This window comes from Mycobacterium attenuatum, assembly GCF_900566085.1.
Classification (GTDB): domain Bacteria; phylum Actinomycetota; class Actinomycetes; order Mycobacteriales; family Mycobacteriaceae; genus Mycobacterium; species Mycobacterium attenuatum.
Genome location: NZ_UPHT01000175.1, coordinates 1 through 50,539 on the forward strand (window position 1 = coordinate 1; position 50,539 = coordinate 50,539).

The following is a 50,539-nucleotide window of genomic DNA, read 5'->3' on the forward strand; positions in this document are numbered from 1 at the left end:
CCCCCGGCACCACCATTGCCGATCAAAATCCCGCCAGCCCCACCCTTAGCCCCGGTCCCGGCCGCCCCATTGTGGCCATCACCAATCAGCGGACGCCCCAACACCACGTTCGTCGGAAAATTAATCACCGCCAACACGTCATCGACCAAGGCCCGCAACGGATGCGCACCGGCCGCCTCCGCAGCCGCATACGCATACCCCGCCCCGCTCAACGCCCGCACAAACTCGGCATGAAACCCCGCCACCTGCCGACTCAACACCTGATACTGCTGCCCATGGCCGGAAAACAACGCCGCCACCGCCGCCGACACCTCATCACCACCAGGCGCCAACAAACCCGTCGTCGGCCCCAACGCCGCCGCACTAGCCGCACCCACCAACGAACCGATACCGGCCACCTCAGCAGTCGCGGCCACCAACACCTCCGGCACCACAACCACATACGACATAGCAAGCCCCCACACCCAACCAGAACCGCAACGTCAGAGGAACCTTGAGATGTTCAGCACTACCACAAGCGCAAACACAATGCTGATGCTTTCAACGATCCGCAGCTGTGGCACGCAGCAGCACTGGTTGGGACTGTGGCAATCAGGATGTCAGCGGGTGGTGGTGCATGTGCCGTGGGCGCGTCCTAGCGCGCTACCCCTAGGGCCTGTGAAGACACTGCGCCTGGCTGGCAGCCCCTACCGCATTGAGCGCGCTCACGGTGTTGCTGCGTGTCGCCTGGCGCACTGTGGCGGCGATCGTGGGTTTGATCAGGTTCGGCGTTGACGAGATGTCCGTTGGCAATGGGCACCGTTTTCTCACGGTTGTCGTGGATCACGGGGGCAGGTCGGCTGGTGTGCGCGGCCAGGCCGCAACGAGAAAACTTTGGGCAAGTTATGCGACGCGCGCCGCGTTGTTGACTCACGTCAGTTGCCACGGTGCGGAACGGATCCACGCTCTGGCGCGACAGCGGGCGCCCAAGGTGCTGATCGGCCTGTTCCCGTTCCATGTAGTGGCCTGGCCGCTCAAAACGCCGGACAAAGTGCGGGCGCGCACCATGACCAAAGCGGGAGTCCGCGATCGGCACGCGATCTGGACGACCCGCAAGAACCCGCCCGACGTGACCTGTGAGCAGCGCACCGGCTTGGCCGAAATCGCCGTCACCACGGCACTGACGCCGGGCGTACCTGCACAACGAGCAACTGCGCGAGGCCTTTCGGATCAACGGCCAAAGGAGACGCCAGCCGCATGTGGCGGTCATGTGCTTCGCGCAGCAATGTCGGGTTACAGCACTAACACCGGGTGCTCCCGGTTGCTGACATATAGCCACATATAGCCCCCCCATATCGCCGTAGTCAGGCCAAGCCCAGCACCCCCTCTGGCCGGGGCCCGCGCTGACTGCGCCGAGACTGCCCGCACATCGGCACTCAGCGCCGGCCCCACGCAGCTGACGCAGACTCGATCGCAATAACCACCGACGCGGTCCGGCCCCCGCTTCCGAAAGCCCCTCAGCCGCGTCGCCTACGATCGACCCTCGTGCCCCTCGACGGTAATGAGCGATCTCACCGGATCGCCCGCCTAGTAGCCGTCGTCTCGGGAATTGTGGGACTGCTGTTGTGTGCCCTGGTTCCGCTGCTTCCGGTGAAGCAAACGACGGCGACCATCCTGTGGCCGCAGGGCAGCACCTCGGACGGCAATGTCACCCAGGTCACGGCGCCGCTGGTGTCCGGGGCGCCCAGGGCGCTCGACATCTCGATCCCCTGCCCGGCGATCGCCACCCTGCCCGCCGGCGGCGGCCTGGTGCTGTCGACGCTGCCGGCCGGCGGCGTGGACACGGGCAAGCATGGCCTGTTCGTCCGGGCCGACAAGGACACCGTCGTCGTCGCCTTCCGCGACACCGTGGCCGCGGCGGCGCCCCGCGCGGCGATCGCCGCTGGCGGATGCAACATACTGCACATCTGGGCCGACGCGGCCGGCGCCCACGCCGACTTCGTCGGCATTCTCGGTGCCGCGGGCACCCTGCCCGCCGAAAAGAAACCTCAGGTCGGCGGCATCTTCACCGACTTGAAGGTGCCCGCTCAACCCGGCCTATCAGCCCGCGTCGACGTCGACACCCGATTCATCACCAACCCCACCTCCATCAAGACGATCGCGATGACCCTGGGCGCACTGGCGGTCCTGGTTGCCATCGTCGCTTTGGCGGTCCTGGATCGTCAGAACCGGGGCGGTGTACGAATGCCCCGACGGCGCTCCGGCCTGGCGGTCTGGCTTGCCGACGCCGGGGTGATCGCCACGCTGCTGCTCTGGCATCTCATCGGCGCCACCTCGTCCGACGACGGCTACAACCTGACCATCGCCCGCATCGCCCCGAAAGCCGGCTATGTGGCCAACTACTACCGCTACTTCGGTGCCACCGAGGCACCGTTCGACTGGTACCTGGGCGTGCTGGCCCACCTGGCATCGGTGAGCACCGCCGGTGTGTGGATGCGGCTTCCGGCCACCCTGGCCGGGATCGCCTGCTGGCTGATCATCAGCCACGTGATGTTGCGGCGCCTGGGACCGGGCAAGGGCGGCCTGGCCGCCAACCGGGCCGCGGTGTTGACGGCCGGCGCGGTATTCGTGGCCGCCTGGTTACCGTTCAACAACGGACTGCGCCCCGAGCCCCTGATCGCGTTGGGTGTGCTGGTCGCCTGGATGCTGGTGGAACGCTCGATCGCGCAGCGGCGACTGGCCCCGGCCGCGCTGGCCATCATCGTCGCGATGCTGACGGCCACGCTGGCGCCGCAGGGCCTGATCGCGCTGGCCCCGCTGCTCACCGGCGCCCGGGCCATCGCGCAAACCATCCGCCGACGGCGCGCCGCCGACGGAATACTGGCGCCGCTGGCGGTGCTCGCCGCGTCGCTGGCGTTGACCACCGTGGTGGTGTTCCGCAACCAGACGCTGGCGACGGTCGCCGAGGCGGCGCGCATCAAGTACAAGGTGGGGCCCACAATCGCCTGGTACCAGGACTTCCTGCGCTACTACTTCCTCACGGTCGAGTCCAATGCGGACGGGTCAATGTCGCGGCGATTCGCCGTCCTGGTGATGTTGCTGTGCCTGTTCGGAATGCTGTTCGTGCTGCTGCGCCGCGGCCGGGTGCCGGGGCTGGCCAGCGGTCCGGCCTGGCGGCTCATCGGTACGACGGCGATCGGTCTGCTGTTGTTGACGTTCACCCCCACCAAATGGGCCATCCAGTTCGGCGCTTTCGCCGGGCTGGCCGGCGCCCTGGGTGCAGTCACCGCCTTCACCGTCGCCCGCATCGGGTTGCACAGCCGGCGAAACCTCACGCTCTACATCACCGCGCTGCTGTTCGTGCTGGCATGGGCCACCTCGGGCATCAACGGCTGGTTCTACGTCGGCAACTACGGCGTGCCGTGGTACGACATCCAACCCGTCATCGCCAGCCACCCGGTGACCTCGATGTTCCTGACCCTGTCGATCCTCACCGGTCTGCTGGCCGCCTGGTACCACTTCCGGATGGACTACGCCGGGCACACCGAGGTCAAGGACAACCGGCGCAACCGGGTCCTGGCCTCGGCACCACTGCTGGTGGTCGCGACGATCATGGTCGTGGGCGAGGTCGCGTCCCTGGCCAAGGGGGCGGTTTTGCGCTACCCGCTCTACACCACCGCCAAGGCCAACCTGGCGGCGCTGGAATCGGGACTGTCCAGCTGCGCCATGGCCGACGACGTGCTGGCCGAGCCCGACCCCAATGCCGGTATGCTGCAACCGGTCCCGGGCCAAACCTTCGGGCCGGACGGACCGCTCGGGGGCGTCAACCCGGTCGGTTTCAAACCCGAGGGCGTGGGCGATGACCTGAAGTCCGACCCGGTGGTCAGCAAGCCCGGAGTGGTCAATTCCGACGCGTCTCCCAACAAGCCCAACGCGGCCATCACCGACTCCGCCGGCACCGCGGGCGGCAAAGGCCCCGTCGGAGTCAACGGGTCACACGCGGCGCTGCCGTTCGGCCTTGACCCGGACCGCACCCCGGTGATGGGCAGCTACGGCGAGAACACGCTGGCCGCCACGGCCACTTCCGCCTGGTACCAATTGCCGCCGCGCACTCCGGATCGCCCACTGGTGGTGGTGTCCGCCGCCGGGGCCATCTGGTCCTACAAGGAGGACGGTGACTTCGTCTACGGCCAGTCGCTGAAACTGCAGTGGGGCCTCGCCCGGCCCGACGGCAGCATCGCACCATTGGGACAGGTGTTCCCGATCGACCTGGGGCCGCAACCGGCGTGGCGCAACCTGCGGTTCCCGCTGACCTGGGCGCCGCCGGAAGCCACGGTGGCGCGCATTGTCGCCTACGACCCGAACCTGAGCCCCGAGCAGTGGTTCGCCTTCACCCCGCCGCGGGTCCCGGTCCTGGAAACGCTGCAGCAGCTGATTGGCTCGCAGAAACCGGTGCTGATGGACATCGCGACCGCCGCCAACTTCCCCTGCCAGCGGCCGTTCTCCGAACACCTAGGCGTGGCCGAACTTCCCGAATACCGCATCATGCCCGACCACAAGCAAACCGCGGTGTCGTCGAACCTCTGGCAGTCCAGCTCCACCGGAGGGCCGTTCCTGTTCACCCAGGCGCTGCTGCGGACCTCGACGATCTCGACGTATCTGAGCGGCGACTGGTATCGCGACTGGGGTTCGGTGGAGCAGTACTACCGGCTGGTGCCAGCCGACCAGGCGCCGAACGCCGTCGTGCAGCAGGGCGTGATCACCGTGCCCGGCTGGAGCCGGCAAGGACCGATTAGGGCGCTGCCATGACACAGAGCGCGAGCGGTACTAACGGGTGCCGCGACGTGCGGGTGACCCGCTGGGTGGCGACGATCGCGGGCCTGATCGGGTTCGTGTTGTCCGTCGCGACACCGCTGCTGCCCGTCGTGCAGACCACCGCCATGCTGAACTGGCCGCAAGATGGCCAGCTCAACAGCGTGACGGCGCCGCTGATTTCCCTGACGCCCGTCGACCTGACCGCCACCGTTCCCTGCGAGGTGGTGCGCGGCATGTCGCCGCAAGGCGGGGTGGTGCTGGGCACCGCACCCAAGCAGGGCAAGGACGCCAACCTGCAGGCGATGTTCGTCGTCGTCAGCGGCCAGCGCGTGGACGTCACCGACCGCAACGTCGTCATCCTGTCCGTGCCGCGCGACGCGGTGGTCGGCGGCGCCAATGGGCCGGGATGTTCACGCATCGAGGTCACCTCGACGCACGCCGGGACCTTCGCCACTTTCGTCGGGCTCAAGGATCCAGCCGGACAGCCGTTGCGCGGCGGCTTCCCCGACCCGAACCTGCGCCCCCAGATCGTCGGGGTGTTCACCGACCTGACCGGTCCGGCGCCGGCCGGGCTGCGCCTGTCTGCCACCATCGACACCCGCTTTTCCACCACCCCGACGACCCTGAAACTGCTGGCGATCATCGGCGCCATCGTGTGCACGGTCGTGGCGCTGATCGCGCTGTGGCGCCTCGACCAACTCGACGGCCACCGGATGCGCCGGTGGATTCCGGCAAACTGGCGCACCTTCACCCTGCTCGACGGCGTGGTGATCTTCGCGTTCCTGCTCTGGCACGTCATCGGCGCCAATTCCTCCGACGACGGCTACATCCTGGGCATGGCCCGGGTGGCCGACCGGGCCGGCTACATGTCCAACTACTTCCGCTGGTTCGGCAGCCCCGAGGACCCGTTCGGCTGGTACTACAACCTGCTCGCGCTGATGACCCACGTCAGCGACGCCAGCATCTGGATGCGGCTGCCGGACCTGTTCGCCGGGCTGGTGTGCTGGCTGCTGCTCTCGCGTGAGGTACTGCCCCGGCTGGGGCCGGCGGTAACCTCCAGCAAGGCCGCCAACTGGGCAGCGGCCATGGTCCTGCTGACCGCGTGGATGCCGTTCGACAACGGCCTGCGTCCCGAAGGCATCATCGCGCTGGGCTCGCTGGTCACCTACGTGCTGATCGAGCGGTCGATGCGCTACAGCCGGCTCACCCCGGCGGCGCTGGCGATCATCGCCGCCGCGTTCACCCTGGGTGTGCAGCCCACCGGGCTGATCGCGGTGGCCGCGCTGGTAGCCGGCGGCCGCCCGATCCTGCGGATCTTCGTCAAACGCCACCGCCTGGTGGGCACGTTGCCGTTGCTGTCGCCGATGCTGGCCGCCGGCACCATCATCCTGACCGTGGTGTTCGCCGACCAGACGTTGTCAACGGTGTTGGAAGCCACCAGGGTTCGCGGCAAGATCGGTCCCAGCCAGGCTTGGTACACCGAAAACCTGCGCTACTACTACCTCATCCTGCCGACGGTCGACGGCTCGCTGTCGCGCCGCTTCGGCTTCTTGATCACCGCCCTGTGCCTGTTCACCGCGGTGTTTATCATGTTGCGGCGCAAGCGAATTCCCGGAGTGGCGCGCGGTCCGGCATGGCGGCTGATGGGCGTCATCTTCGCCACCATGTTCTTCTTGATGTTCACCCCCACCAAGTGGGTGCACCACTTCGGGCTGTTTGCCGCGGTGGGGGCGGCGATGGCCGCGCTGACGACGGTGCTGGTGTCGCCAAAAGTGTTGCGCTGGTCGCGCAACCGGATGGCGTTCCTGGCGGCGGTGTTGTTCATGCTGGCGTTGTGCTGGGCCACCACCAATGGCTGGTGGTATGTCTCCAGCTACGGCGTGCCGTTCAACAGCGCCATGCCCAAAATTGCCGGAATCACGGTCAGCACAATCTTTTTCGCACTGTTCGCCATTGCCTTGGGGTATGCGGCCTGGCTGCATTTCGCGCCCCGGGGCAGCGGTGAAGGCCGCCTGACCCGAGCACTGACCTGGCCTTCTCAAGCGCCGGTCCCGCTGGCAGCCGGCTTCATGGCGTTGGTGTTCGTCGCGTCGATGGTGGCCGGAATCGTGCGCCAGTACCCCACCTACTCCAACGGCTGGTCCAACCTGCGGGCGTTCGCCGGGGGCTGCGGCCTGGCCGATGACGTGCTCGTCGAACCAGACCCCAACAACGGCTTCATGACCGCACTGCCCGGCGATTACGGCCCGCTGGGGCCGCTGGGCGGCACCGACCCGACGGGCTTCACCCCCAACGGCGTGCCGGAGCACACCGTCGCCGAGGCGATCGTGATGAAACCCAACCAGCCCGGCACCGACTACGACTGGGATGCGCCCACCAAACTCAAGACGGCGGGCATCAATGGATCGACGGTGCCGCTGCCCTACCAGCTCGATCCCGCGCGGGTTCCGTTGGCCGGCACCTACACCACCGGGCCGCAGCAGCAGAGCCGGCTCGCCTCGGCCTGGTACCTGCTGCCCAAGCCGGACGACGGGCATCCGCTGGTGGTGGTGACCGCCGCCGGCAAGATCGCCGGGCACAGCGTGCTGCACGGCTACACATCCGGGCAGGCCGTGGTGCTGGAATATGCCCGGCCCGGCCCGGGCGAGCTGGTACCCGCCGGACGGCTGGTGCCCGACGACCTGTACGGCGAACAGCCCAAAGCCTGGCGCAATCTGCGGTTCGCACGCGACAAGATGCCCACCGATGCCGTCGCCGTCCGGGTCGTCGCCGAGGACCTGTCGCTCACCCCGGAGGACTGGATCGCGATCACCCCGCCGCGGGTGCCGGAGCTACGTTCCCTGCAGGAGTACGTCGGCTCCACCCAACCGGTGCTGCTGGACTGGGCGGTCGGACTGGCGTTCCCGTGTCAGCAGCCGATGCTGCACGTCAACGGCGTCACCGAAATCCCGAAATTCCGCATCACGCCGGACTACAACGCCAAGAAACTGGACACCGACACCTGGGAAGACGGCGTCAACGGCGGCCTGCTGGGCATCACCGATCTGCTGCTGCGCGCCCATGTCATGGCGACCTATCTGTCGCGTGACTGGGCCCGCGACTGGGGATCGCTGCGCAAGTTCGACACCCTCGTCGATGCCCCGCCGGCGCAACTGGACCTGGGCACCGCGACCCGTAGCGGGTTGTGGTCGCCGGGCAAGATTCGCATCGGCCCCTGAGGCCCGGTCTGCGGCCTGCCCGGCAACCGCCAGACACGCGCGCGCTGGCCGCAGTTTCGACGACGCGGCTGCAGTCTCGCCGCCCCTCACCGCGTGATTGGCGCGGTGCGGCCGACGACAGCGCCGTCGGCGGCCAGGGCCTCGAGCTGGTAGTAGCCGTCGGAATTCCCGGACAGCGGCACCGAGGTGTCATAGCCCGCCCAGGCCACGGTGGTTCGCGGCGTCATGGTGTTGCTTTCCGGGCCGTGCAGCAGCCGCCAGCGGGCCACCCGGGTGGCGCCGTTCCACACCGCGTGGGCGGTATCGTCGGCGAAGTGCAGCTGCGGGGGTTCGACGGGGTCCCCCGTCCAGTCGTCGAGGAACGCGCGATAGGTGCCGTCGGGCAGGGTTGCGTCGAACACCATGTCGCCGGCCGCGGTGAACTCGGCGATGTGCTCGGCGGTACCCCATCCGGAGAAGGTGTTGCCGCCCGGCAGTTGCTGCAGGTTGCCCATGGCTCCCACGCTGAGATCTGCCGGATGCCGCTGAGCGCGAAGCAGTGTCGCGCGGCCGGCGTGGAAATCCAGGCGAATCCATTTCAGGCTGGTCGGCACTGACCCACCACCTTTTTGTCCCAGGCTGCCCTCGAAGTGGTTGTCGAACAACGTGATTGTGTTGGCCTCGGGCATCTCCACGTCGTGCTGGTAGGCGAAGTCGACGCCGTCATCCAGCGCGAACGTGGACCGCTTCCCGCCCAGTCGCCAGTTGACGGCGCCGGTGCGGTAGTCGACGTTGAAGACGGTGGACATTGCTCGCATGCTGATCACCAGGTTGCCCGCGGGATCCAGCGCGATCGAGTTCATGTGATAGACGTCCAGCGTCTGGCCCGCGGTGTACCTTGCCGGCGAGTCGCTGATCGGGACGTGGCTCAGCGCATCCCATTGGAACAGCGTCTGTTTGGTTGCGACGTCGACCACCGAGGCGGTGCAGTTATAGAGCCGCCCGTCCTTGGGTCCGCCGACAGCCGTCAGGTCGGCCGTCACCTCCGGGTAGGACGTGATCAGGGCGCGGCCGTCCGGGGTGAGCCGGAATTCGTGGATGTCTGATGACAGTTCACCGCCGGGCGTCACAGTGCTGATCAGGTTGTAATGGTCGTCGGCGATGTAGCTGGCGCCCAGCCCGTGGCCCCATTGCTTGCGGCCTTGCCACCAGGTGAGCACCGGCTTGTCCCGGTAGCGCTGGACGCGGAGATTGCCGGCGGTCTCCCCGGCCGGAAGTTGCCGCTGCCACACCACATGTCCGGCCTTGTCGGCAACGACGAGCACGCAGGGCCGTGACCCTGCCCCGAGATGGGCCGCAGTGGTTCCGGAGACGAAGAACACATAGCCGGATGCACCGCCGGGCTTGTTGACGTTGACCGTGTACCCCAGCGATTGCGCCGAGACTGCCGGTGCCGCGGAGTTCGCCGGCTTGTGCCCGCGCATCCCCACCGCGATCAGCCCGCCGGCGAGAATGCCACCCGTGACGGCACCGAGTTGTCGCCGCGAAATCCGCAATTCGCCTGTCATGGAGCTGGTTTCGCTGTCGAAATCGCGCTGACCATCCGACTCCTTCGAGAGCTCCGGGCACCGCGGCCCGCCGCTGTGGTTATACACCAGATGCGGCGGCGAGAACGCCGAACCAACCTCCAACGCACGGAGGTTTCGGCGGTGCGAATGCCGTCAATATCTACTGCGGTCGGGCAAACCAATAGATGAAGACGGTGGGGGCCATGCGCGGGCTGATGCGGAATTTGACGTATACGGCAGCAATCACTTTGGTGACGTGCCCGGCGGCGCTAATCACGGGTGGAGCTGCGGCCGCCAATCCGGGGGCGGGCGGGCCCACCAGGGTGGCGTTAGGAGCCGCGATGCGGCAATGCGATTACAGCCGCACCTCCGTCGCGCCGAGGTTGCCGGCGGTTTCGCCGCCTACGGGCACCGGCTCGGCGTTGATCCACAGAGCGGGATCGCAGGCGGTCGCCGAGGTGCACCTGACCAACCCCGCACAACCGGGGATGCACTACGACGTCGGCCTGATCCAGGCGCCGCGCCCGGCCACTGCCTCGTGCGGCCCCGGCGCCCCGGGCACCGCTTTCGCCAGCCTTGACCTTGATGAGGGCGGGACGGGGACGGTGACCGTCCAGGATTCTGTGCGACAGGGTACGACGGGCGTGTGGGTGATCGTCGAGCGCCCCAACCCCAATTCCCAGGACCCCGCCGAGTTCTATACCTCCGAGTTCCTGGTGTCCATGTAGCCTATGCGGGCCGCCCGCGCGCCTGACTGACGAATGCCGGACACCCGCGGGACTTCGGTCCCTACCGCCGCCGGCGGTCGCGTGATGCGATTCAGGTGATTCGTCGATGGCGTCGGACGGAGGTATGGCCATGAACGTCTCACCTGATTCGCAGTCCCGAACCCGCATGTTCGCCCGGGCGCTTGGACCCTTCCTGGTGATCGTCGACCTGACGGCCGTGGTGCGTGCCGCCGACATGCAGAGCCTGCTTTCGCAGTTCGAAGCGAACTCCCTGTGGACCTGGGTGACCGGGGCGTTCGTCTTACTGTTCGGCTTGATGATGGTGGCCGGTCACCAATCGTGGCGCGGTGCCCCGGCGATCATCGTGTCCGTGCTGGGCTGGCTGGTCACGCTGCGCGGGCTCTTGCTGTTGGCATTTCCCAGGGCTTTCGTGTCGCTTGCCAACAGCATGATCGGCGCGCAGGCCGTGTGGGTGAGCTTGTGCCTGGCCGCCGCGCTGATCGGGCTGTATCTGACCTACGTCGGCTGGGCGCCGACGCCCAGCAGGCCGACACAACACACGGCTACGGCAAAGCCGGATCTGCCGCGCGCGGCGTGAGCAAGCCCCGCAGCGCCTCGACGCGCGCCCGGGTCGCCGGCCTGGCAGCGGCGATGACCGTGCTCACCAGCGGATGCGGCATGCCCAGCGGGGGCAGTGCGGCCGCGTCGTCGCCCGGTACGACCACGCCATCCACCGCCGACAGTGGCTCGTCGGCGGGCTCGTCGGCGGGCTCGTCGGCGGGCTCGTCGGCGGTGGAACAGGATGTGGTGGTCAGGCTCGACACCGCTCAACCGGATCGGCCGGTGGGTGTGCACTTCGGTCGCCACGCGGCGATATACCTGTTGGAACGCGACGATCCCCATTTCGCGACGTGGCTGGCGGTCCTGCACCGAAGCCTGAACGAGGGAACGCAAGTTCGGTTCGCCTACGCGGTGGCGGGTCCGCGGCTCACCCTGGTTGAGCCCGCATAGCCGCTGTATGTCTTTGCATTGCAAGCTATTGGCGCAGCCCTGCACCCGGCGTTCGGGACGTCTAGACATATATAAAACCTATGTAATAGTGTCGCGGGATGACCGACTACCTGCTGGAGTCCGTGGACCGGCTGCCGTTTTCGACACCGGAAAAAGCCGGACGCTACCGCACCGAGAATTACCAGGGCGCCACCGGTCTCAACTGGTATCTCACCGATCCCACGCTGCAGTTCACTATGGCGTACTACTTGCAGCCGGACGAATTGGCTTTCGCCGAGCCACATTTGACGCGCGTGGGTGAGCTGATGGGCGGCCCGGTGACCCGCTGGGCCGAGGAGACCGACCGCAATCCACCGCAGCTGGAACGCTACGACCGGTGGGGCCATGACATCAGCCGGGTGGTGATGCCGGAGTCGTTCACCCGGTCCCAGCGGGCCATTCTGGACGCGCAGAAAACCGTGCGCGACGAAGCGAAGCGGGCCGGTGTAAGCCCGTCGCTGCCGCTGTTCGCAGCCAACTATCTGCTCAACCAGGCCGACATCGGGATGGCCTGTGCGCTGGGCACTGGCGGCAACATGGTCCGATCCCTGGTGACGGCCTACGCGCCGCCCGATGTGCGTGACTACGTCCTGGACAAACTCAACTCCGGCGAGTGGGACGGCCAGGCGGCGCAACTGATGACCGAGCGAACTGGGGGCTCGGATCTGGGCGCGCTGGAAACCACCGCGACCCGCAGCGGCGATGCCTGGCTGCTGAACGGCTTCAAATGGTTTGCCTCTAATTGCGCCGGGGAGGCGTTTGTGGTGCTGGCCAAACCCGAAGGAGCCCCCGACTCGACCCGGGGCGTGGCGTCGTTCCTGGTGTTGCGGACGCGCCGGGACGGCTCCCGCAACGGCGTGCGCGTCCGGCGGCTGAAGGACAAACTTGGGACCCGCTCGGTCGCCTCTGGCGAGATCGAGTTCGTCGAGGCCGAAGCCTTTCTGCTGTCCGGTGAGCCGCGGGCTGACTCCGGGCCGGCCGACGGCAAGGGCCTTGGCCGCATGATGGAACTGACCAACAAATTGCGACTGGGCACCGCCTCGTTCGCCGTCGGCAATGCGCGCCGCGCCTTGGTCGAGTCGCTGTGTTACACCCGCCAGCGGCGGGCGTTCGGCGACGCACTCATCGACAAGCCGCTGATCCGGCGCAAGCTCGCCGAGATGATCGTCGACGTCGAAGCCGCCCTGGCGCTGATCTTCGACGGCACCGGCGCCCCCAATCACGGTCAGCCCCAGGCGATTCGGCAACGTATCGCGGTACCGGTGACCAAGCTGCGGGTGTGCCGGCTCGGGATCACCGCCGCCTCCGACGCGGTCGAGCTGCACGGCGGCAACGGCTATATCGAAACCTGGCCGGTGGCAAGGATTTTGCGCGACGCGCAGGTAAACACCATCTGGGAGGGTTCCGACAACATCCTGTGTCTGGACGTGCGCCGCGGCATGGAGCAGTCGCGGGCGCACGAGCCGCTGCTGGCCCGCATGCGCGATGCGGTGTCGGCGTCCGACGATGACGACACGACGCGCCTGGTGTCGCGCCGCATCGAGGATCTCGATGCGGCGATCACCGCGTGGGCGAAGCTGGACCGGGATCTGGCCGAGGCGCGACTATACCCGCTGGCGCAGTTCATGGGCGACGTCTACGCGGCAGCGCTGCTCACCGAGCAGGCGGCGTGGGAGCGAGAAACTCGCGGCGCCGATCGCAAGGCGCTGGTCGCGCGCCTGTACGTGCAGCGGTATCTGGCCGACTGCGGCCCATTGCGCGGCCTGGACACCGAAGGCGACGAGGCGCTGCAGCGCTTCGACGAACTCGCAGCGGGCGCCCTCACGCTGTAGCGCGAGCTGGCTACACCGGGATCAGGCCGTGCTTGCGGCCTAGCCGCGTCCATTGCTGCTTATCCCGTAGTAGATGCAGCGACTTGCGCAACAGCAGCCGGGTTTCATGCGGGTCGATCACCGCGTCGATAAACCCGCGCTCGGCGGCGATCCACGGAATCGCCATGTTGAGGTTGTAGCCCTCGATGAAGTCTTTCTTGATCGCCTGCGCTTCCGGCGCAGTGGGGTCCGGGAAGCGTTTCATCAGCAGCTGCGCGGCCCCCTCGGCACCGATCACCGCGATGCGCGCGGTGGGCCAGGCGAAGTTGAAGTCGGCGGTCAGCTGCCGGGAGCCCATCACCGCGTACGCGCCGCCGTAGGATTTGCGGACCGTGATGGTCACCTTCGGTACGTCGGCCTCGACCACGGAGTACAGGAACCGGCCGCCGCGCTTGATGATGCCCCGCTTCTCCTCCTCCGCACCCGGCAGAAATCCGGGGGTATCCACCACGAACACCAGCGGGATCTGGAACGAATCACAGAACCTGATGAACCGCGCCGCCTTGTCGGAAGCCTCGTTGTCGATGGCCCCGGACATGTGCATGGGCTGGTTGGCGATCACGCCCACCGGACGCCCGTCGACCCGGGCGTACCCGGTGATGATGGCCGGCCCGTGCTGCGCGGCGACGTCCAGAAAGTCGCCGTCGTCGAAGATGCGCAGCAGGATCTCGTGCATGTCGTAGGCCGCATTGTCGGAGTCCGGCACGATCGAGTCGAGTTCCAGGTCGGTCGGGGTGATCTCCGGTTCCAGCCCGGGATTGATGGCCGGCGGCTTGCCGAAGCAGTTGGACGGCAAAAACGACAGGAAGTCGCGCACGTAACCGAACGCCTCGGCTTCGGAGTTCACCACGTGGTGGATGTTGCCGTAGCGGGCCTGCGCGTCGGAGCCGCCGAGTTCGTCGAGGGTGACGTCCTCGCCGGTGACCTCACGGATCACGTCGGGTCCGGTGACGAAGAAGTAGCCCTGGTCACGCACCGAGACCAGCAGGTCGTCCTGGATCGGCGAATACACCGCTCCCCCGGCGCACTTGCCGAAGATGAGGGAGATCTGCGGCACCACCCCGGACAGTGCCTCGTGACGTTGACCCAACTCGGCATACCACGCCAACGACGTGACGGCGTCCTGGATGCGGGCGCCGCCGGAGTCCTGGATACCGACGATCGGGCAGCCGACCATCGCGCACCACTCCATCAGCCGGGCCACCTTGCGGCCGAACATCTCACCGACGGTGCCGCCGAACACCGTCTGGTCGTGGGAGAACACCCCGACCGGTCGGCCGTTGATGAGCCCGTGCCCGGTGACCACCCCGTCGCCGTAGAGCGCGTTGGGGTCGCCCGGGGTGCGGCACAACGCCCCGATTTCGAAGAAGGTGCCCGGGTCCACCAGCTCGTAGACGCGGGCGCGGGCACTGGGGATGCCCTTCTTGTCGCGCTTGGCGGCGGCCTTCTCACCGCCGGGCTCCTTGGCCAGCTCCAGCTTTTCGCGTAGTTCGGCCAGCAGCTCGGCGGTGGTCTTCGTGCTCACTTAGGGGGCCCTCTGTTCAGCCTCGACGTTGCCTAACGCGCGGCTCATGTGCTCGCCCACCTTGGCGATGATCGGCTCGTCGATGGCCTGGATGTGCTCACCACCGATCGGCACGACCTCGAGGTCGGAGACGTACTCGCCCCAACCGCCGTCCGGCTGGCGAACGGCATAGCGCGGCTCGAACATGATCGCGTCGTCATGGTATCGGTCGGCCATGTAGAGGGTGACATGCCCGTCGTAGGGCTGGATCTGCGCGGTGTCGATCGCGCGGTTGTCCAGGTACGACGTGCGCTGGTGCTCGATGATCCCGGCCGGGATCTGCACGCCGGACTCCCGCACGGCGTCGAGCACGAACCGGACCTGGCCCTCGTCGTCGAGCTCCTCAAGCTGCTCGTAGGGGATCGCCGGGATGGTGACGTTGAACGTCTTCTCGGCGAAGCGGGCGTAGCGGTCCCAGCGCTTGCGGATCTCCTCCTTGGTCTGCGGGATCTCTTCGCCGGCCCGCACGGCATCGATCAGGCCGACGAACGCGACGTTCTTGCCCAGCCGCTTGAGCCCGATCGCGCAGGCGTAGGCCAGCACCCCGCCCAGCGACCAGCCGACCAGAATGTAGGGCCCGTCGCCCTGCATCTCGACCAGCTTCGGAACATACTGCGCGGCACGCTCTTCGATGGTCCCCTCGACCCGCTCGAAGCCGTACATCGGGGTGTCCGCCGGCAGCCGGTTGAGCAACGGCTCGTACACCACGGTCGAGCCGCCGGCCGGATGGAACACGAACACCGGCGGCTTGGTGCAGCCCTCTGCCCGGGCACGCAGGGTACGGACAAACCCGTCGATCGTGCCGGCCTCCAGGTAAGCGCGCACCTTGTCGGCCAGCGCCTCGATGTTGGCCGCGGTCAGCACATCCTCGGCGGTGATCGGGCCTTCGGCACGCTCGGCAAGCCGTTGGGCCATCTTGGCGGCGGCGGCATCGTCCAGCTTGGGCAGCGGGTTGAAGATGCCGCCCGGTGATTTGCCGGTGACGATCGCCCAGGTGGCAAAGGTGACCCGCTCGGCCGCATCACGCGGCGGCACGTCGGCGTTGAGCGCCTTGGCGACCGCTTCGGAGTTCAGCGCCTCCGCGGCACCTTTGAGATTCGGCTGCCCGTTGCCCGAGGGACCCGACGGATCCGTCGGCGGCGGCGGGACACCCGGCGGTGCTTGGGTTTCCGGTTTTGCCTGCGGGTCGGGCGCCGGCGCAGTCACCGTCGAAACCGTTGCACCACTGAGCAATTCGGCCTGCGCCCGGGCAATCTCCTCGGCCGTCTGGTTCTTCTGGTACTCGCTGAGCTGCGTCACCTCGTCGCGGTGCTCGACGGCGTACTCGATCAGCTTCTCGACGTTGTAGAGGTTGGCATCGCGCACCGCCGTCAACTGAATCGGCGGCAGGTCGAAGTCGTATTCGACGCGGTTCTTGATCCGTACCGCCATCAGTGAGTCGAGCCCGAGCTCGATCAGCGGCACCTCCCACGGCAGGTCCTCGGGCTCGTAGCCCATCGCCGACCCGACGATCAGGCCCAGCCGATCCGCGATGGTCTCACCGGAATCCGGCGACCACCTGCCCACGTCGGAGGGCAGATAGCGGGTGGTCAGGCTGTCGGTCAGCGTGTCGGCCTCCGGCTCCTCGGGCGCTTGAGGCACCTGCGGCACCACCGGCGCCGCGGCCGCGATCGCCGTGCCGGCCCCGACGGCGGCAGGCAACACCGACTCCAAGCCGGACCGGGCCACCAAGGCGTCGTAGACCAGCGTGAACGACTCGTCGATGCGGGCGTGCACCTGAACCGACGCGCCGCCGGGATGCCGCGTCATCGTCGTCACCAGCCGGGCGCCCTCGCCGGGCACCGCACGCTGCTCGGCGGCCGTCAGCTGTGCGTCGGAAAGCACTTGGGCCGCAGCGGCTCTCACCAGCGCCGCGAGGTCGGTCTGGCCGTTGCGCGGCGCGTACTCCCACACGTGGCGGCCGTCCGGCAGCGCGACATGGTTGCCCGGCATGATCACCGAGGCGTCGCCGGAGAAGTGCGCGTCGAGCCAGTGCTCCTTGCGCTTGAACCGGGTCGGCGGGATGTCGGCGAAATCCTCGGGGCCCGTGGCACGGCTGAAGAGCGTCCAGATGTCCAGGTCGTGGCCGTACACATAGAGCTGGGCCATGGTCGAGATCATCGACTCGACCTCGTCCTGCTTGCGGGCCAGCGTCGGGATCAGCTGGGCGTCATGCAGGCCGGCGGCGGCCGTGGTCAAACCCACCTGCATCAGCGCCACCGGGTTGGGCGCCAATTCCAGGAATGTGGTGTGCCCGCTGTCGACGGCGTTGCGGATTCCGTGGGTGAAGTAGACGGAATGCCGCAGCCCCTTCTTCCAGTACTCGACGTCGTGGATGGGCTCGCTGCCCGGCTTGATGTAGCTGCCCTCGTGCACCGTCGAGAAGATCCCGCAGGTCGGACTCATCGCCTTGATGCCCTGCAGCTCGGCGGACAGCTCACCGAGCAGCGGATCCATCTGCTGAGTGTGGCTGGCGCCCTTGGTCTGGAACTTGCGGGCGAACTTGCCCTCGGCTTCGGCGCGGGCGATGATCGCGTCCACCTGCTCGGGCGGGCCGCCGATGACCGTCTGGGTGGGTGCGGCGTAGACGCACACCTCCAGATCGGGAAAGGCCTCAGACTCCTTAAACACCGTCTTGATCTCGTCGGCGGAGTACTCCACCAGCGCCATCAGCCGGATGTACTCGCCGAACAGCATCGCCTCGCCCTCGCCCATCAGATGCGAGCGGGAGCAGATGGCGCGGGTGGCGTCGCGCAGCGACAGGCCGCCGGCGAAGTACGCCGATGCCGCCTCGCCCAGCGACTGCCCGACCACCGCGGCCGGCTTGGCGCCGTGATGCTTGAGCAGCTCACCGAGGGCGATCTGGATCGCGAAGATGGTGACCTGGGTGGTCTCGATGCCGTAGTCCTGCGAGTCGTCGAGGATCAGCTCGAGCACCGAATATCCCAGCTCGTCCTGGACCAGCGCGTCGACCTTTTCGATCCACTCGGCGAACACCGGGTTGCGCAGGTACAGGCTCTTGCCCATCTTGCGGTGCTGGGCGCCGAAGCCCGCGAGCACCCAGACGGGACCGTTGGTCACCGGCCCGTCGACGCTGAACACATTGGGCGCCTGCTTGCCGGCGGCGATGGCCCGCAGCCCCTTGATCGCTTCCTCGTGATTGTGGGCCAGCACCACCGCGCGGGAGCGGCCGTGGTTGCGTCGCGACAACGACCGCCCGATCGACTCCAGCGACGACGCCTGACCCTCGGGGCTTTCCATCCAGTCGGCCAGCTCGGCGGCGGCGGCCTTCTTACGCGAGGTCAGGAATGCCGACACGGCCAACGGAATCCACGGGTCGGAAACTTCTTCTGCCGCAAGCTCGGCCAGCGCAGCTTCCTTGAGCCGTAGCGCCTCCTCGGTGACGCCAGGCAGCTCGGGCTCTTCGTCCTCCTCGGCAGCGTGTGCGTCGGTGATGATGTTGCCGAAGTCGTCGAACCGTAGCGCGTGGCCTTCCAGAGCGGGCGCTTCGGACGGTGCCGCCCCGGCCGGCGCCCCTACTTCTGGCTCGGGTTCCCGCGCCTCTTTCTCCACCACGTCACGCGGCAAGACCTCACGCACGACCACGTGCGCGTTGGCGCCGCCGAAGCCGAAGCTCGACACCCCGGCCACCGCGTAGCCGCCGTAGCGTGGCCAGTCGGCCACCGTGTCGATCACCTTCAGCCGCATCATGTCGAAATCGATGTAGGGGCTGGGCCCGGCGAAGTTGATCGACGGCGGCAGCTTGTCGTGCTGCAAGGCCAGCACCACCTTGGCCATGCTGGCCGCACCCGCGGCCGACTCTAGGTGTCCCACATTGGTTTTCACCGCGCCCAGCAGCGCCGGACGGTCGGCCGGCCGGCCCTTGCCGACGACCCGGCCCAGCGCCTCGGCCTCGATCGGGTCACCGAGGACGGTGCCGGTGCCGTGTGCCTCGATGTAGTCGATGGTGCGCGGGTCGATCCCGGCGTCCTTGTAGGCCCGGCGCAGCACGTCGGCCTGGGCGTCCTGATTGGGGGCGATCAGGCCGTTAGACCGGCCGTCGTGGTTGACCGCGCTGCCGGCGATCACGGCCAGGATCTGGTCGCCATCGCGGCGGGCGTCGTCGATGCGCTTGAGCACCAGCATGCCGCCGCCCTCGGAGCGGGTGTAGCCGTCGGCGTCCGACGAGAACGACTTGATCCGCCCGTCGGGGGCCAGCACCTGCCCGATCTCGTCGAAACCCAGCGTCACCACCGGGGTGATCAGCGCATTGACACCCCCCGCCACCGCCACGTCGCATTCGCCGTTGCGCAGCGCCTGCACCGCCTGATGGGTGGCCACCAGCGAGCTCGAGCAGGCGGTGTCGACCGCGACCGACGGCCCCCTGAAGTCGTAGAAGTACGACACCCGGTTGGCGATGATCGACGTGGCGGTGCCGGTGATCGCATACGGGTGCGCGACCGTCGGATCCGACACGGCCAGGAAGCTGTAGTCATTGTTGGAGACGCCGACGTAGACGCCGACGGCCTGGCCGCGCAGGCTCGACGCCGGGATGCGGGCGTGTTCGAGCGCCTCCCAGGTCAATTCCAGCGCCATCCGTTGTTGCGGGTCGATGTTGTCGGCCTCGGTCTTGGCCACCGCGAAGAACTCCGAGTCGAAGCCCTTGATGTCGTTGAGGTAGCCGCCTCGGGTGCGCGCCTTGGCCACGCGCTCGGCCAGCCGAGGCTCTTCGAGGAACTCCGTCCAGCGGCCCTCGGGCAGGTCGGTGATGGCGTCGCGGCCTTCCAGCAGCGCCTGCCAGGTTTCGTCTGGAGTGTTCATGTCGCCGGGCAGCCGGGTCGACAAGCCAACGATCGCGATGTCGACCCGCTCGGCGGGACCCTTACGCGACCAATCGACGACGTCGACGCCGTCATCGGCCGTTTCGGGCTCGCCCTCGATGATCCGCGTCGCCAACGACTCGATGGTCGGGTGCTGGAACGCCACCGCGACCGACAGCGTGACGCCGGTCAGGTCTTCGATGTCGGCGGCCATCGCCACTGCATCGCGCGATGACAGGCCCAGCTCCACCATCGGCACCGACTCGTCGATCGAGTCCGGTGACTTCCCGACCGCCTTGCCCACCCAGTTGCGCAGCCACTGCCGCATCTCGGGGACCGTCATTTCGGTCTTGCTGGCAGGCACGTTCTCCTGCGGTTGATCTATGTCAGCCATGGGAACCTCAGGACTCGGTGGCAAAGGCCGTCGGGGAACCGACGCCGCTGCGCAAGCTGCCGTCGACGTAGGCGGCACGGCACGCTCGGCGGCCGATCTTTCCGCTGGAGGTCCGCGGAATCGTGCCGGCGGACACCAGCAGCAGGTCCCGCACGGTCACCCCATGTCCAACGGCGATGGCAGCACGGATGTCGTCGGCGATGGGCTGGTATTCCAGCTTGTGGGTACCGGCAGCGCGTTCGGCGACGATCACCAGCTGCTCGGAGGTGTCCTCGGGGTCGAACTTCAGCCCGGCGTGCGGGTCGTCAAACACCTTCTGCGGCAACTGGTTGGCGGGCACCGAGAAGGCGGCCACATAGCCGACGCGCAAGGCCTTGTTGGACTCCTGCGCGGTGTACTCCAGGTCCTGCGGGTAATGGTTGCGGCCGTCGATGATGACCAGGTCCTTGATCCGGCCCGCTATGTAGAGGTGCCCCTTGAAATAGGTGCCGTAGTCGCCGGTGCGCACCCACAGACCGTCGTCGGGGGCACCCTCGGCGTGCGACTCGCTGATCCGCGACTTCAGAATGTTACGGAAAATCTGCGCGGAGTCTGCCTCCTTGCCCCAGTAGCCGATGCCCAAGTTGTTGCCGTGCAGCCAGATCTCGCCGATCTGCCCGTCCGGTAGCTCGGTGGCCGTCTCGGTGTCGACGATGACCGCCCACTCGTCGACGCCGACCTTGCCGGCGGAGACCTGCGCGACAGCGTTCGGCGAGTCGGCGGGCACCTCGACGAAACGCTGCTTGTTGAGCTCGTCGCGGTCCACGTGGATGACGGTCGGCGGTTCGTTGGGCGCGGTAGTCGAGACGAACAGCGTCGCCTCGGCCAGACCGTAGGACGGTTTGACGGCGGTCTCCTTGAGACCGTAGGGCTTGAACGCCTCGTAGAACTTGCGCAGCGACGCCGGGGACACCGGCTCGCTGCCGTTGAGGATGCCCTTGACGTTGCTCAGGTCCAATGGTGGTTCGTCGTCGCGGGGTAGCCCGCGAACCGCCGCATGCTCGAAGGCAAAGTTCGGTGCGGCGGAGAACGTGCCCCCGGTTTCGCCGGGCTTACGCGCGAGTTCGCGAATCCAGCGGCCGGGCCGGCGCACGAACGCGGCCGGGGTCATGAAGGTGAAGCTGTGGCCCAGCACCGACGTCAACAGCACGGTGATCAGGCCCATGTCATGGAAGAACGGCAGCCAGCTGACACCGCGGTCGCCTTCTTGCCCTTCCAGGGCATGGAGCACCTGCAGCACGTTGGTCGGCAGGTTCAGATGGGTGATCTGCACGCCGGTCGGAGTGCGGGTCGATCCGGACGTGTACTGCAGATAGGCCGTGGTGGACTCATTCGCGTCGGGCTCCTGCCAGGTCGCGGCTACCTCGGTGGGAACCGCGTCGACGGCGATGACACGGGGCCGCTCCTTGGCCGAGCGGCTGCGGATGAACTTGCGCACCCCCTCGGCCGAGTCGCTGGTGGTCAGAATGGTCGACGGGGTGCAGTCGTCGAGCACCGCGTGCAACCGGCCGACATGGCCCGGCTCGGCAGGGTCGAACAACGGCACCGCGACCCGGCCGGAATACAGCGCGCCGAAGAACGAAATCAGATAGTCCAGGTTCTGCGGACACAAGATGGCGATGCGATCGCCGGGCTGGGTGACCTGCTGCAGACGCGCACCGACGGCACGGTTACGCGCGCTGAACTCCGACCACAGGATGTCGCGTTCGACGCCGTCCCGTTCGCTGGAGAAGTCCAGGAACCGGTAGGCCAGCTTGTCGCCACGCACCCTCGCCCACTTTTCGACGTGACGCACCAGGTTGGTGTTCTCCGGAAACCGGATTCTTCCATTCACGATGAACGGGTTGTGGTACGCCATGCCGCCCTCTCCTGTCACAACACTGCTTGGTCGGCTACGCCGACAGGGTTACATCCGTGGTCGGCTCCGCCGACGAGTTACATCCGTGGTCGGCTCCGCCGACGAGTTACATCCGTGCGTGGTCCGGCCCCCAAGCGGCGCGCGCACGCACTGGCGCGCCGATTGTTGCCGGCTACGACCCAACAGGGTCACCCACATGCTCTTAAATTTCTCTTAATGTTAAGGGGCGGGAGGCGACAGACCAAATCACAAGGTACCGCTGATCGCATTACGATCGGGGCACTACCGGTTGTGTCTTGGAGCCCCAATGCTGGCGGCGCTCCGATGCCAGGCTGTCTGGCCCACGCCGGCCCCACGGCGTTGGGGCCATCGATCCCAACTCAGCCGTGTTTGGGATGCGGGGCCTTGTCGATGAGGTCATGCGCCCAGTTCAACGTCCATTGCGTCGCCGGCTGCCCGTCGGAGTTCCAGAATTCGGGGGTGGCGTACATCGCGTGGACGGGTTGCCCGGCGCCGCCGGCCAACGTATTGAGGGTGGTCGGCAGATTGGCGGGGCTGAACGCCTCCTGCGGGGCGGCACAGATCAGATCGCCCTGGGCACATATCTCGTTGGTGCGACTGTCGAGCGCCCCGAAACCGCCCGGACGTGCGCCCGTCATCGTCAAGCCAAGCCCGGACAGCACCGGCACCTCGTGCAGGGTGACCTCGGCGCCCTCACCAGGCGGGCTCGGCGGGATGTCGTTGCCCACCCCCGGCTGGCGACGGCCATCGGCGATCAGCGTCACCCCCAGCACCAGGTCGTCATCGACCGGTCCGCGGCCGTTGCCGATATCGCTGGCCACGTCGCCGGCGATCACCGCGCCCTGTGAGAAGCCGATGATCACATAGCTGGTCAACGGGCATTTGTTATTCATGTCCGTCATGGCCTGCACCATCGCCCGAGTTCCCTCAGCCCGGCTTTCGTTGTAGGACATCTGACCGTCGGAGCTGAGCGGATTGTGGAACTGCGCGGTGTAGGGAACCGTGTACGTCTGCACCCGCGACACGGGGAAATCCTGAGAGATCGGCCCGGTCACGTTGAGCAACAACGCCTTCGGAAACTGCACCGGGTTGAGCGGATTGTCCTGCGGTGACGACTCCCAGGTTCCGGGCACGGAGATCAACTGCACGTCCGGACAGGACGCATCCTGGAAGGCGGGGCGGGGCTTGCGTGGGTGCGACGTGGTGGGGCCCCCCGGCGTGAGCACTCCGGGCGGTACCGCACTGGGCGGTACCTCCTGGCGGCGCAGCATGATCACCCCGGCGACGATGACCAGCGCGACGACCGACGCCAGTGCACCGGCCGCAACCCAGGCGAGGATTCGCTGGCGGCGTCTCCTGAGCCGGGCATCACGGGAGTTCCTAGAATTCTTGGAATTCTGAGCCATGTTCTCCTGCTAGCAGCGTCGGTGCGTCTGGGTACAGCGTGCGGTCGGCGGCGGGGTCGCGCATGCTCACCGCCGAGCCGCTCGAAGTCCACCCATACCGCGTCGGGGCCCCGGTAGCCCCGCGCTCGGCTGCACCACATACACGGTACCGGCTGGTGAGAACGTTCCAGTCCCGACGATGTTCCGCCGCGCGTGTTCGGGGCGCGCGCCGGTGAGGATCCCGCCGTCGGGTCGCTAGCGGATCGCGCCGACGATATCGCCGGACATAGCACCCAGTTGCGCCGACCAGGAGCCCCAGCCGTTGTCGCCCCCACCAGGAAAGTCGAAGTGTCCGTTGTGCCCGCCGACCACGCGATACTGCTGGTAGAACGACCGATTGTCACCCATTGCGGCACCGGCCTGGCCGATCATGGCAGCAGGATCGCTGGCCCCCATGTTGGTGGGACTCCATACCCACAACCGGGTGTTGTTCTGCGCCAGCAGAGCGACATGCACGCACGGGTCGTGCCACTTCCACCGACCCAACTGTGGGGCACCCCACATTCCATTGCCGTCCACACCGCCGAATTCCTGTAAGCCTGCCAGGATCGCGCCGTTGGTCGCGGTGCTCGACGGGTACAGGAATCCCGACAGCGACCCCGCGAAGCCGAATCGATCCGGGTGGAACGCGGCCAGCGCCATCGCTCCGTAGCCCCCCTGAGCGGCGCCGACGGCGGCGTGACCGCCCGGTGCCAGGCCCTTGTTGGCCGCCAGCCAATCGGGAAGCTCACTGGACAGGAAGGTTTCCCATTGCTTGCTGCCGTCCTGCTCCCAGTTGGTGTACATGCTGTAGGCACCACCGGCCGGGGCGACCACCGAGATTCCCTTGCCCGCCAAGGTGTTCATCGCATTACCCGCGGTAACCCAGTTGCTGACGTCCGGGCCGGCGTCGAAGGCGTCGAGCAGGTAGACCGCGTGCGGACCGCCGCCCAGGAACGCGACCGGGATGTCGCGGCCCATGGCGCCCGACGGCACCATCAGGGTCTCGTAGGGGGCGGCTGTGGCCGCGCCCGTGGTTCCGGCCCCCGCCGTCACACCGGCCAATGCGATCGACAGCACCGCAACGCAGAGCAGCCGTAGCAACACCGACAGACCCCTCATGTCCACCTCCATCGTCCAGCGCTGCGACCGAGGCCCGGCCCGCAAGGTAGCTAACCACACCGTGCACGACGGGATAAAGGGGAGATAACAGACCAACGGCGGCGACCTTGGGGGTCGCCGCCGTTGATTGCGGACTTGTGACGCCTTGCGGACGCCTAGCTTGCTCTAGGTGCCCTGGGTGCTGCCGTTGCCGCCGCCGCCAGGCGTTGCGCCCAGTGTGTGCTGCATGTCGGGCTTCATGGCGTTGAGCTGAGCACCCCAGTACGGCCAGTCGTGGGTACCGTTCGCGTCGAAGTTGAACACCGCGTTGTGACCGCCGGCGGCGTTGTACGCGTCCTGGAACTTCAGGTTGCTGGTCCGCACGAAGCCCTCGAGGAACTTGGCGGGCAGGTTGTCGCCACCGAGGTCGGACGGCTTGCCGTTGCCGCAGTAGATCCAGATGCGGGTGTCGTTGGCAACTAGCTTGCCGACCTGCAGCGTCGGGTCGTTGCGCTGCCACGCCGGGTCATCCTTGGGACCCCACATGTCGGAAGCCTTGTAGCCGCCGGCGTCACCCATGGCCAGGCCGATCAGCGACGGCCCCATCGCCTGTGACGGGTCCAGCAGTGCCGACAGCGAGCCGGCGTAGATGAACTGCGCCGGGTGGTATGCGGCCAGGATCAACGCCGACGACCCGGCCATCGACAGACCCACCGCGGCACTGCCGGTCGGCTTGACCTGGCGGTTGGCCGACAGATACTGCGGCAACTCGCTGGTCAGGAACGTCTCCCACTTGTAGGTGGTGCAGCCGGCCTTACCGCAGGCCGGGTTGTACCAGTCGGAGTAGAAGCTGGACTGCCCGCCAACCGGCATGACCACCGAGATGCCCGACTGGTAGTACCACTCGAACGCCGGGGTGTTGATGTCCCAGCCGTTGAAGTCATCCTGGGCGCGCATACCGTCAAGCAGGTACAGCGCGGGCGAGTTCGCCCCACCGCTTTGGAACTGGACCTTGATGTCGCGACCCATGGCCGCCGAGGGCACCTGCAGGTATTCCACCGGCAGGCCCGGCCGCGAGAACGCACTCGCGGTCGCCGAACCGCCAGTGACGTCAACGACACCGACCAGACCCGTCAGCAGGGCCGCACCTACGGCTCCCACCATGAGTCGGCGCGGCATACCCGTCACGGCGCCACGAAACCTGTCAACAAGCTTCATCCTTGCTTCCTCATCCTCAATCTTTTAGGCGCATCCGGTGAATAGGGCGCATCCTCAACTACTTCAGACTGCGCGCGCTCGGCGTCGCAGTGCCCGTGTAGTCAACCACAACTTGGGGTCGGTTCTCTCATCGAGCACCGCGCCGAAAGCGTTAGCGGGCGGCGGTTCCGGGTGATTTTCGGGCCGCAAACAGCGGCTCGACGCCTCGTTTTCGCATGTGCCCGCGGTTCGGTGCCCGCAGGTGACAGCTCGAATGTGATGTTGCTGTCAGTCTCGCGCCCAACCAGGGCGCATGCGTCGCGGACGTCGGGTCGCAATTCGGCTGAAATTCTTCGCGGCAAGGCCCGCACGGCCCGAAAGTCCGGTCTGAATCACTCGCTATCACTCGCTATCGATCACTCCCGAGCCGGGGCCGGCGGCACGTTGGGCACCTCGAGGCCGCATCTGATGAGTTCGTTGAGCGGCACCCTGTCGATCCGGTACCGGGTGAACTCAAAGGAGTGCACCACGTTGGACATAAAACGGCGCAGGGTCAACGGGGCACGCACCGAGTTCAGCACCGCCTGGGTGGCGGGGCATTTCAGCGCCGCCTCCGCCTGAGCGACCCAAGCAGGGTCGAGATAGCCCGGAACACCCGGATACCACTTCACCCACGGGCCATCGGCGATCACCCAGTCGGGAAACAGGTTCTTGTCGTGGCCGATCCGGCCGTGCTTCAACCGCTCGGTGTGTTGAGCCAGCGGGTTTGCCAGCCCGATCTGGTCGATCACCTTGACATCGAGTCCCACATTCATGCCGAGCATCCCCAAATTGGTGAAAAACACCGCGTGTTGCGGCTTTTGGGTCGCCGGGATACCGGGAGCGGTTCCCGGCGGGATCATCGGCACCAGATCCCACTGGTTGTAGTTGCCCGACGGCAGCAGCAGGGCGCCTTCGGGGGTGTGGTCAAGCGCGGTCAGCACGGCAGCCATCCGCGGGTAATCGAGGTAGTCAGCGGCGGTCAGCGGATGGGCGTGCCCGGTGGCCTGCGCGTAGAAGCGGCGCTCGTCAACGATGCCCGTATAGGTGACGTGCGTGGCATCGTCTCCCATCCCCGGCGAATTCGCGGCCCAGAGCGACCACCCCGCGATGCCCAGCCACAACATGCTCACCACCCCAGCCAGCCAGTATCCCGTTTCCTTGGCGAAGTCCTTGCCGTCGGGCAGCGCGACAGGAATAACCGACACCGGAGCCAGCAAACAGAACAGCGGGGCCAGCAAGACACGTCCGTGCATGAAGTCTCCGCCCTGGCGGATCCAGTACAACGCCTGCAGCAGCCCGCTGCCGACCATGAAGACCACCACGGCCGCCGGGCTCTGGACCGCCCGGGCCACCCGTCCGTAGTCGGGAGCGATCACCGGACGCAGAAACGACGGCCGGCGGCGGGCCAGCATCAGCAGCACGCCCAACGGCACCAATAACACGACCGGCACCCACAGGGCATACGGCCGGTTGAAATTCGACAGATAGATCATGCCCTGCGACCACTTGTCGCCCGCGGCGTCCTTGGCTAGCGCGGTACCGGGCACCAGCAATCCGTAGTAGCCCATCCGGAAGATCTGGTAGGCGACCGGCAGGAAACCGCCGGCCACCACGATCAGCACCCGGCGGCGCCACGTCCGCGCCGCGATCAGCATCATGATCAGGGCCAGGCCGCCCATCAGCGCCAGCTCGGGCCGGACCAGCACGCTGCATCCCGCCACGAAAGCCAGCGCCCCGATGAATACCCGGCCCTGCGGACGGACCCGCAGCGGTTGCGCCCAGCACACCATCAGCCACCACAGCAGCCCGAGATAGGTCAGCACCAGCCCGCTTTCCAGCCCTGACGTTGCGAAATCTCGCGCCGGTGGCACCGCGATGTAGATGAGCGCGCCGGCTGGCAACATGATCGCCCGGCGGCCGCGCAGGCTGGGCGCATACAACCGGCCGGTGCCCAGCATGAGCAGCGCCACCCCCAGTAACGACAGCACCAGAGCCACGGCCAGCGCCACATATTCCAGGCGCATCGGCCCGCCCACCCAGCTGGCCACGTAGAGCAAGTACGTCCACAGCGTCGACGTATTGGCCTCCACGCGCTCGCCCACGTTGAACACCGGCCCGTTGCCGGCCAGCAGGTTACGCACCGTACGCAGGACGATCAGCCCGTCGTCGGCGATCCAGCGTCGTTGCCACGCGCCCCAGCCGAACAGCGCGCAGACCACCGCCACGCTGACCCACAGACTGATCCGGACCACCGGCTCATAGGGAAAAACCGGCCACCTGACCCGCCTGACGGCCGGCCTGCGGGCCAGCGCGCTGGCCCGTAGGGCCTTGAATCTGGAGCTAGCCGAAGGCAACAGCGGCCCCAACTGTTCCTATCCACGCCAGCGCCAGCAACTGCAACACCCGATCACGCAGCGCGATGTCTTCGGGCTCTCCGGCCAGGCCGCCGTCGACGTCCACGGCGTAGCGCAGGATTGCGATGGTGAACGGGACCATCGACACCGCGTACCAGGAACCGGAGTACCGGTCGCGCTCGAAGGCCCACAGCCCGTAGGACACGACGACCGCGGTGGCCGACAATGTCCAGACGAACCGCAAATAGGTGCTGGTATAGCTTTCCAGCGACTTGCGGATCGCGGCGCCGGTACGCTCGGCCAGTTGCAGCTCGGCGTAGCGTTTGCCGGCCACCATGAACAGCGACCCGAACGCCGCGGTCAGCAAAAACCACTGGGACAACGGAATATCAGCGGCGGCGCCACCGGCGATGGCGCGGATCAGATACGCCGACGACACGATGCAGATGTCGATCACCGCTTGGTGCTTGAGGCCATAGCAGTACCCCAGTTGCATGGCCAGGTAGACGGCCATGACCACCGCCAGGCTGGGGGTCAACCACCAGGCAATGCCCAACGAGGCCACCCCCAGCACCGCCGACATGACGTAGGCCAGCCATTCGGGAACCACACCGGCGGCAATCGGGCGAAACCGCTTGGTGGGGTGCTCGCGATCAGCCTCCACATCACGCACGTCGTTGATCAGGTAGATCGCCGAGGCGGCCAGGCTGAACACCACGAACGCCACCGAGACTTTGGTCAGCACCTCGGCGTAGTCGTATCGGACGCCGCGGCCTGCCGCGGCCAGCGGCGCGGCCAGCACCAGAACGTTTTTGACCCATTGCCGCGGCCGCATGGCCTTGACGACGCCGACAACCAGGTTCGCCGGAGGCCCGGTCACCACGTCTTCACTCATATCGACACACCCCTCTGCAGGCCGACATCGAGTCGCACCGCAACGGCCGCGACGGCAGCGCCGAGCGCCACACCGGCGGCGACGTCGCTGGGGTAATGCACCCCCAGCAGTATCCGGGACAGTGCCATCGGTGGCACCAGCACCGCCGCGCCCAGTCCGATGGGCAGGCCGACGGCCCTGCTCATGAGGATGGCCGCGGCCGTCGTAGAGGTGGCGTGCGCCGACGGGAAGCTCAATTGGCTTGGTGTGCCGACGTTTACGGCGACGGCCGGATGATGGGGGCGTTTGCGCCGGACCAGCCGCTTGACCACCACCGCGGCCGCGTGGGCGGCGAAGGCGCCGCCGCCGGCGACCAGCCAGTCCCGGCGTCTCCCTGGAGAAAGCGCCGCGCCGAGTGCCGACACGGCCAGCCAACCGATGCTGTGTTCGCCGAAGTAGGACAGTCCCTGCGCGACGGTCAGCGCCTCCGGTCGCTCATTCAGCGCTGACTGTACGGCCACAATTGCGGCGACTTCACCGCTCGCCGGCGCCCCCAGCGGACGGGCTTTAGGCATGTCGGCGCTCTTGGTTTTCCACCGTGAAGAGCACCGTCTCCCACTTCTGCTTGCTGGACAACACGGGCAACGCGGCGCGATAGATCCTGCGCATCTCGTCGAAGCGGCGGGTCAGCTGGCGTTGGCGGCGCAGCGACTGCCACAGCAGGGCGAACATCTTGGCCCGATCCCGCTGCCGGAAGACCACCCCACACCCGTCGGCCGTCGTCACCGTGACACCGTCGACCGTGCACAACCGGAACCAGCGGGCATCCTGGGTCGGCACGTTGAACTCGGGGCGCGCGTGGTGGGCCGGGTCGGCGGCCTTGAGGTTGTGCACGATGCCCCGGCCCAGCCGGTAACCAATGGTGACGGGGTTCACCGGCGGCTTGTTCACCTTGTTCTTGTGCAACGGCGGCGGCAGCTCGCTGGCCGCGGGCAGCACGACGGCGTCGGGATATTCCTTGCGGATGCGATGCACTTGCGGCAGCGCCGATTCGAGGATGGAGAAGATGTGCTCGGGGCCGGCCAGGAAGTCGTCGATGGCCTTGTTCTGGATTGCCACCGTCGAATACTCAAGGCAGGCAAGGTGTTTCAGTGTCGCCTTGAGGTGGCTGCGCACCAGTCCGGTGATGTCACCGTCCCAGTGCATCGCGGCCACCACCAGCCGGTTGCGCAGGTGGAAGTAGGCCTGCCAGTCGATGGCGTCGTCTTTGTCGCTCCAGGCCATGTGCCAGATCGCCGCGCCGGGCAGCGTGACGGTGGGATAGCCGTGTTCGGCGGCGCGCAGGCCGTAGTCGGCGTCGTCCCATTTGATGAACAACGGCAGCGGCTGGCCCAGCTCCTCGGCCACCTGGCGCGGGATCATGCATGTCCACCAGCCGTTGTAGTCGACGTCGATGCGCCGGTGCAGCAGCTTGCTCTTGTCCTCTTTGTCGCCCAGCGGGCATTCGGCGAAGTCGTGGTCGTACTCGGCGTGCGGGGCGGCGGTCCACATGAAGTTCGAGCGGTTGACGACCTCGCCCATGATGTGCAGGTGCGAGGGCTCCTGCAGGTTGAGCATCTGTCCGCCGACCAGCATCGGGCCCTTGGCGAAGCGGTGCATGGCCAGCACCCGCAAGATGGAGTCCGGCTCGATGCGGATGTCGTCGTCCATGAACAGAATCTGCTGGCAGTCGGTGTTTTTCAGTGCCTCGTACATCACCCGGCTGTAGCCGCCGGAGCCGCCGAGGTTGGGCTGGTCGTGAATGGAGAGCCGATTGCCCAGGCGGGCCGCGGCGGCGGGGAAGTCTGGATGGTCGCGGACTTTGCGGGTACCTTGGTCGGGCACGATCACCGCACCGATCACCTGGTCCACCAGCGGGTCGGCGGTGAGTTCGGCCAGCGCGTTGACGCAGTCCGCGGGGCGGTTGAACGTGGGGATGCCGACGGCGATGTTGGCCGTGCCGGGGGCGGGGGTCGGCGCGTACCAGCCACCGTTGAGCAGGGTGACCGCGGTGTCGGTGGTGATGTCGAACCAGATCCAGCCGCCGTCCTCGAAAGGTTGCAGCCCCACTTCGACCTCGACGACCTGCGGCTGGCCCGGCGGGCAGTCCGAAGCGCCGGCGAACGCCCGGCCCTCGACGAAGATGCGCGCACCGGTGGCCTTGGTCCGGTAGACGTCCAGGCGCCCCGCTCCGGTGAGCTCGACACGCAGCACCACAGACGTGCAGATCGACCAGCGTCGCCAGTAGCTGGCCGGAAACGCATTGAAATAGGTGGCGAACGACACCTCTGATTCCGCGCCAATCTGCAGCGAGGTCCGGCTCGTGGCGTGCGCGCGCCGCGCGTTGGTGGTCGACTCCTCGAGGTACAGCTTGCGCACGTCGAGCGGTTCACCCGGTCGCGGCAGGATGATGCGGGACAGCAGGCTTTCGGCGGTCATTGCCGCGCGCCTCCGTCCAGATCGGCGCCGTCGCGCAGGTGCGGCGCGAGAACGTTTTCGTACATGCTCAAAGCGCTGGCAATGGCCATATGCATATCCAGATATTGGTAGGTGCCCAAGCGACCGCCGAACAGGACCTTCGATGACGCGGTCTCGGACTTCGCCCTGGCCCGGTAGGCGGCCAACAGGGCACGGTCGGCCTCAGTGTTGATCGGATAGTAGGGCTCGTCGTCGGCTTCGGCGAACCGGGAGTATTCGCGCATGATCACCGTCTTGTCCGTCGGGTAATCGCGCTCGGGGTGGAAGTGCCGGAACTCGTGGATGCGGGTGTATGGGACGTCGAGGTCGTTGTAGTTCATCACCGGCGTGCCCTGAAAATCACCACAGTCGGGCAGCACTTCCACCTCGAAGTCCAGGGTGCGCCAGCCCAGCCGGCCGTCGGCGTAGTCGAAGTAGCGGTCGATCGGGCCGGTGTAAACAACCGGGGCGTCCGGGCTGGCCGCACACAGCGCGTCGCGAACGTCGAACCAGTCGGTGTCTAGCCTGACCTCGATCCGGTCATCGACGGCCATGTTCTGTAGCCACGCCGTGTAGCCGTCGACCGGCAGGCCCTCATAGGTGTCGCTGAAGTACCGGTTGTCGAAGGTGTAGCGCACCGGAAGCCGGCTGATGACGGCGGCCGGCAGCTCGGCGGGATCGGTCTGCCACTGCTTGGCGGTGTAACCCTTGACGAACGCTTCGTAGAGCGGCCGGCCGATCAGCGAGATGGCCTTCTCCTCGAGGTTCTGCGCGTCTTCGGTCTTGATTTCGGCCGCCTGTTCGGCGATCAGCTGCCGCGCTTGGTCAGGCGTGAAGTACTTGCCGAAGAACTGCGAGACCAGGCCCAGCCCCATCGGGAACTGGTAGGCCTGCCCGTTGTGCATGGCGAAGACCCGGTGCCGGTAGTCGGTGAAGTCGGTGAACTGCCGCACGTAGTCCCACACCTTCTTATTGGAGGTGTGGAACAGGTGCGCGCCGTATTTGTGGACTTCGATCCCGGTCTGCGGCTCCGGTTCGGAATAGGCGTTACCGCCGATATGCGGGCGGCGCTCGACAACGAGCACCCGCTTGCCGAGCTGGGTAGCCACGCGCTCGGCGATCGTCAGGCCGAAGAATCCGGAACCGACGACGAAAAGGTCGAATCGTGCGGTCATCGGTTGCCTAGGTTATCCGACCCTGCTGCCAAAACCCGACTTGGCGGCTCGTCCGAGTCAGGGTTCTCGCAGGTTTGGGCCGGGTGCGCAGGTTCTCATGTCCGTCGATAGCCCAACATCGCACCTTTGGTGCGATTGCCTCACGATTCGATATAGCCACTCTAGTCACACGAACCTCACTCGTACCATCGAGTCGTGGGTTTCACGCCGTCGCAGACAGATGGAAGGAACCGACGCAACAAATAGTCCACATTGAGGAGACTTCCGTGCCGAATCGACGCCGACGCAAGCTCTCGACAACCATGAGCGCCGTCGCGGCCCTGGCAGTTGCGAGTCCTTGTGCATATTTTCTTGTTTACGAATCGACCGTGGGCACCAAACCGCCCGAGCACCACGAGTTTGTCCGGGCGGCAAGCGTGGCCGATTTGCCCGGCGAGCTGATGTCGGCTCTGTCGCAAGGGCTTTCGCAGTTCGGCATCAACCTGCCACCGGTGCCGAGCCTGACCGGCGGCAGTGCTGCCGGCACCGGCCTGACCAGTCCGGGCCTGACCAGTCCGGGCCTGACCAGTCCGGGCCTGACCAGTCCGGGCCTGACCAGTCCGACGGGTTTGACGCCGTCGACGCCGGGATCGTTGGCCCTGCCGGGAACGACGATAACGCCGCCGACACCGGGAACCGGAATCAACCCCGCGCTGACCAGCCCCACCGGAGCCACACCCGGGCTGACGAACCCTACGGGGCTAGACCCGGCACTCGGCGGCGCCAACGAGATTCCCATCACGACACCGGCCAGCCTGGACCCCGGCGCCGACGGGACCTACCCGATCCTGGGCGATCCGTCGTTGGGCTACGGACCAGGCGGCGGCTACGGGCCGGCCACCAGCCCGATCGGCACCGGCGGCGGTGGCCTCGGCGGCAGCAGCGGCGGCGGCGGGCTCCTCAACGACGTGATGCAGGCGGCCAACCAGCTGGGCGCCGGGCAGGCCATCGACCTGCTGAAGGGCGTGCTGATGCCGTCCATCATGCAGGCCATCCAAAACGGCGGCGCGGCGGCACCTGCGGCTGGCGTACCCGCCGCCGGCCTGCCCGCCGCGGTTCCGCCAGCGCTTCCGGCGGCCGCGGCACCGGTGGTGGCGCCACCAGCCGCGGCGACCACACCAGTCGCCTGACTATCCCTGCTGCCCTACAAACCTTGGGACCTGTCACCTGACGACACCGCAGAGTGGCCCCGGACGGGAGACCGCCCAGCACGCCATCGCTCTGCGGTGTCGTCGACAGGTTTTCCACATAAATACCGTGTCGCCTCATAAGAAACATTAGACACACAAGTAACATCACCTGGTGGCGTCCCGCAGCCGTGCTCCGACAATGCTGGTCACCGCCGTCGCGGCCACGATGGTCATTGTTTCGTGGGTGCTCAACCGTCCCCCGCACAGCACCCACGAGCGGCCGCCGGCACGGGACACCCAGCTGGTGGAGCAGCCGCTGATCGGCCTCGGCGGCGGCGTCACGATCCGCGAACTGACTCAGGACACTCCGTTTTCACTGGTTGCCCTGACCGGTGACCTGGCCGGCACCTCGACGCGCGTGCGTGCCAAACGCCCCGACGGGTCGTGGGGGCCGTGGTATCAGGCCGAGTATGAAACCGCCGCGCCCGATGGACCGGGCTCGGATCCGGCAAACGCCGCGGCGGGGCCCCGCAGCACCGATCCGGTGTTCGTCGGCAGCACCACGACGGTCCAGATCGCGGTCACCCGCCCGGCCAATGCGCCGGTGACCCAGGCGCCGGTTACTACCGAGGCAAACCCGGCCGGGCTGGGCTACCGTCCGGCCACCAAGGAGCAGCCGTTCGGGCAGAACATCTCCGCGATCCTCATCTCGCCGCCGCAGGCGCCGGCCCTAACGCAATGGACACCACCGACCGGGGTCACCATGCCCGGCCAGGCGCCACCCATCATCAGCCGTGCCGAATGGGGAGCCGACGAATCGCTGCGCTGCGGCAGCCCGCAGTACGACCGGGCGGTTCGTGCCGCGGTGGTGCACCACACCGCCGGCAGCAACGACTATTCGCCCCTGGAGTCGGCCGGAATCGTCAAGGCGATCTACACGTATCACAGCAAGACGCTGGGCTGGTGCGACATCGCCTACAACGCGCTCGTCGACAAGTACGGCCAGGTGTTCGAGGGCAGCGCCGGGGGTCTCACCAAACCGGTCGAGGCATTCCATACCGGCGGATTCAACCGCGACACCTGGGGCGTGGCGATGATCGGCAATTTCGACGACGTGGCGCCGACGCCGCTGCAACTGCGCGCCGTCGGGCGGCTGCTCGGCTGGCGGCTGGGCATGGACGACGTAGACCCCAAGGGCACCGTGGAGCTGGAGTCTGCCGGCAGCTCCTACACCACCTTTCCGGCAGGCGCGATAGCGCGGCTGCCGGCCATCTTCACCCACCGCGACGTCGGCAACACCGACTGCCCGGGCAACACCGCCTACGCCCTGATGGATGAAATCCGCGACATCGCCGCACATTTCAACGATCCCCCCGAGGAGTTGCTGAAAGCGCTGGAGGGCGGCGTGATCTACGAACGCTGGCAGGCGCTGGGCGGGATGAACAGCGTGCTGGGCGCACCGACCTCGCCGGAGGCCGAGGCGGCTGGCGCCGCGCGGTACGTCACCTTCGCCAAGGGGGCCATGTACTGGTCACCCGAAACCGGCGCGCAGCCGGTCACCGGCGCCATTTACGACGCCTGGGCCTCGCTGAGCTACGAACGCGGGCCGCTTGGCCTGCCGACCAGCGCCGAGATCCAGGAGCCGCTGCGGATCACGCAGAACTTCCAGCACGGAGTGTTGAACTTCGAACGGCTCACCGGCAACATCACCGAGGTCGTCGACGGGATTACAACGCCGGTGTCTCTCATGTCCACGCAACCCCCGAGCGGCCCCACGGTACCTCCCGAACACTTCTCGCTCCCAACGCATCCGGCTAACTGAGGTCCGGTTACCCTGCGTCCTGTGCGCGAGACGCCGTATCTGACGATCGATCTGGCTCGGGTGCGCGACGACCTCCAAGCGCTGCGAGCCGCCCTGCCGGAGGCTTCGATTCGCTATGCGGTCAAAGCGAATCCGGGCGAACCTATCCTGCGCCTGCTCGCGGGCGAAGGCACCGAATTTGATGTTGCTTCGCTCGGCGAGATCGACGCCTGCCGGTTGGCCGGTATCGGCGGTAGCCGGCTGGCGTTCGGCAACACCATCAAGAAGCCGGCCGCGGTCGGCCGTGCCTATGCCAGCGGGGTCCGGCGGTTCGTGTTCGACACCACTGCGGACTTGGCGGTGATCGCCGAGCATGCTCCCGGAGCCAGCGTGGAATGCCGTATCGCGCCGGTGTTTCCGTCGTCGGTAACGCCGTTCGGGCACAAGTTCGGGTGTGCTCCCGACGCGGCCGCGAACCTGCTGACGCGTGCCCGGCGACTGGGATTGCGCCCGGCCGCCATCGCCTTCCATGTCGGTTCCCAACAACTCGACCCCGCAGCGTGGGATCTTGGGATACGTTGCTGTGCCGATATTGTCGAACAGTTCGGGGGCGCGTTGGAAGTCAACGCCGGGGGTGGTTTCCCGATCCCGTATGCGACCGATGCACCGCAGCTGCCGGTCCTCGCTGACGCCATTACTTCCGCGTTGACCCGCCATTTCGGCGCCGACCGTCCCCGGCTGGTGGTGGAGCCGGGCCGGATGCTGGTCGGCTCGGCGGGCATCATTGCCGCCGAGGTGGTCTCGGTGCGAACCGGTACCGACGGACTGCGTTGGGTGTACCTCGACATCGGCCGTTACGGCGGACTCGCCGAGACCGAGAACGAATACATCCGATATCGCCTGCGAACCGACCGTGACGGCGACCCTGCCGACGATGCCGTGGTGGCCGGACCGACCTGCGACGGCGACGACGTGCTGTACCGCAGCTATGCCCTTCCGGTGACGCTGCGCGCCGGTGATGGTGTCCAGATCGAGGACGCCGGAGCGTACACCGCGAGCTACGCGTCGGCGGGGTTTAATGGATTTCCGCCCCTGCCAACGTATTTCACCAACGATACCGAACCCGGACCGGCCCGTGTCGTCGTCGAGGAACTCGCGCCGGGGCTAAGCCGACATTGGCAAGTCGACGACGTCATCTGCAATGTGCGTACCGAGTTCCAGGAGTTGCTGATCGGGCGAACGGCGCAGGGTGTCGCATTGTTCAGCGGGGGCGAACGGCAGAGCACCGAGTTCAGCCAGCTTGTGTATCACGAGGCATTGCTGGTCCCGGCAATGCTGCTGGCAGACAAGATCGAGCGGGTACTGATCATCGGCTCCGGCGAAGGCGTGGTGAGTCAGCTGGCCGTCGCGGCCGGGGCAGCGCATGTCGATCACGTCGACATCGATCGCGATGCCGTTCGGCTCTGCGCCGAGCACCTGCCCTACGGCTACACGGTCAGCGAATTGCACCGGGCCGAAAGAGGTTTAAGCCCGGTCACCGTGCATTACCGCGACGGATGGGAATTCGTGGAACGCTCCACCCAAGCCTACGACATCGTCGTGGTTGACCTCCCCGACGAGGGTATCGAGCCAGCTCAGCACAACCGTCTGTACCACGCCGATTTCCTGCGGATGTGCCGGGCTATCGGCGGGGTTGTCGTTTCCCAGGCCGGCTGCCCAACCCTGTGGCGCAACGGCTCGTTACGCCGGTCGTGGCAGCGCTTTCATGAAACCTTTTGTGCAGTCGTTTATTTCGGTAGCGATGAACATGAATGGGCGTTCTTGTGTGGAATGTCGGGACCTGTTCACCAAGATCCGGTAGATCTGATGGCGAAACGATTGCCGGGATTGGCCTACCGCCCACGCACCATCGATGCCGGCTCGCTCGCTGGGTGCACCGTTGCACCCAGGGCGCTGCGGACTTTCGCCAACCCCAAGTTCCGCTGACCAAGTTCGGTCTAAAGTGCGGTGTCGTGATCGGAACTGGCAGCAGGGCGGTCGGACTGACTCGACTGTTGCTGGCCCGCGGCTTGATCGCGGCTGCTACCGCAGCGTTTGCGACCATGTGGCGCTACGCCGGCTTCGCCTTCACCAATTCCGCATTTCTCACCGGACTGCTCGACACCGCCTATACGTTGGCGTTCGCGATCGCGTCCTATTGGTTGACGATCCGGCGCGCACCGCTGTCGGGGCGCACCATGATCGTGGCAAGTGGGCTGATATCGGCGGCGGTCATCATGGTGATGGCGCTGTTGACACCGCTGCATGCCTACCTCTGGCTACTCCTGCCTACCGTCGTGGTCGGCGTGGTCTTGGGCGTGATCTACCCGGCCTGGTACTCCCAGTTGCGGCGTGGTCGCGATAGTAGTGAGCTGTATCGACACCTCGGGCCCTACGAGGCCGTCCGCGTGGTGGCCATCCTGGTCGGTACCGCAGGTATCGGTCTGGTCGCACACGTGCTGGGTTTGGAGCCCGCTACCTTGATGATCGCGGCCGTCTTCGCCGTCGGCGGCTCGATGGCGCTGACCTTCCCAAGATCAGATCCGGACGACATCCCGGCGCCGCAGCGGACCGAGACTTCGCCGCGTCCGGCCGATAGGGAGATCGATCACCGGGTCCGGCTGCTGTTTGGGCTGTTGGCCGCGCTGCAGCTGATGCTGGCGCCGATCGTCGCGGTAACGCCCGTGCTCGCCGTCGAAGGCATCGACGGTGGCGTCGCTCATGTAGGCCTGTTGTTCGCGCTGTACAGCGCCGGAGGTGTACTGCAGTTTGTGACGACCAGGGCGGCGGCGCGTGGCATCGGAGTACGTGTCCTCGTGTCGGCGCCGCTGGCGTTGATGCTGGGGTGCGCGATCGCGGCGACGGTGATGGACGACATGGTGAGCGCCGCGTTCTTGATGGTCTCGTTCGGTTTCGGTGTCGCGTCGATGGGCACGTTGATCAACGCCGAGATCCAATCGGCGGTCCACGAATCGGAGCGGGATCAGCACGTCGCAACATTCGCGCTCATCTTGTCGGTAGCGGTCGCCGTCGGCAGCGGCCTGTGGGGACTGGCCGCCGACTTCCTGCCGGTGCCGACCATCGCGATCATCACTACCATCTCGACCGCGGTAATCGCGGCTCTGCTGCTGCTCTCATGGCGGCGGGTGAGCGGACGGTGGAGTAAGTCGGCTGATCCCGGGCACTCCACCAGATAGCCGAGCGGGTTGTGTCAGCAGCTACCTACCGACTGAAACGCACCGTCTTCGGCTGGCACGGCGGCCGGAAGCTCACCACTGCGACCTTTGTCGGTTGATCCGGCAACCCGCTACCCCCGTCGGCCCGACCCGTCAAAGAATCGCCACCGCAACCACGATGCCCAACGCGAACTGCGCCGCGGCCACCACGAGCGACTCGTAGCTGTAGTCGTCGGCCTGGAACAACGTGTCCATATCGATGCCGATGACCACGGTCGCAATCCGCATCATCACCACTTGCGCCGCGATACCCACGATGCCGAAAGTCGCCGAAGCCAGCAGTCCCTCGGCCAGCCTGCCCGACGACGAGTAGATCGCCAGCACCACGATGAGGGCCATGCTGACCATGCCTGCAGCAGTGACGATGATGGCGTTGGGTTTTCCGGCGCGAACCATCTTGCGCAGCGGTCCGGGCGTCGTGAAGTCGATCGCATGAAACCCGATGATCATGAGCACCAGTCCCAGAATCGAGTACAAGACGACGGCACTGACCCCGCGGCCGAGCCAACTCCAGTAGTCCGGATGCAGCGCCTCGATCGTTGTCGTCACAGCAGATCAGCTCCGTTCAGTTCAGCGGCAAGGTTCATTTCAGCGGAATCCGGTGTGGGACAAATGCAGCACCGTCGTCGGTGACCAGTCCGGCGGTCTCACGGATACCGAGACCGGCCGACGAGTCACCGACGATCCAGGCGCCCAGCGCGGGGCGCATGCCATCGAATTCCGGTAGCGGATCCAGCAATTGGTAGACGAAGCCCTCTTCGCCGTAGACACCGCCGGTGGCGGTCTCCATGCCGGCACCGACAATGGTGATGTTGGCGCCTTCGCGGCCCAGCTTGGGTTTGCGAACGTACTCGGTGAGTTCATGCGGGTCATCGATGTAGGCGGGCAACAGGTTCGGGTGGCCGGGATACATCTCCCACAACACCGCCAGGATCGCCTTGTTGGACAACACCGCCTTCCACAGCGGTTCTATCCACATCGTCTGCGGCAGGCTGGATGCCACGTGTTTGCCGAACTCGTCATCGAGCACCCATTCCCAGGGATGCAGCTTGAAGATGGCCTCGATCGGCGCCTCTTCCAGATCGACGAATCGCTGCAGCGCGGCATCCCAGCCGACGTCCTCGATCATCAGGCCGACGGTCTGGAAGCCGGCTTCCGCCGCGGTCTCCTGCAGATACGTCGTCGTGATCTGGTCTTCGCCGGTTGCTTCCACACCGGACCACGTGAAATGCAGCTCGTTGCCGGGCAACAGATCCGCGAGCGCCTTCCAGCGGTCGACAAGCTGTTCGTGCAACGAGTTCCACTGGTCGTCACCGGGAAACTTGTCCTTGAGCCAGTACCACTGCAGGATTGCGGCCTCGAGCAGTGTGGTCGGGGTGTCGGCGTTGTATTCGAGCAGCACGGCCGGTCGGCGTCCGTCGTAACGTAAGTCGAAGCGGCCGTACACATGTGGGTCGGAGCGCCGCCACGATTCGGCGATGAACGGCCAACTCCATTCGGGCAGACCGAAATCAGCGTATCGCTCCATCAGGACCACCTGCTCGACGGCGTTGAGGCACATCGAGTGCAGCAGTTCGACATCGGCTTCCAGCGCCAGGATCTCGTCCATGTCGAACTCGTAGTACACCGACTCGTCCCAGTACGATCGGTCGGCACCGGACGCATCACGCGCCGGCGTCCCGTACACCAGGCCTTGCGATTCGACGATCGAGCGCCAGTTGGGACGCGGCTGTATCCTGCCGCGCTTCACGAGCCGCTGCTCCCGCCGCCACCCTTGCCGCCGCTGCCGCCGAGCCCGCCACGCGAAATGGTGGTGCCGGACTTCGTGGTGATCGTGGCACCCTTCGGCGCCACCGTGGTGCCACCGCTGGGCCGTTGACCCACCGACCCGGAACTGCCGTAGTAGTACCGGTATTGGTGGCCGCCGTAGAAGAAGAAGCCGTTGAGACCCGCGGTGTGGCCCGTGCAATAGCTGTCCGGGACTATCACCGGCTGCCCATTCGGGTCGTCCTGGACGCACTGGGCGGTGACATGCTCGGGCGTGAGCAACCAGTACCCGAGGCCCGCCACCAGACCCACTACCCCGACGGCGGCGGCAGCACCCATCAAAACTCGTTTCTGCTTGGCGCGCTTGGCCTCCGCCTCGCGCCGAGCCTCTTCGATCTCGCGCTGCTTGTCCTCGTACTTGCGCCGCGCCCGCAACTCGGCCGGCGTCGGGGGACGCGGCCGCGTCGTTTCCGCGTCCTGGTACTGGATGCTGCCGCCGGCGCGGCGCTTGGTGGGTGCATCCCCTTGCGGCGCCGGCGCCGTGTCGTCGGACCGCGCTGCGGCACCGGTGGGCTCGTCCTGTTCCGATCCCGGTCCCGCGTCGTCGGACTGCTCGGCGGGCTCGTCGAGTTCCGATCCGCCGTCCGGCGCCTGTTGCCCGTCCCGGCGCTGCCCGGGCGGCCCGTTCCGGTGGTCATCGGGTCCACCGCCTCCGGCTGGGTCTGGTTGCGACCCCACTAGCTCTCCTCCGGTCCGGCTAACGGGCCCTGCGTCGCGACACACGTCTCGCCCAGAAGGCGAGCGTCGGCCGGGCACGCGGGCACGCCGGCAGTCTCCCACATCGGTGGCGCGGTCCGGATCAGGACCACCAGCGCTCCAGCACCCGCGCGACGCCGTCGTCGTTGTTGGCAGCGGTGACCTCATTGGCCGCGGCCCGGGCGTCGGGATGCGCATTGCCCATCGCCACCCCGATGCCGGCCCGCTGCAGCATCGGCACGTCGTTGGGCATGTCACCGAACGCCACCACACCCGCGTCGGCAATCCCCAGCGGCCGGCCTATCGCTGCCACACCGGTGGCCTTGCTGATGCCCCGCGGAACCACCTCGACCAGCCCGTTATTGGTCGAGTAGGTGACCTCACCTTCGGACCCGACATGTTTGGCCAGCTGGGCCGCCATCTCCGCGCTGGTGGCGCCGGTCTTGCGGATCAGCAGCTTGATCGCCGGCGCGCTGAGCAGATCCTCGATCGACACCTCGGTGTGGTCCGGGTTCAACCAGGCATGCTCGTAGCCCGGCGAACTGACGAACTGCGGGGTCGCCGTGTCGTGCGCGCGATCGCCGATGCGCTCGACGGCCAGCCCGGCGCCGGGAATCACCTGCCGGGCCATGTCGGCCAGCGCGCCCAGAGCAGCCACGGACAGGGAGTGCGCCGACACCACCCGGTCGGTGGCGGGGTCATAGATGACCGCGCCGTTGGCGCACACCGCCATGGGCGCAAAACCGAGTGCATCGACAACCGGCCGCACCCACCGCGGCGGCCGACCGGTGGCCAGAATGAACGTCGCTCCGCCGGCGACCGCGGCACGCACCGCCGCGCGGGTGCGCGCGGTGACCGCTTCCTCGTCGTTGAGCAGAGTGCCGTCGACGTCGCACGCGATCAGTGCCGGCGGACCCGGCGGTGTCGTCAGCGCGGTACGCCTTTGTGATTTGGCGAGGCCACGTGATGCCCGCGCCGTCGCGCCCGCTGGGCCAGTTCGGCAATTCTGCTGCGGCTCGGTGATGTCATGCGCGCCTGCTCACGCTTTCGTGCTCGCTCAGCCAATTCGGCGATGCGGAAGGCCTTCGACTCCTCCAAGCTCGGCGCACTGCCGCCGAGCCGGCGGGGCACCCAGTACTCACCCGGCGGATGCGGGTACTGCTCCTGCACCCAATACAGCATCGATTCCATCGCTTGGCGCAACGTCGCGTTGAGCGTGACCACGTCGCCCTGCGGCCACAACGGCGGCCCCATCGAGACGGTGATCGGAATCTTGTTACGCAACAGGTTTCTCGGCTGATCCTTGGGCCAGATCCGGTGCGCTCCCCAGACGATCATGGGAATGATCGGCACCTGTGCCTCAAGCGCCATCCGCGCCGCCCCGGTTTTGAACTCCCGCAGCTCCAGGCTGCGGCTGATGGTCGCCTCGGGGTGCAGTCCGACCAGCTCACCTTCGCGTAGCCGCTGCACCGCCACCGCATAGGCGTTGGCTCCCTCCGCGCGGTCCACCGGGATCAGCTGGGTGTGCTTGATCACGTAGTTGACCGCTTTCACCTCCTGCATTTCGGCCTTGATCATGAATCGCAGCCGTCGCCTGCGCAGCTTGGCGGCGATCGAGGCCGGAATCCAGTCCACATAACTGGTGTGGTTGAGGGCGATCAAGGCGCCGCCACGCTCCGGAATGTTCTCCAGGCCGTAGTAGGTGATCTTGTTTCCGTTGGCCGCGACAATCGATGGGACAAGAAACTCCATCATTCGGAAAAATGGCTCTGCCACTTCTTACTTTCTCCTTCCACCGCTACCGCGACTGATGCGGTGCACGGCTGGCGGCCTTCGCCGCCGCCTCGTCTGCATCCAACTGGGCCGCCTCGGCCGGCGTCGGCGCACCGCCGCCGAGTCGGCGCGGCACCCAGTACGCTCCGAGCGGATGCGGATACCGTTGCTGTACCTCGTGCAGCAACCCGGTCATCGCCTCACGCAGGGCAGCATCGGTCTGCGCGATGTCGCCGACGGCCGGTACGGGCGGGCCCACGTGCACCATGATCGGCAGCTTGGCCCGCCCAATGTGCTTGGGATGATCTTTGGTCCAGATCCGCTGAGCCCCCCAAACAATAACGGGAATGATCGCAACATTTGCTTCCAGCGCCATGCGCGCGGCGCCGGTCTTGAATTCCTTGAGCTCGAAGCTGCGGCTGATGGTGGCCTCCGGATAGACGCCCACCAGCTCCCCCTCGCGAAGCCGCTGCACCGCCATCGCATAGGCGCCGGCCCCGGCACCCCGGTCCACCGGGATGGTCCGGGTGCGTTTGATCAGGAAGTTGATCACCTTCACCCGTTGCATCTCGGCCTTGATCATGTATCGCATCCGGCGGCGGCGCCGATTCATGGCCAGGGCGGCCGGCAGCCAGTCGACATAGCTGGTGTGGTTGATGGCGACCACCGCGCCGCCTCGCTCGGGCACGTTCTCAATGCCGGCGTAGCTGATCCGGGTTCCGGTGGCCAATACCAACGCCTTGGCCAGAATCACCAGCGTGCGATAGGTCGGCTCGGCCATCGGTCACTGCTCCGCGGCTCCGGCGGGACGAGCGCGCTGGGCACGCCGAGCCGCTTTCTCGGCCGCCTCCTGCGCATCCATCCGGGCCGCCTCGGCCAGTGACGGCGCACTGCCGCCCAGCCGGTGCGGCACCCAGAACTCCCCCGCCGGATGCGGTCCGTACAGCTTTTGCGCCCGTTCCAGCAAATGCTGCATCCGTGAGTGCAGCAACTTGTTCAGCTCGGCGGTGCCCAGTGTCGGTTCGATCGGTTCGCCGACGACCACCGCGATCGGCACCTTCGGGCGGAGCAGCTTCTTGGGGTGGCCCTTGGTCCAGATGCGCTGCGCACCCCACACGATGTGGGGAACAATCGGCACCCCGGCCTCGACCGCCATCCGCGCGGCCCCCGACTTGAACTCCTTGATCTCGAAACTGCGGCTGATCGTGGCCTCGGGGTAGACACCGACAAGCTCGCCATCCTTGAGCATCCGGACCGCGGCCTCATAGGACGCGGCCCCTTCCTGGCGGTCCACCGGGATGTGCCGCAGCCGGCGCATGATGGGGCCGGTGACCTTGTGCTCGAAAACCTCCTGTTTGGCCATGAACCGGACCTTGCGCCCGAGGCCCTGCTGGTAGGCGGGCAAACCCGCGAAGGTGAAGTCCAGGTAGCCGGTGTGGTTGATCGCGACGACAGCGCCACCGCCGGCCGGTACATTCTCCACACCGGTGACGGTGATCCGGAGACCCTGGATGCGCCAGGTCAGGCGGGCAAGCTGAATGACAGTCCCGTATACCGGTTCCACAGCTGTCCAGCCTAATGGTCGAGACAGTCAAGCCTGAAGTGGCAAAAGCGCGGCAAAGAGAGGCAGCTTAGGCTCCCATGTCCTTCCCGACGTCACCGACGGCCGCGCCTGCGGTTGTCCGCAAACTTGCTGCCGGCCGGCGCGTGCGGGCGATCTGGGCCAACGAGCTCGGCGGTGTCACTTTCCGGATCGGCTCAGGCGTCGAATTCGTCAAGGTGGCCGCTGCGGGCACGGTCGACTTTGCCGACGAGGCGCGGCGCTTGCGCTGGGCAGCGCAGTACACGCCGGTGCCGCCGGTGCTGGGTTTCGGGCTCGACGCAGGCCAAGCATGGCTGCGCACCGGTGGGCTGGCCGGAGTTTCGGCGGTGCACCCCCGCTGGCTGGCCGTGCCGGAGATCGCGGTGCGGGCGATCGCTGTGGGGTTGCGCACACTGCACGACACGTTGCCGGTGCCGTCATGTCCGTTCGACTGGTCGGCGGCCGGCCGGTTGGCCCTGCTTTCCCCGCCCTGGCGGGCAAAGCTGGGCGACCCCCCGCCGAACGATCGGCTGGTGGTGTGTCACGGCGACCCCTGTTCACCCAACACACTGATCGGCGAGCACGGCCGTTGCTGCGGACATGTCGACGTCGGCGCGTTGGGTGTGGCCGACCGCTGGGCCGATATCGCGGTGGCAACGCTGTCGCTGGGCTGGAACTATCCCGGGCCTGACCGGACCGCGGAGTTCTTCGCCGCCTACGGGGTCGAGCCGGACCCGCCGCGCCTCGACTACTACCGACGGCTGTGGCAGGCCGAGGATATCGACGCAAGCTAAGCTCGATGCTGCGTTTTGCACCCGTGGGTGCGCGCAAGTCGATCTCACCCGAAAGGTATTTGTGCAGGTCACCAGCGTCGGCCACGCCGGCTTTCTGATCCAGACCCACGCGGGCAGCATTCTGTGCGATCCCTGGCTCAACCCGGCCTACTTTGCGTCCTGGTTCCCGTTTCCGGACAACAGCACGCTCGACTGGGACGCGCTGGGGAACTGCGACTATCTCTACGTCTCCCACTTGCACAAGGACCACTTCGACGCGGAGAACCTGCGGGCGCACGTCAACAAGGACGCGCTGGTGCTGCTGCCCGACTTTCCGGTGCCCGACCTGCGCCATGAGCTGGAGAAACTGGGGTTCCATCGGTTCTTCGACACCACGGACTCGGTCAAGCACCGGCTCAGCGGACCCCGGGGCGAGCTGGACATCATGATCATCGCGCTGCGCGCCCCGGCCGACGGCCCGATCGGGGACTCGGCGCTGGCGGTTTCGGACGGCGAGACGACTGCCTTCAATATGAACGATGCGCGGCCGGTCGATTTGGATGTGCTGGCGGCCGAGTTCGGCCCGATCGACGTGCACATGCTGCAGTACTCGGGCGCCATCTGGTACCCGATGGTCTACGACATGCCGGCGCGTGCCAAAGAGGCGTTCGGCACCCAGAAGCGCCAGCGCGGGATGGACCGCGCTCGCCAGTACATCGAACAGGTCGGGGCCACCTGGGTGATCCCGTCGGCCGGGCCGCCCTGCTTCCTAGACCCCGAGCTGCGCAACCTCAACGACGACGGCAGCGATCCGGCCAACATCTTCCCCGACCAGATGGTGTTCCTGGACCAGATGCGGACACACGGCCACGATCGGGGCCTGCTGATGATGCCCGGGTCGGTGGCGCAGTTCACCGGCGCCGCACTCGACTCGCTGACCCATCCGCTGCCCGTCGAAGAGGTCGAGGCCATCTTCACCACCGGCAAGGCGAACTACATCGCCGACTATGCCGAACGGATGGCGCCCATCGTCGCGGCCGAACGGGCCGGCTGGGCACCCGCGGTCGGCGAGCCGCTGCTGGAACCGCTGCGCGCGCTGTTCGAGCCGATCATGATGCAAAGCAATGAAATCTGCGACGGTATCGGATACCCGGTCGAGCTGGTCCTCGGTCCCGAGACCGTCGTGCTGGATTTCCCCAAACGGGTGGTGCGCGAACGTATTCCCGACGAGAAGATGCGATACGGGTTCGCCATCGCACCCGAGCTGGTGCGCACGGTGCTGCGCGATGACGAACCGGACTGGGTCAACACCATCTTCTTGTCCACCCGGTTCCGGGCCTGGCGGGTCGGCGGCTACAACGAATACCTGTACACGTTCTTCAAGTGCCTGACCGACGAGCGGATCGCCTACGCCGACGGCTGGTTCGCCGAGACTCACGACGACAGTTCATCGATCACCCTGGACGGCTGGGAGATTCAGCGGCGCTGCCCTCATCTGAAGGCCGATCTCTCGAAATTCGGCGTGGTCGAAGGCGATACGTTGACCTGCAACCTGCACGGGTGGCAATGGCGGTTGCCGGACGGCCGCTGTCTAACCACCCGCGGGCACCAGCTGCGGAGTAAACGCGCATGATGCAGTTCTACGACGACGGCGTGGTCCAGCTGGATCGCGCCGCGCTCACGTTGCGCCGCTACCACTTTCCGTCCGGCACGGCCAAGGTCATCGCGTTAGACGCCATCCGCGGCTACCACGCCGAGCCGTTGGGCCTGCTCACTCAGCGGTTTCGCATCTGGGGCAGCTCGGATCTGCAGCGCTGGCTGCCGCTGGACGTCAACCGCCCGCTCAAGTCGACGTTGATCACCCTGGACATACCGGGGGCGCGGTGGAAGCCTGCCTTCACACCCGGACGCCCGGACGATTTCGTCGCACTGCTCGACGAGCTGCTCGGGCAACGCAAAGGCGGTTGACCCCTCGCCGAACGTGTAGCCACCGCGAGACTTTCGCCGGTGGATTCTTCGCGCTGAGAACACGTTCGGCGAGCTATAACCCCGCCAGGGCGGCACGACCGGCGTTGAAGCCCGGGATGAACGTGATTCCGGGCCCGCCGTGGCATCCCGCGCTGCCCAGATAGAGCCCATCGATCGGGACAGGTTGCCCGATATAACCTTTCGGGCCCGGCCGGTTGGGGCCGATCTGGTTCGGATGCAACAGCCCGTGGCAGTAGTCGCCGCCCGGAGCGCCGAACATCACCCCCATGTGCTTGGGCGTGAAGGTGGTGTGCCGGGTGATGCTGCCGGCGAAATTCGGTGCCAGGCGGGTGATCTTGCCGATCACCCGCTGACCCATCTCGACCTTGGCCTGACCGTAGTCCGCCCCGCCCTCGATGGGGAACCACATGGCGAACGCCGACGCGGCATGTTTGCCCTCTGGAGCCAGCTGCGGATCGTGCAACGACGGGATCTGCAGCACGACGGTCGGGTCGGCCGGCACGATTCCGCGACGGCACTCCTCCCACTGCTGCTGCACTTCTTCCGGGGTGCAGAAGATGCCGATCGACGCCTGCCGGGCCGGGTCGTTGAGCGACCCATAGGGCGCGGTGAAACGTGGAGTCTGGTCCAGGGCGAAGTGCATCTGCAGGTAGCTGCCGCGGTGATCGATACGCGCATAGCGTTGCCGAATATCGGCGGGCAGCGCCGCGGGATCGATCAGCTCGTTGAGCGTGACATCCGGCGCGACAGCCGAGACCACGATCGGGGCGCTTAACGTGTCGCCGGCCTCGGTGCGCACGCCACTCACCCGGCCGTCGGCGACGCGGATCTCGGTCACCTTGGTACGCAGCCGGACTTCGCCGCCATGGCTGTTTAGCAGCCGGCACAGATGCGCGGTCAGCGCGCCGATGCCGCCGCGCAGCTTCTTCATCTGGACGAAGTCGCCGTCGGGGATCCCGAGTCCGTAGGCCAGCGCGGCGGCGCTGCCCGGTGTGGCCGGTCCGCGGTAGGTCGTGTTGACGGCCAGCACGGTCATCGAGCCTCGCAGGGCGGCATGCTTCTCGCGGTCCGGTAGGTAACGGTCCAGCACGTCGGTGACCGAGCCAAACAGCATGTCGTCGATGGCCGAGCGTTCGAATTCGTTTGTGGCGCAAGCATACATCTCGTCGAAGGTCTTCGGCAGGGTGTCGGCCTCGAAGCGGCCCAACGCCCGTGTCGGCGCCTGGCTCCACGCCAGCAGGCCTGCCATTCCGCTCACCGCATCCGCCCCGTGCACCTCGTTGAGGTGGGCGAACATCTTCACCGGGTCGGTGTACTGCACCAGCGGATCGTCGCCGACACCGCGCAGCGCCACCGACATCACGTCCAGGTCGACCGTCGGCAAGGTATCCAGGCCCAGTTCGCTCACCACCGCCGCCGATGTCGGGAACTGCACCGATCCGGCGATCTCGAACTGGTACCCGTCGAACAGTTCGACGGTGGCGGCCATGCCGCCGGCGTAGAGCTTGGCGTCCAGGCACACCGTTCGCAGCCCCGCCCGCTGCAGCAGTACCGCGGCGGTCAGCCCGTTATGCCCGGCACCGATGACTATCGCGTCGTAATCAGACATGCAGCTGCCCTCCGGTAGGCACGCTGGCACGGTCGCATAGTTTTGTCAATTATGACGAAAGCCCGTCCGCCCACGTCCCGCTGATGCCGGCCCGCAGCGATTCCAGCGCGGTGTGACACATGCGAGCCAACTCACCGAGGGACCGGTCATCACCGAGCATCCACGCCTCCATCGCGCCGAAGACCGCGGCCGCGATACACCTGGCCGTCACCGCGACGCGCAACCGTTCGTCGGGTGACGGCTCGGACACGTGGCTGCGGCGTTGCAGCTGTGCCGCGATCGCATCGGCGAAGTCGGCCTGGACGTCGTGAATATGACGGACGATGCGACTGGGATCGAGTTCGCCGCCCCGTAACGCGGCGATTTTCGTCACGGCCTCGACGTCATAGGGAAATGCGAAGACGGCCGAGCGCACCGAGTCGATGATCTGTTCACCGGCCGGGCGGCCGTCCAGCGCCGTGCGAAACCAGTGCAGCCCGGTGTAGTCGGCGAACAACAGATCGTGCTTGGAGCGGAAATGTCGGTAGAACGTCCGCAGCGATACCCCGGCATCGGCCGCGATCTGCTCGGCAGAAGTCTCCTCGACGCCCTGGGCCAGAAACCGCACCAGCGCAGCCTGGATCAACGCTTCCCGGGTGCGCTCACTGCGCGCCGTTTGCGCGGGCCGGACCATGGCAGTACCGTACCCTGGGCTCTGTCAATATTGACAAAACATAGCGACGCGGTGAGACTGCGCGCATGGTGTCGCTCCTTGTCCATGCGTCGCTCGGGCTTGCCAGCATCGCCTGGATCATCGCGTCCAACCCGAGGATCTATGCCCGCCCCGCCGGCGGGCCGTGGCTCGCGCCCCTGGAATGCGTCTATTACCTCGCCGGCGTCGCCTCGATAGCGCTGGGCTGGTATTTCAACATCCGCTTCGTGCTCGACGCGCACGGTCAGGGCAGTCTGGTCTCCGGGCCGGGCAGCTACCCGAACTTCTTGCGCCTGCAGTTCGCAAATCCGGCTGCGGGCTCCGGCAACCAGGACTATCTCATCGCGAATGTCGTTCTGCTGCCGGTGTTTACCATCGTCGACGGCTATCGCCGCGGTCTTCGGCGCCCGTGGCTGTTCTTCGTGGCCAGCTTCTTCACGAGCTTCGCCTTCCCCTTCGCCTTCTACTTCGCCACCATCGAACGGCAGCGCCGGCACCAACGCACCGGCGGGGAGCCGGGCGCCGAGGTAGGCAGTGGTGGGCCACCAGCCGATCCGCTGGCCGTGCGCCACGAAATCTGATCACCGGCCCGGTGCCGTGATCGCCGTCGAAAAGGCGTCGCCGGGGCAGATAGCCGGCGATGGCCGGCCGTGGCCCGGAAGAACCCCCGGGGCAATCCTGGCCTGCCAGGACACCGATGATCGGCAAAAGAGCCTAGGCCCAGGGGGCCAAGGCGGGGGGCCAAGGC

General features: G+C 66.8%; 37 protein-coding genes. 15 read left to right on the forward strand and 22 right to left on the reverse strand.

The annotated features are described in order from the left end of the window. The coding region (locus EET13_RS28050; protein WP_136623280.1) for a PE family protein at positions 1 to 449 on the reverse strand (449 nt) is incomplete at its 3' end. Positions 450 to 694: 245 nt separating this feature from the next. Between EET13_RS28050 and EET13_RS28055 the strand changes: the two genes are divergently transcribed. From EET13_RS28055 to embB, 3 genes are all read left to right on the forward strand, one after another. Further along, entirely contained in the window at positions 695 to 1,324 is a 630-nt protein-coding gene (locus EET13_RS28055) for a transposase (protein ID WP_122445311.1), read from the forward strand. Between the two features lie 200 nt (positions 1,325 to 1,524). Beyond that, positions 1,525 to 4,788, forward strand: coding sequence for an arabinosyltransferase domain-containing protein (locus tag EET13_RS28060; RefSeq protein ID WP_122445312.1), 3,264 nt, complete (start codon positions 1,525 to 1,527; stop codon positions 4,786 to 4,788). Then, entirely contained in the window at positions 4,785 to 8,012 is a 3,228-nt protein-coding gene (gene embB / locus EET13_RS28065) for an arabinosyltransferase EmbB (protein ID WP_122445313.1), read from the forward strand. Before EET13_RS28060 ends, embB begins: the two co-directional genes overlap by 4 nt. An 86-nt stretch (positions 8,013 to 8,098) precedes the next feature. Here embB and EET13_RS28070 read toward each other — a convergent pair whose 3' ends face one another. Continuing rightward, positions 8,099 to 9,682: an arylsulfotransferase family protein gene (locus tag EET13_RS28070; RefSeq protein ID WP_244604156.1), complete on the reverse strand. Its 1,584-nt coding sequence runs from the start codon at positions 9,680 to 9,682 to the stop codon at positions 8,099 to 8,101. A 218-nt stretch (positions 9,683 to 9,900) separates the two neighbouring features. Here EET13_RS28070 and EET13_RS28075 point away from each other — a divergent pair, with 218 nt between their 5' ends. The 4 genes from EET13_RS28075 to EET13_RS28095 all read left to right on the forward strand — a co-directional run bounded on the left by EET13_RS28075 (position 9,901) and on the right by EET13_RS28095 (position 13,169). Next, positions 9,901 to 10,287 (forward strand): hypothetical protein, encoded by a 387-nt coding sequence (locus EET13_RS28075; protein ID WP_244604157.1) that lies wholly within the window; start codon positions 9,901 to 9,903, stop codon positions 10,285 to 10,287. Positions 10,288 to 10,417: 130 nt separating this feature from the next. Then, on the forward strand, positions 10,418 to 10,885 hold the full coding sequence (locus EET13_RS28080; protein WP_425293738.1) for a hypothetical protein: 468 nt from the start codon (positions 10,418 to 10,420) through the stop codon (positions 10,883 to 10,885). After that, the gene (locus EET13_RS30005; protein ID WP_136623281.1) at positions 10,882 to 11,298 is read left to right on the forward strand and encodes a hypothetical protein; all 417 of its coding nucleotides are present in this window, start codon (positions 10,882 to 10,884) and stop codon (positions 11,296 to 11,298) included. The genes EET13_RS28080 and EET13_RS30005 overlap by 4 nt, the downstream gene beginning before the upstream one ends. Positions 11,299 to 11,396: 98 nt before the next feature. Then, positions 11,397 to 13,169 (forward strand): acyl-CoA dehydrogenase family protein, encoded by a 1,773-nt coding sequence (locus tag EET13_RS28095; RefSeq protein ID WP_122445317.1) that lies wholly within the window; start codon positions 11,397 to 11,399, stop codon positions 13,167 to 13,169. A 10-nt stretch (positions 13,170 to 13,179) separates the two neighbouring features. On the opposite strand, the gene EET13_RS28100 is transcribed toward EET13_RS28095, so the two are convergent. The 11 genes from EET13_RS28100 to glf form a co-directional block, all read right to left on the reverse strand. After that, positions 13,180 to 14,733, reverse strand: a complete 1,554-nt coding sequence (locus tag EET13_RS28100; RefSeq protein ID WP_122445318.1) for an acyl-CoA carboxylase subunit beta — start codon at positions 14,731 to 14,733, stop codon at positions 13,180 to 13,182. Then, positions 14,734 to 20,025: a polyketide synthase Pks13 gene (gene pks13, locus EET13_RS28105; RefSeq protein ID WP_122445319.1), complete on the reverse strand. Its 5,292-nt coding sequence runs from the start codon at positions 20,023 to 20,025 to the stop codon at positions 14,734 to 14,736. Positions 20,026 to 20,032: 7 nt separating this feature from the next. Further along, the gene (gene fadD32 / locus EET13_RS28110; RefSeq protein ID WP_122445320.1) at positions 20,033 to 21,922 is read right to left on the reverse strand and encodes a long-chain-fatty-acid--AMP ligase FadD32; all 1,890 of its coding nucleotides are present in this window, start codon (positions 21,920 to 21,922) and stop codon (positions 20,033 to 20,035) included. 380 nt (positions 21,923 to 22,302) lie between these two features. Beyond that, entirely contained in the window at positions 22,303 to 23,349 is a 1,047-nt protein-coding gene (culp6, locus tag EET13_RS28120; RefSeq protein WP_122445321.1) for a carboxylesterase Culp6, read from the reverse strand. A gap of 234 nt (positions 23,350 to 23,583) precedes the next feature. After that, positions 23,584 to 24,489, reverse strand: a complete 906-nt coding sequence (locus EET13_RS28125; protein WP_122445346.1) for an esterase family protein — start codon at positions 24,487 to 24,489, stop codon at positions 23,584 to 23,586. Between the two features lie 165 nt (positions 24,490 to 24,654). After that, positions 24,655 to 25,686: a diacylglycerol acyltransferase/mycolyltransferase Ag85A gene (ag85A, locus tag EET13_RS28130; protein ID WP_122445322.1), complete on the reverse strand. Its 1,032-nt coding sequence runs from the start codon at positions 25,684 to 25,686 to the stop codon at positions 24,655 to 24,657. Between the two features lie 395 nt (positions 25,687 to 26,081). Then, complete coding sequence (gene aftB / locus EET13_RS28135; RefSeq protein ID WP_211189153.1) at positions 26,082 to 28,073, reverse strand: terminal beta-(1->2)-arabinofuranosyltransferase; 1,992 nt, start codon at positions 28,071 to 28,073, stop codon at positions 26,082 to 26,084. After that, positions 28,048 to 28,956: a decaprenyl-phosphate phosphoribosyltransferase gene (locus EET13_RS28140; RefSeq protein WP_122445324.1), complete on the reverse strand. Its 909-nt coding sequence runs from the start codon at positions 28,954 to 28,956 to the stop codon at positions 28,048 to 28,050. The genes aftB and EET13_RS28140 overlap by 26 nt, the downstream gene beginning before the upstream one ends. Beyond that, the gene (locus EET13_RS28145; RefSeq protein ID WP_122445325.1) at positions 28,953 to 29,510 is read right to left on the reverse strand and encodes a phosphatase PAP2 family protein; all 558 of its coding nucleotides are present in this window, start codon (positions 29,508 to 29,510) and stop codon (positions 28,953 to 28,955) included. Before EET13_RS28145 ends, EET13_RS28140 begins: the two co-directional genes overlap by 4 nt. Beyond that, positions 29,503 to 31,413: a glycosyltransferase gene (locus EET13_RS28150; RefSeq protein ID WP_122445326.1), complete on the reverse strand. Its 1,911-nt coding sequence runs from the start codon at positions 31,411 to 31,413 to the stop codon at positions 29,503 to 29,505. Before EET13_RS28150 ends, EET13_RS28145 begins: the two co-directional genes overlap by 8 nt. After that, positions 31,410 to 32,606, reverse strand: a complete 1,197-nt coding sequence (glf, locus tag EET13_RS28155; RefSeq protein WP_122445327.1) for a UDP-galactopyranose mutase — start codon at positions 32,604 to 32,606, stop codon at positions 31,410 to 31,412. Before glf ends, EET13_RS28150 begins: the two co-directional genes overlap by 4 nt. Positions 32,607 to 32,872: 266 nt before the next feature. Here glf and EET13_RS32070 point away from each other — a divergent pair, with 266 nt between their 5' ends. From EET13_RS32070 to EET13_RS28180, 4 genes are all read left to right on the forward strand, one after another. Then, positions 32,873 to 33,775: a hypothetical protein gene (locus EET13_RS32070; protein WP_244604158.1), complete on the forward strand. Its 903-nt coding sequence runs from the start codon at positions 32,873 to 32,875 to the stop codon at positions 33,773 to 33,775. A 172-nt stretch (positions 33,776 to 33,947) separates the two neighbouring features. Continuing rightward, a complete protein-coding gene (locus tag EET13_RS28170; RefSeq protein WP_211189154.1) occupies positions 33,948 to 35,597 on the forward strand; it encodes an LGFP repeat-containing protein in 1,650 nt (549 codons plus the stop codon). Positions 35,598 to 35,618: 21 nt separating this feature from the next. Further along, entirely contained in the window at positions 35,619 to 37,562 is a 1,944-nt protein-coding gene (locus EET13_RS32075) for a spermine/spermidine synthase domain-containing protein (RefSeq protein WP_244604159.1), read from the forward strand. A 26-nt stretch (positions 37,563 to 37,588) separates the two neighbouring features. After that, on the forward strand, positions 37,589 to 38,812 hold the full coding sequence (locus tag EET13_RS28180; protein WP_136623282.1) for an MFS transporter: 1,224 nt from the start codon (positions 37,589 to 37,591) through the stop codon (positions 38,810 to 38,812). Positions 38,813 to 38,944: 132 nt separating this feature from the next. Here EET13_RS28180 and EET13_RS28185 read toward each other — a convergent pair whose 3' ends face one another. The 7 genes from EET13_RS28185 to EET13_RS28215 form a co-directional block, all read right to left on the reverse strand. Continuing rightward, the gene (locus EET13_RS28185) at positions 38,945 to 39,400 is read right to left on the reverse strand and encodes a DUF350 domain-containing protein (protein WP_122445332.1); all 456 of its coding nucleotides are present in this window, start codon (positions 39,398 to 39,400) and stop codon (positions 38,945 to 38,947) included. A 34-nt stretch (positions 39,401 to 39,434) separates the two neighbouring features. After that, positions 39,435 to 40,601 (reverse strand): glutathionylspermidine synthase family protein, encoded by a 1,167-nt coding sequence (locus EET13_RS28190; protein ID WP_122445333.1) that lies wholly within the window; start codon positions 40,599 to 40,601, stop codon positions 39,435 to 39,437. Beyond that, positions 40,598 to 41,356, reverse strand: a complete 759-nt coding sequence (locus EET13_RS28195) for a hypothetical protein (protein ID WP_244604160.1) — start codon at positions 41,354 to 41,356, stop codon at positions 40,598 to 40,600. Before EET13_RS28195 ends, EET13_RS28190 begins: the two co-directional genes overlap by 4 nt. A 121-nt stretch (positions 41,357 to 41,477) precedes the next feature. Next, on the reverse strand, positions 41,478 to 42,305 hold the full coding sequence (locus EET13_RS28200) for an HAD family hydrolase (RefSeq protein WP_122445334.1): 828 nt from the start codon (positions 42,303 to 42,305) through the stop codon (positions 41,478 to 41,480). Beyond that, on the reverse strand, positions 42,302 to 43,150 hold the full coding sequence (locus EET13_RS28205) for a lysophospholipid acyltransferase family protein (protein WP_122445335.1): 849 nt from the start codon (positions 43,148 to 43,150) through the stop codon (positions 42,302 to 42,304). The genes EET13_RS28200 and EET13_RS28205 overlap by 4 nt, the downstream gene beginning before the upstream one ends. Positions 43,151 to 43,172: 22 nt before the next feature. After that, entirely contained in the window at positions 43,173 to 43,928 is a 756-nt protein-coding gene (locus tag EET13_RS28210; protein WP_122445336.1) for a lysophospholipid acyltransferase family protein, read from the reverse strand. Positions 43,929 to 43,931: 3 nt separating this feature from the next. Then, entirely contained in the window at positions 43,932 to 44,711 is a 780-nt protein-coding gene (locus tag EET13_RS28215; protein WP_122445337.1) for a lysophospholipid acyltransferase family protein, read from the reverse strand. Positions 44,712 to 44,788: 77 nt separating this feature from the next. On the opposite strand from EET13_RS28215, the gene EET13_RS28220 reads away from it, so the two are divergent. The 3 genes from EET13_RS28220 (at position 44,789) to EET13_RS28230 (ending at position 47,470) form a co-directional block, all read left to right on the forward strand. Then, positions 44,789 to 45,523, forward strand: coding sequence for a phosphotransferase (locus EET13_RS28220; RefSeq protein WP_122445338.1), 735 nt, complete (start codon positions 44,789 to 44,791; stop codon positions 45,521 to 45,523). Between the two features lie 61 nt (positions 45,524 to 45,584). Then, positions 45,585 to 47,135, forward strand: a complete 1,551-nt coding sequence (locus tag EET13_RS28225) for an MBL fold metallo-hydrolase (RefSeq protein ID WP_122445339.1) — start codon at positions 45,585 to 45,587, stop codon at positions 47,133 to 47,135. After that, entirely contained in the window at positions 47,132 to 47,470 is a 339-nt protein-coding gene (locus EET13_RS28230) for a hypothetical protein (RefSeq protein WP_122445340.1), read from the forward strand. The genes EET13_RS28225 and EET13_RS28230 overlap by 4 nt, the downstream gene beginning before the upstream one ends. A 73-nt stretch (positions 47,471 to 47,543) precedes the next feature. Here the strand turns inward: EET13_RS28230 and EET13_RS28235 are convergent, their stop codons facing one another. Together EET13_RS28235 and EET13_RS28240 are read right to left on the reverse strand one after the other, a co-directional pair. Next, positions 47,544 to 49,100: a phytoene desaturase family protein gene (locus EET13_RS28235; RefSeq protein WP_122445341.1), complete on the reverse strand. Its 1,557-nt coding sequence runs from the start codon at positions 49,098 to 49,100 to the stop codon at positions 47,544 to 47,546. Positions 49,101 to 49,149: 49 nt separating this feature from the next. Beyond that, entirely contained in the window at positions 49,150 to 49,773 is a 624-nt protein-coding gene (locus EET13_RS28240) for a TetR/AcrR family transcriptional regulator (RefSeq protein ID WP_122445342.1), read from the reverse strand. A gap of 65 nt (positions 49,774 to 49,838) precedes the next feature. Here EET13_RS28240 and EET13_RS28245 point away from each other — a divergent pair, with 65 nt between their 5' ends. Then, entirely contained in the window at positions 49,839 to 50,372 is a 534-nt protein-coding gene (locus tag EET13_RS28245) for a DUF2834 domain-containing protein (RefSeq protein WP_122445343.1), read from the forward strand. The last annotated feature ends 167 nt before the right edge of the window (positions 50,373 to 50,539 follow it).

Coding starts and splice junctions, on each gene's coding strand:
- embB (WP_122445313.1), top strand. CDS start 4,785: ATGACACAGAGCGCGAGCGGTACTAACGGGTGCCGCGACGTGCGGGTG.
- EET13_RS28075 (WP_244604157.1), top strand. CDS start 9,901: ATGCGGCAATGCGATTACAGCCGCACCTCCGTCGCGCCGAGGTTGCCG.
- EET13_RS28080 (WP_425293738.1), top strand. CDS start 10,418: ATGAACGTCTCACCTGATTCGCAGTCCCGAACCCGCATGTTCGCCCGG.
- EET13_RS28095 (WP_122445317.1), top strand. CDS start 11,397: ATGACCGACTACCTGCTGGAGTCCGTGGACCGGCTGCCGTTTTCGACA.
- pks13 (WP_122445319.1), bottom strand. CDS start 20,025: ATGGCTGACATAGATCAACCGCAGGAGAACGTGCCTGCCAGCAAGACC.
- fadD32 (WP_122445320.1), bottom strand. CDS start 21,922: ATGGCGTACCACAACCCGTTCATCGTGAATGGAAGAATCCGGTTTCCG.
- culp6 (WP_122445321.1), bottom strand. CDS start 23,349: ATGGCTCAGAATTCCAAGAATTCTAGGAACTCCCGTGATGCCCGGCTC.
- EET13_RS28125 (WP_122445346.1), bottom strand. CDS start 24,489: ATGAGGGGTCTGTCGGTGTTGCTACGGCTGCTCTGCGTTGCGGTGCTG.
- ag85A (WP_122445322.1), bottom strand. CDS start 25,686: ATGAAGCTTGTTGACAGGTTTCGTGGCGCCGTGACGGGTATGCCGCGC.
- EET13_RS28140 (WP_122445324.1), bottom strand. CDS start 28,956: ATGAGTGAAGACGTGGTGACCGGGCCTCCGGCGAACCTGGTTGTCGGC.
- EET13_RS28145 (WP_122445325.1), bottom strand. CDS start 29,510: ATGCCTAAAGCCCGTCCGCTGGGGGCGCCGGCGAGCGGTGAAGTCGCC.
- EET13_RS28150 (WP_122445326.1), bottom strand. CDS start 31,413: ATGACCGCCGAAAGCCTGCTGTCCCGCATCATCCTGCCGCGACCGGGT.
- glf (WP_122445327.1), bottom strand. CDS start 32,606: ATGACCGCACGATTCGACCTTTTCGTCGTCGGTTCCGGATTCTTCGGC.
- EET13_RS28210 (WP_122445336.1), bottom strand. CDS start 43,928: ATGGCCGAGCCGACCTATCGCACGCTGGTGATTCTGGCCAAGGCGTTG.
- EET13_RS28220 (WP_122445338.1), top strand. CDS start 44,789: ATGTCCTTCCCGACGTCACCGACGGCCGCGCCTGCGGTTGTCCGCAAA.
- EET13_RS28230 (WP_122445340.1), top strand. CDS start 47,132: ATGATGCAGTTCTACGACGACGGCGTGGTCCAGCTGGATCGCGCCGCG.
- EET13_RS28235 (WP_122445341.1), bottom strand. CDS start 49,100: ATGTCTGATTACGACGCGATAGTCATCGGTGCCGGGCATAACGGGCTG.
- EET13_RS28240 (WP_122445342.1), bottom strand. CDS start 49,773: ATGGTCCGGCCCGCGCAAACGGCGCGCAGTGAGCGCACCCGGGAAGCG.
- EET13_RS28245 (WP_122445343.1), top strand. CDS start 49,839: ATGGTGTCGCTCCTTGTCCATGCGTCGCTCGGGCTTGCCAGCATCGCC.